The following is a 57,671-nucleotide window of genomic DNA, read 5'->3' as shown; positions in this document are numbered from 1 at the left end:
CACCACAGGTTTGTGGTCAGTCTCTCGATAACCCCGATACACTAGGGTTCTAGAACCATTGTAGAGTTGTTCACTTACTTGATATCCGGGAATACTGGCTAGAGTACTTACCATACAGCTAAATCCTGAAGACTTTCAGATTTAGTATTCCCAGAGATAGTTCTACTTAATCATTCGTTAGAGACAAGATCCCCGACTTCCTAAAAGTTGTCAAAAATCTGTAACTTTCAATTCTCACAAATCAAAGAGAATGAATAATAACTTATACTGGTACTGGGATTTTTATGACAAATTCTATCCCCTCACTGATAATAGAGTTAGCACTCAATTTTCTGACGTGGTTTTTTTCAACGATTTGACGAGCGATCGCCAATCTTAAACCCGTTCCTTTACTGACAGATTTAGTAGTAAATAAATGGTCAAATTTTTTTGGTTTTACCGATTTACTCATCCCTTGATCATTTCATTTTCAATTAATATTTGAATGTTAATCCAGTTGGGATTTGCTTGAACTTCTGCAAATTTAATTTGACCTACTTACTTAACCAGGACTTACGCACAGGTAACGGAAAATCGTAGACGCATACTCCTACGGAGAAGCAAGCTACGCGGAGCGTCTGTCTGCGACACGCTGCGCGAACGTAGAGAAGCGGCTTGCCGCAGGCTACCGCAGAGAAGCCAGTGCGCCCTTACAGTTAAGAAACTTGTCTCTTGCGCGTCTCCCCGCAGGAGTTGCAACTGGCGCGACACGGAAAAATAAAAGTTTCAGAGAGTTCTTGCGTAAGTCCTATTAACTTGCAACATCATTATTCTAAGTGGTAGTGATAATTATTCCCATAAGGAGAATTGCTGGATTGATAATTTTACTGATACAACAGTCTAGAGTTCAAAGCTATATTGCAGAATGCTGTACCACAGGGGTGAAATTTATGAAATTTAGCGTCGTCATCAGTACCTATAATCGCTTGAACCTGTTGCAAAGAGCAATTAACTCGGCTCGTAACCAAACGATTGAGTGTGAGGTGGTTATTGCCGACGACTGTTCATCTGATGATACCCAAACCTATGTCAAAAGCTTAGGGGACAAGGTTGTTTACCATCGTCACGAAGTGAACCTTGGCCATGCAGCAACGGTAAATGCTGGAGTTGCCAAAGCTAGCGGCGACTGGATTAAGTTTTTAGATGATGACGACTATTTAGCACCCAACTGTATAGAAGAGATGGCGAAGGCGATCGCACTGCGTCCCGATGCTGTAATCTGCTCTTGTGTGGCGGCTCAGGTGGATGGCAATGAAGTTGAACTCAGTCGCACCCCCCAAGTTGGCCCCGGATTAGCTTTTTATGTCCCACAAGCCGATATTCACTACGGTATGCTCTTAGAACTTGTACCCTTTGGTACGCCTGTACAAGTAGCTTGCCGGCGTGATGCTTTTCTACAAACTGGTGGTTGGGACTCCACACTTGATGCTAACTGTGATGACATCGACTCCTGGATTAGGATTGCTCAGTTTGGCGATGCTATTTTCTTCAATCAGTGTCTTGCTTACCGGACTATCTGGCCCGGTGCGTATAATCAGAAGTTTTCTTTGTCTCGGCGGTTGGCTACAAATATTTTGATGAAGGAGAAAATTTATGCCTTGGTAAATGACCAACATCGCTCAAAGATTCCCGTCTTTCAAGATATAAAAAATTACCTGAAACTTCATTGGATTTTAGTAGCACTGAAGCAAAAAAATCTCAAGAGTTTTCTTTCAATGATAGATCCATCTATACTTTCTCCTCAGTCTTGGAAGTTTTTGCTAACTGCTGCCTCATCACGCCGCTCTCAAGGACAAAATTCTGAGGTTCGTAAACTTGTATTGATTGAGTCATAGCTTTTTAAACGTTGACGATAGTTTTTACTATTGCAATTTATACCATTTAGAAAAAATATTGCCTGCTTTTGTTTAAAGGAGGGATTATAAGTTGTAATTTCAATTCGATAATATTTATCTTTTTCTACAACAATAAGGCTATAAGGACTGAAATAGCAGATTCAGTCTTCAGAATTTTGGAGTTTTACCCCGATTTATCGAGCCGTTACTGAATAAGTCTTTAAGCTAAGTAACTGGTTAGAAGCGCTCTTAGTCAGTAGCTAGTGGTCAATTTTACGCACTACTAACTACTTTTGAGTTGTCGCTAAAGACCTCAATAATTACAGCAGATTGCAACTTCTCTTCTTAGGCTACACCAAGGTGAGATACAGATTGTCAGAGGGGCACAACATGTTGTGCCCCTACCCGTTTACTTCATTTACCTGCAATAGGCTGTATGTTGATTTACACTCAGTTACTTATCTTGATTTTTTATACATATCTCAAAGATTATGCGAATCATACATATTTTGAACCACGTTCAAGAAATAGGTAACGGTATTGTGAATGTGGCTGTGGATCTTGCTTGTTTACAGGCAAAATCTGGTCATGAAATAGCGGTTATTTCTGCTGGTGGTGAATACGAAAAATTACTAAATACTTATGGCGTCAAGCACTACCAACTAGACCAAACCAGGAAACCGATAAGTATTATCAAAGCGGCTATGCGTTACCGAGCGATCGCAGTAGAATTTCAGCCGGATATTGTTCATGCACATATGATGACAGGAGTCATACTAGCACGCATTTTTAAACGGCACAAGTATGCTTTAGTTTCTACAGTCCACAACGAATTTCAGCGTTCCAGCCTGCTGATGGGTTTAGCTGATAGAGTAATTGCTGTCAGCAAAGCTGTGCGAGATTCTATGGCAAAGCGCGGTATATCAAAAAACAAGTTGCGGGTGGTATGCAACGGAACTTTGGGCAGTCCCCGCACGCGACAAATACAGGATTATCAACCTTTACCATTACACCGTCCAGCGATCGCCACCGTAGCCGGGATGTATCAACGTAAGGGAATCACTGAGTTAATCGCTGCCTTTGAACAAATTGCCTCAGATTTTCCCCAAGTGCACCTTTATTTGGTAGGAAATGGCCCTGATAAACAGCTATTTGAGGCACAAGCACAAGCAACTTCTGTAAAAGAACGCATTCATTTTGAAGGCTTCCAGGCTGAACCTCAATGCTATCTCATATCTTGTGACATATTTGTGTTGGCTTCCCATCGTGACCCTTGCCCTCTGGTACTTTCGGAAGCTAGGGAAGCTGGAACTGCGATCATTGGCACTCAGGTAGATGGGATTCCTGAAGCTTTGGACAATGGGCAAGCAGGTCTTTTAGTCCCAGTAAAAGATAGTAATATTTTAGCTGGGGTTTTAGTGCAATTACTGAGTAATCCTGATATGCTGCATGAGTGGAAACAGCGGGCAAATCAAAATCTAGAGTGGCTGAGTGTTGCCCGCGTCCATCAGGAAATACTGGTAGTGTATCGTGAGTTAATTACAGAGTAAAAGTGTTAACAGTGTAGCGATCGCTTTAGTTTTAAAGCTACGCCTAAAGCACCAAAGAGCAGTACACTCAAAACGCTAGTTGATTCTGGAATAGCGGTATAAGAACCAGCCACTCTTATCGGCCCATCTTTATCCGCTTTCTCTGGTGGCACTGATGGAATGATTCCAGCACCTGGCGCTAAATTGGGCAGGGTATGCTACCGGGGCATTATCTTTGAGCGGATTTGCGTTTAGATTGAAGAACCGAAGTGTTGCTGTTGCTTGCACTATCCCAGTTTTCGCATCAAATGTCGCACGAGAATCGGTTTTGGCAATTCTACCGGGTAATGTCCTTGTTGGGTAACTGAAGTCGAGTGTCGTGGCGGTAATCTCTCTGTCTGAGGTACACTTCCAACTGCCCTGTGTCTCACCATAGGGTTGGACAGAGGGAACACCACTTTGGTTTGAAGCAGTGGCAAAAATGTTGCCATCTTCGGTGAACGTTGTAATCCCACGAAACGAACCGAAGTCACCAGAGTTTGTCGTGAGGTACGTGCCTGTCACCAATTTACAACAATCCGTTATGGATTCAGCTTCGGCTTTGTGCAGATTCACAAAGTTCGGAATAGTGAGTGCCGACAAGACACAAATCGTTAACGTGGCAAAACCATTAAAAGGGCTGCGGATAAATAACTGTAGCATAATAAATTTCTCTAAATAGCCTGGTGATTTCAGCAGTAAATGATCTTAACTGGAAATATAGGAATTCTATATTTTTTCTACTAAAAAATTAAATTAATATATATCTTAAGATAGATTTTTAATATAAAAGCCTTCTTAAGATAGTGTTTTAATAATTAATTATGAAATAATGATTTTATACGTAAATAGAATTTATGTAACTCATGCAAAAAAAATAATCAATCCAATAACAATAAAAAGACAAATCTTAAAATTATTAAAAATTTAATATCACCCGGTTAAGATTTTTAGTATTTCTATATAAAAACATCAATAAAAAACTTTAAAAAATACGATTAGCATCAATAGTTATGAATCCAAAACAAGATGATACGCCAATAACCCGTGTAGAATTAGAAAAAATAATTCAAAATTTTTCCAATGATACAATAAAACCATTATCTGATAATATTAAAGATTTATCTTTACAAATCAAATATCTACGTCAAGAAATAAATAAATATCAACAAAATAGTTTATTACCAAAACTTCGCTACCTGCTTGCAGAAGATTGCCGGGTTCTGTCACCTTTTGTGTGACTACGCCAGTGATGGGGGATGTGAGTTGAGCGTAAGAACTGCGCTCTTTGGTTTGGGCAACTAATGCCTGTTGGGCCAACACTCTGCCTTGAGCAGCAGCAACGGCTTGCTGTTCTGTACGGACTTGTTCTTGAGCTGCCCGCAGTGCCTGGGCGGCTGTTTGCGCCTGGGTACGTGCTTGTTGAGCGGTTTGTTCAGCGATCGCTCCAGCTTTGAATAGATTTTGTTGGCGTTGTGAGTCTGCCTAAGCTTGTACCACTTCTAGCCGTGCCCGTTCAACGTCTGCACGGGCATTGCTTACCTGATTGGTTGCCCTAGCTACTTCTGATTTGAGGGCTGCTAGTTCTGCTTCTGCTTGCTTTAATTCGGTCAAAAGTATGGCATCATCTAACTGCCCGATGTTTTGTCCAAGCTTTACCGGATCGCCCACATCTAAGTTCAAAGCCAATAACCGGGCTTCCACCTGCGATCGCACTGATATAATCCGAAAGGGTGTTGTATTACCTGTATATTCTGGTTGTTTTTGCAGCAAGTCAGTTCGAGCGATCGCCACATCTACATCTGTTGCACTACCACCACGTTGTCCAATACCAAAACTCTGAGATTCTGCATCAGCCGATTCCTTAGGCAGTGATCCGCAAGCCATCAGCAGTCCTATGCCCAGCAAACAGGGAATCAATAATATTGATGCAAAAGGAGAAGACCCCTTTGTGTGAACGCTACTCTTTACATCTGCGACAGCTACATCAGTCTTCACAACTGAATCTAACAGGATATTAATTACCTGGTTAGCGGCTGCCAAATGTGAGATTTTCGCCTGCTTTTGCGGCTTATTTCTGTCCAAAATCATTTATTTTTCTCCTATTTGGGGAGCTTTTGGGGTTAAACAGCCGTGCATTACCAAGTAATTTTGAGACATATGACTAATGGAAAGTGGCGAGAGTCAGCTCCTTTGGGAAAGTCAAAAGTCAAAAGTCAAAAGTCAAATATTTTGAACCCCATAAATAAATTTAGGCGATGCCCTGAGCTTGTCCTGAGCGTAGCCGAAGGGCGGCGTCGTAAAGCCTGCGGCATAGCTTCGCTTAAGGCGCAGCCTAAGAAGAGAAGGGCGGCGTCGAAGTAGTCGAGGCTTTAATTCTTTAATCTAAAATCTAAAATTGGCACGGTCAATTAGCTATCTTATTGCAAAATTTTGGCTCAAAAACTACTTCTTATTAAAAAAAACTCTCACTACCTTAACTCATTATATCAAGCAGGATTACTTTTTCTGCCGATGTTACATCTAGCATTTACGTCGGCATGAATTTTTAAACCATCCTTACTCACATATCACGCATGTTCATTACTTTAATCGAAGTAAGCTTGGGGAAAAACGTGATTAAAAACGTCGATTTTCACTGCGGAGTATGATTAATTGATATCAGGTCTCATAAATTCCAACCAGCCGTGCTTGCTCAATGACATGATCTGCGATCGCATCAAGGAGTTGCTCTCGGTTCAAGCCTGGTTTCAGGTCGAGTTTGTTGTTTAAGGCGTACAGCCAGAAATAGTAGTGATGAGGCCCATGCCCTGCTGGTGGAGCAGGGCCAGTATATCCTGGCTGATTGCCACTATTTATACCTTCAATGAATTTACTGCCATCTGCTTGGGTAAGCTGACTAACGGTTGGTTTAATGCCGTAGATTGTCCAGTGAGTGAATCCGCGAGGCAGGGGCGCATCTGGATCATGGCAAATCAATACCAGTTGTTGAGTTTCCGACGGCACTCCGCTCCACTTTAGTGGGGGTGAAATATTTTCGCCTTCACTGGTGTAGCGTTTAGGAATCCGTTCGAGGTTAGTAAATGCAGGGCTGACAATCTGTAGATTTTTGATGTTCAAGACCATTGGCAATCTCCTTTCGATGCAACAGAGTGAGTTAACTTGCTCAAGCAGCGGTGTCTCAGTGTTCATATCGATGGTGATTTCATTCGTTGTCCAAAACAACATCCAATGGATATAAGTCAAGGGTGAATTTCACAAGCAACGCCTGTAAATTAACATCCCATCATACCTTTGGAGTTGTCATCTCAAATAGTTTTCCAATCTTTGTATACTCAACTGGCCCACCTAAGCGCGTAATCGGCTGCATCCCTATAGTATCAACTAACCCCAAATCTTGGCGATATAAGTCTTCACGCACATGAAATCGTAACACTCGACCCAATACCATCACATTATTGGTTCCTTCCACTGTCACTATTTGTGTGACTTTACACTCCATTGCCACAGGTGAGCTTTCAATCCGCAAGGGTCGGACATCTGTAGCAGCAATAGCTTTTAAGTTTGCTTTTTCAAACTCGTTAACTCCATAGGGAAATTCCGTTCCTGTTTGAACCATTGCATGAGACAGTGTTTCATCCACCACATGACACACAAATTCATCAACTTCATGAATATTGCGTAACGTGTCTTTTTCTTTTGGTTCACGTCTATGGTATGCGACTGAGAACATAATCGTTGGTGGAAAACCTGCTACTGCATTGAAAAACGAATACGGGGCAAGATTAGGAATTCCAAAGGCACTAATTGTAGACACCCATGCAATTGGGCGAGGAGCAACGATGCTTGTCAATAAATTGTAAGGAGCAGGGTCTTTCATTTCCTGCGGCACAAATGATAACATAAAATTCTATAATCTTGCGGGTGATTGAAAGTATTTAGTGAATACTAAAAAGGAAATTATTCAAGAGCTTATCCAAAAGTCCCTTACCTAAGTTCAATACTATTTGTCCATTTTTGGTATGGCTCTTTGGTGATTACAACCCAGACTTTGTGTTGAAGCCAAATTCAGCCTGTAGAGAGATATTTTAACTGAGCGCAATAGACCTCCGATGAAAATAAAGAGTCTCAAATTAAGACTTTTGCAAGAAGTTTAAAGTAGTCTGCCAAAAATATAAGTTACGGAAAATCAGTATTCTGTGCTAACTCTCATGATAGATAAATGACTCAAATTGACAACTATCCTGCGGGGCATGATTTCAGGCGTATTTTCGCTTATCCTGGGTAAGAGAACCTGTGATGCCTGCGGCGGTAAACAACGCAATCAGTCTCATGCATATACTCTAATCGTTAATGGGCGGCAATCGACTCGTGTTTGACACTAGCAGCCATGCACAATGACCAGTCATCACATTGTTTTAATTGGGACTGCTTGCTCAAGCTGACAAACGGCTAGAAACAGAAAAATAAGCAATCAAATGAACGAATTACAAGCAATTTTAGAAGGCTTAGAGTCAAGTCAAAAAATTGGTGAAATCACTTTCCTTGCCACTGTAGTCAAAACCCAAGGTTCAACCTATCGCCGACCGGGTGCGAAAATGTTGATTACAAATACAGGTCGGATGATCGGAACAATCAGCGCTGGTTGCCTGGAAAACGATGTATTTGAGCATACTCAACAACGAATGTCAGACGGCAAACCAATTGTTGTTACTTACGATAACACCGCCTCTGAAGATATTCTTTGGGGCTTTGGTCTGGGGTGCAATGGGATAGTGCAAGTTCTCATCGAACGTCTTGAGAGAGAAAGTACACCGAATGCGATCGCTTTTACACAGGAGTGCTTTAATAAAAAACATTTGGGTATTATTGCTACAGTCTTTGCCTTTGAAGGCGCAGTAGATGTAAAACTTGGGTCGCGCTTACTGCTGTATCCAAATGGTAAAATTCTCACTGACATCAAAGATCCAAATTTAATTCAATCTCTGATTGCAGATACTCAAGCAGCCTTGGCTAATCAAAAGTCAAGCGTAAACAACTATCAGTTACCTTTAGGTAGTGCCGAAGTTTTTATCGAAGTCATCCAACCACCCACGCCTTTAGTAATATTTGGTGCAGGTTATGACGCTGTACCCGTAGCCCAGTTTGCTCAAGCGTTAGGTTGGGACGTTACTGTAGTTGATTGTCGAGCTAATCAGGCAACTAAAACGCGATTTCCTATGGCTTGTGATGTCATTCTTAGTCGGCGAGAAATTGTACACAAACAGGTGTTTATAGATGTGCACACAGTTGCTGTAGTGATGACGCATAATTATCTTGACGACCTGGAAATTTTGAAAATGTTGCTGCCATCTCTTGCACGCTATATAGGCGTTTTAGGCCCAAAGGCGCGGACTGAAAGATTGCTTGAAGATTTACATCTACAAGGAATAGTTTATCCTATTGAACAATTAAAAAGATTGCATGGGCCTGTTGGGATTGACATCGGAGCAGATACACCTGAAGGAATAGCGATCGCTATTATTGCTGAAATTCAAGCAGTGCTAACAAACCGCAGTGGTAATTTTTTAAGAAATCGCAATCAACCAATTCACCAATCCTATGAAAGTAATTTAAACTTGCTAGTTAGCACATAGTTTTTATCTGTTATGGTATTTAACACTGAGCAAATAGATAATGAAAAATCAAGCATAGCCATTATGATTCTTGCTGCTGGTGCATCTAGTCGTATGGGTACACCTAAACAACTATTGCTTTACCAAGGACGTAGTTTTTTGCAATATATTACAGAAATGGCGATCGCTTCAGTTTGTCAACCTGTAGTAGTAGTACTTGGAGCAAATGCAGAACAGATTTATCCCCAAATTAAGCAACTTCCTGTTAGAGTAGTTAATAACTTGGATTGGGCTTGTGGAATGAGTGCTTCAATCAAGAGCGGTATTGAATTGTTAAATAATCTTCCTCAAAAAATAGAAGCAGTAGTTATTACACTTTGCGATCAGCCATTTGTTTCTCACCAAATTATTAATCAACTTGTTGATGCATATTATTCGGCAAATAAACCGATTATTGCTTGTGAATATGCAGGTACATTAGGTGTGCCTGCTCTATTTAGTCAGATATTTTTTTCAGAACTTGCTGCTTTGAAAGAAACTTCAGGAGCAAAAAAAGTTATTAATAATAACCTCAATGAAGTGTTTTCTATTCCGTTTCCACTAGGAGATATCGATATTGATACACCAAAGGATTACGAACAATTGCTATCAATTACTACGCAGAACTAATTTATTGTACTGCTATGATATTCCTGGCTTGCCGCCAGTTGAAGAAGAAGTCAGAAGTCAGAACAAGAAAGCGGGGGATTCAAACCCGCCACTCTCTTACTCAGGAACTTCGTACTGTGCTTGAGTTTCAAACTCTTAAATACTGATTAGACAGGCAGGGGGTTTATTGGGCGTTAATAGCTAAACAGAGCTAATTATACGCGTTAGCCTCAGCCAGGGAGGCGACTCCCTAACTTAGGCTAATCGTCTAAGAAGCTGCGGACTGTAATTTTTCTAGTCGTGCCAGCACTTCTGAACTGTGAATGGTTGGGTTGACTTTGACAAAAGTCTCGCGCAAGACGCCCTGAGGATCGATGATAAAACTGTGGCGCATCGATAAAAAGCCGAGCCACGAACCGTAAGCTTTACTCACTGAACCATCAGTATCAGCCAACAGGGGGAATTTTAGTCCCTCTGAATCACAGAATTTGGCGTGGGAATCAATGTCATCAGCACTGACGCCTATAATCTCGGCATTTTTTTCGAGGTATTGGGGTAAGTCTTGCTGAAAACGACGAGCTTCTATAGTACAACCAGAGGTGAAGTCTTTAGGATAAAAGTAGAGGACTAACCACTTACCGTGCAAGTCAGAGAGGGAAATTTTGCCATCACCTGTGTTGGTTGGCAAAGTAAACTCTGGTGCGGGTTGATTAATTGCAGGAAGTTTACCACCAAGAGCATCAGCAGCAGGGGTAAAATTCAGCCAGCTGATCACAGAAATACAGCTGGCAAATAATATGCTTAAAAAAGTGCGGTGGGAAATCATGGTGCAAATCAGAATCACAACTTTACACAAGTTTACAATTCTTGGTTACTAGTAATCTCACTCTAAATGTGATTCAGGAGGAATATCTGTGCTTTCGATGTATTGACTATCTAGGAGAAAGGCCCCCTTCGCAAAGCGAATACCCCAATATCCACCAGGTCTGCGGTCAATGACTATACCCTCTTCGCCAATGTGAATTACATCGGGTGGGCGCAGCATGGGCATAGGTTCAGCAGTTTTGACGTAGGCTGGTAGTGCCACAACACGGACTTTACTACCAATTGCGAATTCTTTGGACATCTTAATCAAGCTAGGAGTTTTGAATTAACTCATAACTCATAACTAACTTGAAAGTCTACTAAATGGGGCATTGGGGAGCTACTGTGTTGATTTTAGCGTAGCGAGTAATCGAGCGTCCGTAGGAGCGTCGGCAGTCCGGTCTTCTTCCTTGGCGCTAGGGCGTGTTTTTAAACTCAAAAAGTAGGTTGGGTTAAGAGTAGCGCAACCCAACCTACTTTTAAGTCTAATTTGGGGTTTGAAAACAGTCCCTAGCCTCTCTCAAAGGGAGAAGGTGGGAATAAATAGGGAAAGGGAAAGGGGATGAAGTTTTCCCCTTTCCGCATCTTCTGCAAGAAGTCTATTAATTTTTGATTATGGAAAACAATGCCTGGACATCAGTGCTTCAGCGATATGATGAGTAAATCTAAAACCTGTTGCAGGCGAGGAGCGGGATTTGGGTAAGCAGTGAGCGGTTGGATCATAATCTATCTTGGGATGAGATGGGCAGCACTGCCCACCTCAGACTTATTAAGTATTTTTTGAAAGATTGGAGATTATCCGGGATTGCTTTGTTGACGATTTTGACGGAATTGCTCTAGTTTTTGGCGCTGTTCGGGGGTGTAGACCGCTTGAATCTGTTGTTTCTCAGACTGCCGAATTTGTCGGATTTCGGTTTTCTGTATTTCACTCAGATTTAAGTCAGCAAAACCACCTTTTCCACGATCGTGATGCTGACCTGGTTGCCGTTGACCTGTTTGCCCCTGAGCCTTACGTGCTTGCCACTCAGCTCGACGTGCTTGTTTGGCCGCCTCTAATTTTGCCTTTTGTTCTGGGGTGAGAACTGCTTCCATTTTGGTGCGGCTATCGCGCTTAATTGCCTGAATTTGGGTTTTTTGGGTATCTGTTAGACCTAAGTCTTTCCAAGGGCCCCTGTGTGGAGTTTGTGCAAGTAGCACGGGTGAAGGAGAGGCTGTTTGGGCGTCAACAGCAAAGGAGGTTGCAGTTAAAGTTAAGGCGATCGCTCCAGCGACTAGCGATAATGCTTTGAGTTTCATTACTTGTCTGGTGGTTTTTTCTACTTGGATGCCACCATCATAAGAACTTATCTTCAGTAGTCACATGAGGAGAAAGTCATGCTTTTACCCATGACTTTAGTCATGATGGAATTTTAACAAACATGATTGACAATAAATAGTTAGTAGTTGGAGTTGGGAGACGCGATTAATCACGTCTGTACAGTAGTTAAGAGTTTGGAATGGTTAAGATTTATTATGATGATTAAAATTTCTATTATGATTAATTTATAAACTCTTGTTTAACTGATTACATAATGTTTTGATAACTTGCATTTCCTCTTAATTTATCACTCAGCAAAAAGTTGAAACGGCGGAAACGGCTGCTTAAATATAACTCCTGTACAGACGCGATTAATCGTGTCTCTACTCCTAACTCACTCATAACTAGAGCGAAGCAACTGATGAGTCATCCAATTCAAATTAAGAAACACCCTTTTCCATCTTTGCTTTATCTGGAGTGGACACTACTAGCCATTACTGCATTAACGGCAGTTATACCACCTCCGTTACGGCGAGGTCATCTTAAGCCTCCAGAACTATCAATTTGTGGTGTATTTCCAGACTTGTCAGTTTGTGGCATATTGCCAGAAGTGTCGATTTATAGTCTGATTATTTTTGCATTAATGGGCTTAAGATTACCCAGGAGTAATCAGATAAATAAGGTAATTTACACAGCTAGTGAAATTTTATTGATTTTAGTAATTGGACTTTTTGGTGAGAGATTTTCTCGGCTATTTCCATTTTTATACATAATTTTAGTTACTCGCAGTTGTCTAATTTTTAAATTACCTGGGCGGTTATTTGTCACAATTTTATCGTTTACCTTATTTTTAGTTACGACACAACTGAAATACCAATTATTCAATTTTCAAACATCACCACAAGCACAAGAACGATATCGATTTCTGATTTTGAATTCATCGTTGGTATTTGGCTTAAGTTTAGTTTTTGTATTGTTGATGATGAATGCAGTATTATCTGAACGTCACAGTCGAGAAAAACTAGCGATCGCTAATGAAAAACTCGGTCAATATGCCATGCGAATTGAAAATCAAGCTACCTTAGAAGAACGTAACCGCATTGCTCGTGAAATTCATGATTCATTAGGACACTCTCTGACTGCTTTAAATCTGCAACTAGAAACTGCTTTAAAATTATGGCAATCTAACCCAGGTAAGGCTGAAACATTTCTAGCAACAGCAAAGGAGTTAGGTTCAAAAGCGCTAAAAGATGTCCGCCAATCTGTTTCTACTATGCGTTCTAATCCCTTACAAGAGCAATCTTTAGAACGTGCGATCGCTAGTCTTTCAGAAAATTTTCATCGCTCAAATAGTATTTTACCAATTTGTAAAATTAACATTGAATATTCTCTACCACCTGAAATTAACACCGCTATTTACCGGATTACTCAAGAATCATTGACTAATATATCTAAATATGCATATGCAACCGAGGTTAAACTTGAGGTTACTACGACAAGAGGTAATTTACGATTGATAATTCAGGATAATGGTAGAGGTTTTGATTTAGGGCAAAATACTACTGGTTTTGGACTTCATAGTATGCGCGATCGCACTTTAGCACTTGGAGGTGAGTTTAAGATTAATAGCGCTCTTGGTTGTGGTTGCAAAATTACAGTTAATATTCCCTTAATAAGGTTGACATAATGATTAGAGTGTTGTTAGTAGACGACCAAAGTTTAATTCGTCAAGGATTAAAAGCATTATTGGAACTAGAACCAGATTTAGAGATAGTGGGAGAAGCAGAAAACGGTGAACAGGCGATTAATTTGGTTGCTGAATTTCAGCCAGATGTAATATTGCTGGATATCAGAATGCCAATTATGGATGGAGTTGCAGCCACGCGGGAAATTCAAAAACGTTTTGCTAAAACTAGGATTTTAGTACTGACGACTTTTGATGATGATGAATATGTGTCAGCAGCTTTGCAAAATGGGGCAATGGGTTATTTATTGAAAGATACACCCTCAGAAGAATTAGCTGTTGCTATTCGTGCCGTTCATAAAGGATATACTCAATTAGGCCCAGGTATAGTTAAAAAGCTGTTAACTCAGTTTTCTAATCCTGCACCAACCCAGTCATCAGCTGTACCATCTAGTTTAGCTGAACTTACTCCTAGAGAAAAAGAGGTTTTGCGGTTAATTGCTACAGGTGCTAGTAATCGAGAAATTGCTCAGAAACTCTACATTTCTGAGGGAACTGTGAAAAATCATGTTACAAATATTTTAAACAGGTTGAATTTGCGCGATCGCACTCAAGCTGCTATTTGGGCAAATACATATTTATCCTATTTGAATGAACCAAGTTAAATTATTCGTAATTCCTAATTTTAACCTCTAGATTAGCTGTAGGGTGTGTTACCGCGTTAGCGTAACGCATCATTTTGGGGTTTTTGGTGCATTACAGAAGCCGTAATACACTCTATATCTAATGGAAAAATTAAATTTTTTATAGCTTATTTAAACAACTCTAAGCATTCATGTTTCAAAACGTCTTTTGTGACTTTGATACTTCTAAATGACTTAGCGATTACCTCTTCACAAGATATACTAATTTGTGATTGATTTACAGTGATTAAATCTTGAATTGAAGCACCATATACAATTTCTGATAAACCACTCCAAACACAAGCAGTTGCACACATCGGACAAGGTTCGCCAGTTGTATATATGCTATAACCTTCTAAAGAAGGGTTTTTCAGTTTAGCTGTTAAACTACGAATGACGTTGATTTCTGCATGGGCTGATGGATCGTTGTCTCTCCTCACAGTATTATGAGCTACTGCCATGACTTCCTTATCTTTAACAATCACTGCACCGTAAGGCGCATCGCCTTCTTTTGCTTCTGCCAAAGCTAAACGCATAAAATATTCTGGGTTCATATAAGCTAGGGTTAAGATAAAGATAATGATTAATAATATCGTATTTCTAATGTTATAACTGGGAATTATGATTAGTTAATGGTCGAATATGTTACTGAGCAGACAAGAAACAGAATTTTACTTAACAGACCTAGAAACACCATTAGGTAAAGCGATTAATTTAACACTTGCTGCGATGGTGCTACTATCATCAGGAATTTTTGTAGCAGAAACTTATAATATTCCTGAATCTGTGCGGTTTCAGTTGAATGTAGCCGATATTGCGATCGTCATTATCTTCGCCGTGGAATATTCACTCCGCTTATGGAGTGCAGAAAATAAAATTAAGTATATTTTTAGCTTTTATTCGATTATTGATTTAATGGCGATTTTGCCATTCTTTCTAGGAATGGTGGATATTAGCTTTATCCGCCTACTACGATGGTTTCGGATTTTACGATTAATCAGATTTATAGATAGGAAATTTTTATTCGCCAGTATCAGCACTGAAGATGGGATGATTTTTGCGCGAATATTATTTACATTATTTGCAATTGTTTTTATTTATTCTGGCTTAATTTATCAAGTAGAACATCCGGTTAATCCTCAAAATTACAGGACATTTTTTGATGCATTTTATTTCTCTGTTGTCACAATGACAACTGTGGGATTTGGCGATGTTATTCCAATTTCTGAATTAGGGCGCTTGCTAACAGTACTGATGATTTTCACCGGAATTGCGCTGATTCCTTGGCAAGTGGGGGATTTAATTAAGCGAGTGGTGAAAACTGCTAATCAGGTAGAAACAGTTTGTTCAGGTTGTGGTTTGGCTTTCCATGATCTAGATGCTGGGTTTTGTAAAAGGTGCGGAACTAAATTACCTAGTCGCAGGGTTGATTAAGAACGGGCAATTAGAAGCTAAGTGTGGATAGTTCACGCTAAAATAATCATTCTCCGGCAGCTGCTCAGGAAAGAGAATATAACCAATGCCTAACCTCAATCTCATTTCAGAATATAAAAGCTTTGGTGGCAAACTCGGCTTTTACAGTCATCCCTCCTCAACCTGTAACGGTGAAATGCGCTTTGCTGTCTATCAACCACCACAAGCAACTCAAAAACCTGTACCGATTCTTTATTTCCTCTCTGGGTTGGCTTGCACCGAAGAGAATTTTATGGGGAAGGCGGGGGCGCAGCGCTTTGCGGCTGAGTACGGTTTGATGCTGGTTGCACCAGATACTAGCCCTCGTAACACAGGTATTGCAGGTGAGGATGATAACTGGGACTTTGGCACAGGTGCGGGCTTTTATGTTGATGCTACAGAAGAACCGTGGCGTCAACACTACCAAATGTATAGTTATGTCGTCCAGGAATTACCCGCTTTAATTACCGCAAATTTCCCCACCCAACCGGAAAAACAAGGCATTTTCGGTCATTCGATGGGGGGACACGGGGCGCTAGTCTGTGCGATCAGAAACCCAGAACTCTACAAATCAGTATCAGCCTTTGCACCTATCACTGCACCTATGCGTTGTCCTTGGGGTGAAAAGGCTTTCAGCGGTTATCTTGGCAGCAATCAAGAAAGTTGGCGTGCAAATGATGCTAGTGAATTAGTCAAGCAAGTAGGATATCACAGTCCAATTCTTATTGACCAAGGGACTGCTGATAAATTTTTAGCTGAACAATTACTGCCAGAGGTGTTTGAACAAGCTTGTGCAGATGTTAACCAGCCGCTAAACTTGCGTTACCAAGAAGGCTATGACCACAGTTATTATTTCATCGCCAGTTTTATTGAAGATCATATCCGTCACCATGCGATCGCTCTTGCTTAATTTTACAGGTATTTAGAATTAGGGCGTAGGCGTAGCCTGCCGTAGGCATCGCGAACTATCTCCATCCCATACTTCCTAAAATCTACAAAATCTCATCAATCAGTACTGTACCACCGTCACAAAAGTCTATACCGAGATGACAATCTTCAAGCAGCGCAGTTCCAATCAATGGACGACGACCTATTCCTAGAACTATAACCTCACGCTCTATACCATTCCACACATCTGTTACACGATAAGCAAAGCCTGCAATACTGGAATCATCGGCAAGGTTGGCATCAATTCAAGCCACATAGGGGAGTTGAAGCTCATTAACGACCGCAATTGGCAGGGTCAGAAAGCCATTTAAAACCTGTATCTACTAGGACTTACGCACCAGTTACGGAATAACGAACCGCAGAGGCGCAGATAAGCCAGTGCGCCCTTGCGGTTCCCCGACTTAAAGCAACTGGCGCGACACGGAGAAATCAGAGTTTCAGAGATATTTTGCGTAAGTCCTATCTACAACAAATTCAATTTCCACATCTGACCGTCCTGGAGGACGAACTATTACACTCATTCAAGCTTGTAGCCCAACCACAGTACCGTGTATCACTTACTACTCTGTCCTAATTAATGTCCCACCAATTGAAATAATTTTGCCAATATTTTCTGCTGTCTCAATTTGAGTACGGAGATTTTCATAATGTTTTTTGCCCCGTCGAGTAATTTCTTTGCCGCTAAGTTTAGGGTAAACCATAGCCATTCTCCGTATTCCGGCGCTAATTATTTGTTATCGATATTCTAAACTAGAATACCCAATTCAAGCGATTGCCCAATCACGGTCGATCTGTCTACTCAATCCAGTCTATGGGAAATGGGCGATCGCCCCTTTTCTCAACCGAAGGATGTGATCGCTAACTGTTGCCGAAAAGTGGGAGAGCGATCTCTACGATGGGCTATTCAGCGTTGCACTTTGTTTGAGAAGAATGAATGTTAGGTTTCCTTACATCAACTCAAGCTATAAGATTAGGCGATCGCACTTACATTGGGCGATTACGCCATTGCACTTAATAGTGCTTTGATTGTTCCATTGTTTTCCCGCTCTGCAATAAATTGCGGGCTAATAGCTAAAGTGCGTTGAAACGCACTGAAATTAAAGAAATTAATATGAATTGGGACTGATGGGTTAGACCCCCTATCAATTCGCCAACAGTCTCATTCTATTCGCCCAATACTTTTCAAACATCCTCTAATTTATAACCCTTTTTATAGGGGCAATTCATGAATTGCCCCTATAAAAATCATCCGATTTTGCTAAAACAAACTATTTTGTCAATTAAGCACTCACAATATAAGGCGAGTCGATCGCTGCTACACGACTAGCGTCTACCAAAGCTTGGTATACCATCACAGTTACCTCAGCGCGAGTAGCATCGCGGGTAGGATTGAGTTGTTTGAGGTTCGGGTGATTGACGATAATCCGCTTGTCTATAGCTTTTACTACCTCATCCTTGGCATATTCAGGAATCTTTGCTTGATCATCGAAAACTTTGATAGTTGCTGTACCATCAGCAGATAACCCTAACCCATTCACTAGGGAGACAATCACTTGCACACGCTGGATATTTTTGTTGGGACTGAAGGTATTGTCGGGAAAACCAGAGAGAAATAAACCTTGATATGCCTGCTGAATTACCTTGGATGCCCAGAAGTCTGCTGGTACATCTTTGAATTTAATAACGGGGCGATTTGGCGATGGGTTGAAAGCTTTTACCAGTAATGCGGCGTATTGCGCCCGTGTCATCGTCGCATCAGGTTTAAATGTGCGATCGGGAAAACCATTAACTATCCCTAATTTGACTAATTCCCGAATAAACCCACCTGCCCAATGATTTGCAATATCGGTTAATTCGATAGTAGGTGTTGGAGTTGGAGTTGGCGTTGGCGTGGGAGTTGGAGTTGGCGTGGGAGTTGGAGTTGGAGTTGGCGTGGGAGTTGGAGTTGGAGTTGGCGTGGGAGTTGGAGTTGGCGTGGGAGTTGGAGTTGGAGTTGGCGTAGGTGTGGGAACCGAATTATCTGCAAATTCTACGTTTCCCGTGACTTTAGACGCATTTATTTTATTTCCTACGGAAACTAGCTTGTTGGAACTAGCATTTTGCAAATCAAATTTACCGTTATTCTGTAGAGTATTGCCTCCTGGATTATTGGTACTGCCGATATCCGGTAGAGCAGTTCCAATTATTGTGATCCCATCGTCAGTGTTATTTTCACTGACATTGTTACGCAATACAGGACGAGTACTACCAGAGATGACAATTCCAGAACGGTTTTCAGAAATTTTGTTATCTCGAAGTAGGGGTGATGCAGTATCACTAATGGCGATGCCAAAACCTGTTTTGAAGAAGGTATTACCTTGAATTTGACCTTTGGAATTTTTAGCGATCGCAATCCCATTGGCTGCATTCTCACTAAACACATTACCTAGAATAACTGGGTTGGCCTCGCCTGTAGTAAATACTCCCTCCCGCTTACTATTGATGAAGGTGCTATTAGCAACAGTAGGGGTAGTTGATTCAATCCAGACACCACTACCACGGCTAGCCAGATTTGTTACAGTCACTCCCCGGAGTTCAGCTTTATCTAGTAGCACAAATGTGACATTCTGACCTGCAAAAGTACGGCTCAGGTAGTTACCACTCCCTTCAATCAAAATGCCATTACCTTTGTTAGCTTCATTTCCCACCACTGTCACACCAGATGCAACCGTTAGCGGAAAGACTTCACCGCTATCAGCATTATAATTCCCATTTGTTAGTTGAATCTTAGTGTTATCTGTAGCTACTTTAAGGGCTTGCGTAATAGTTTTGAACGGAGCTTGTTGGCTACCAAGGTTGGTATCGCTACCTGATACTGAATTTACGTAAAAAGTCTGAGCCATATTTATACTTCCAAAAAATACATAGCTATCTTAGCGCTAACTATAAAAGTGAGTAGCAGTTGATGCATTAAGTAACTTAAAGTAATTTTCAGTGCAAAGTTAAAAAATTACGCAAATGCTTTTGGGTTCCACTGGTACTCGACAACCCAAAATTCCTGGGTGGAGAGTGGGGAGTTAGGAGTTAGAGGTTTTGAGGTGAATGAACGGAGTTATAAGGTAGTAGAACGACGTAAGTAATTAAAGGTTTGTAGTGTACCCCTTTGGGGAAGCAAGCTACGTGTAGCGTCTCGTAGAGAGGACTAAAGTCCTCTGGTGCATCCGCTACGCCAACAAAAAAGGGCTAGAGCCGCTTACTACGAGCTTAATTACAATAATGTTACATTGTCAAACGCCAAGTTTGATTTATTCCCGCCGACTTATTTAGGTGTTTTGCTCCTTTTTCAAATCACTGTATTTTCTGTAGCTTTGGTAATGTCGCGGAGAATCGACTCAAAGTCTTGACGAATTTCAGCGAGTTGTCTTACCCCAGTGTTAAAAGCAGCGATCGCACTTTCTTCTTGTTGACGTGCGGCTGCAATTTGCTTGTCAATCTCGCCGTAAACTTGTAATTCTACTTCTGCGAGCAGATTTTATATTTGACTTTCAAGATTTTTCGCAATGGCAATAAATTGGCTTGTAATCTTTTGACGTTCTTCAGCCATTTTATCTAAGCATAACTGTTTGACCAGGCTTTTTGCGATCGCCAAAAGATAGTTGAAAAATCTAGCTGAAAATCTTGAAAAGCATACCTGCTATTTCAGCTTTTCTGTCAATGCGTAAGCCCTAATGATATCGAATTCTTATATCAATATCCTAAAGTTGAAAAATTTTTTGTTGCTATAAAATGCAATAATGGCTTTGCCTAATGTTTTAAACAACTGTGATGTTACGGTTGTTAAGCTATGAGTTTCTTCCTAATGATTTTATAATAAGTATTTGGACTTATCTATGTAATGCAAATTTTACCTTATTACTGTGAAATTAATTACAGGCAGTTGAGATGTCGTCACAACAAATTACCTGAAGTAGATTACCAATCTATTTTTACATATATCTTGCTCTCTCAATAATTTTTATTTGCATCTACGCTCTAGCGTAAATGTTGTGATATTTTCATTTTCTGCTACCGTATCTAGCCCTAAAAAGGGAGAAGCAGGGAGAGTAGTTTCCCCTCTGCCTCTTTTCACTTATCTCCTCTTAATAGGGCCACTTCCAATCGCGAATTTCCGGCATATCGTCGCCGTACTTGTCAATGTAGTGCTTATGTTCGATTAGCTTATCTTGCAAATGCTGCTTGACATAAGCTGCCCTATATCCTAATTTTGGCACGCGCTCAATTACGTCCATCACTAGATGGAAGCGATCAAGCTCGTTAAGAACAACCATATCAAAGGGGGTGGTGGTAGTTCCCTCTTCCTTGTAGCCACGCACATGCAGCTGATCGTGGTTGGTGTGGCGATAGGTTAGGCGATGAATCAGCCAAGGATAGCCATGAAAGGCAAAGATAATGTGTTTATCGGTGGTGAAAATCGTGTCAAAGTCTTTTTCACTCAAACCGTGGGGATGTTCGCTTTTTGGCTGTAGTGTCATCAAATCGACTACGTTCACTACCCGCACCTTTAACTCAGGGAATTGCTGGCGCAGAATGTCTACAGCCGCCAAGGTTTCTAAGGTGGGAACATCCCCAGCGCAAGCCATCACTACATCTGGTTCGCTGCCTTGGTCGTTGCTTGCCCATTCCCAAATACCGATGCCTTTGGTGCAGTGCTTGATGGCAGCATCCATGTTGAGATATTGCAATGCTGGCTGCTTTCCAGCAACGATGACATTGACATAGTTGCGGCTTCTCAAGCAGTGGTCAGTTACTGATAGCAGAGTGTTGGCATCGGGGGGCAAATAAACGCGGACGATCTCTGCTTTCTTATTGATTACATGGTCAATAAAACCGGGGTCTTGGTGGGAGAAGCCGTTATGGTCTTGTCGCCAAACGTGAGAGGAGAGTAGATAATTGAGGGAAGCAATTGGTCTACGCCAGGGAATATGTCTGGTAGTTTTCAACCATTTGGCATGTTGGTTAAACATCGAATCAATGATGTGGATGAATGCCTCGTAGCAAGTGAATAACCCGTGACGCCCTGTGAGGAGGTAGCCTTCTAACCATCCTTGGCAAGAAGTTTCGCTGAGAATTTCCATCACCCGACCGTCGGGGGAAAGGTGGTCATCTTCGGGGTAAATCTCGGCTACCCAAGTTCTATCTGTGACTTCCAACACGGCGTCCAAACGATTTGATGCCAATTCGTCGGGGGCAAATATGCGGAAGTTGCGACTTTCTTGGTTAAGTTGCATAACATCCCGCAGGAATTTGCCAGTAACTTTGGTAGCTTCAGCGATCGCTTTGCCTGGTTGGGAGACATTTACGGCATAGGTTTGAAAGTCGGGCATCTTCAGGTCGCACAGCAAAATACCGCCGTTGGCGTGGGGATTGTCACCCATGCGTCGATGCTTTTTGGGAGCCAGTTCTGCTAGTTCGGGAATCAGCTTACCGTTGCTGTCGAAGAGTTCTTCTGGTTTGTAACTCTTCATCCAATCTTCTAGGAGTTTCAGGTGTTCTGACTTTTTGGCTATTTCGCCCAAGGGAACCTGGTGCGATCGCCAAGAACCTTCAGTTTTTTTGCCATCTACTTCCTTGGGCCCTGTCCAACCTTTGGGGGTTCTCATGACAATCATTGGCCACTGGGGACGTTCGGTGAAACCATGTATGTGGGTTTCTCTTTGGATGCTTTGAATTTCGGCGATCGCTATATCTAGAGTCGCCGCCATCTGCTGGTGGACATCTGCGGGATCGTCACCTTCTACAAAGTATGCTTTGTAGCCGTAGCCTACAAATAAACTCTCCAACTCCTCATGGCTAATCCGTGCCAGTGTCGTTGGGTTGGCAATTTTATATCCATTTAGATGCAGAATGGGAAGTACAGCACCATCACGCACCGGGTTAAGAAACTTGTTGGAATGCCAACTAGTCGCTAAAGCACCTGTTTCAGCTTCACCATCACCGACAACAGCAGCAACGATCAAGTCAGGGTTATCAAAGGCAGCACCGTAAGCGTGGACGAGGGAGTAACCTAGTTCACCGCCTTCGTGGATCGAACCAGGAGTTTCCGGTGCAACGTGGCTGGGAATACCACCAGGGAAAGAGAATTGTTTGAAGAGTTTCTGAATTCCTTCAGTATCCGGCGATATGTTGTGGTAATACTCGGTGTAAGTACCTTCTAGGTAGGTATTGGCTACCAGTCCTGGGCCTCCATGACCAGGCCCAGCAATATAGATCATGTTTAGGTCATATTTTTTAATCACCCGATTCAGGTGAACATAGATAAAGTTCAGCCCTGGTGTTGTTCCCCAGTGCCCCAAAAGTCTGGGTTTGACGTGTTCCAGCTTTAGCGGTTCTCTGAGCAGCGGATTGTCGAGTAGATATATTTGCCCAACGGAAAGGTAGTTAGCTGCACGCCAGTAGGCATTTATTTTACCTAATTCTTCATCTGTTAAAGGCTTTATCTGTGGAGTCGTAGCTAATGTCATTTCGACACTCCATTCCAAAAGGATTTTGACCAGTTCATCCGTATGTAATTTTACTTATTTTTCAGATGATGTCCATCTACCCATGATGAATTTTTCCAGTCTTTGTCACCAGATTCCTTGGCTCTGGGTAGAGGATGGAGAGCGATATCTACGACGGGCTACACCTACACTATTGATTAATCCTATCAATCAGCATTTTCTTCATCTAGAGCTTTCTGTACAAATTTTTGCAAGTTACTATGACTTACGCACCATTCCAAAGATCCGTGGATTCTTGATGAGATTCTACTTTCTGTTATGGATATTTTTTATGATGAGAAAGAAGTAACACTAGAAGCAAGTTCTTTATCTTTTATTCAAGATTTTGTTCAAGAAATACCTGACCTTGTTTTAGAGAATCGTGATGCAAGGCAAGAACGATTAGAAGATGATAGACAAAAAGATTTTATTGAACAACATGAAGATGAGAATAGCCCTGTAGATGACGATAAAGACGTAGAAGAATTCATGGTAAAGGTAAACAAAGTATTCAGAGCAATTGAAGTCTGTGGACAAATTTTAAGAAATAAACTTGGCTCACTAGGGCGAAACTTTCTAGAGTTCATCTATGAAGAATCAGTTTTGGTTTCATTAAGATTTCTTAGCGTCTTTCTAAGATTTTCAGAAAACGTGCGAGAAGAGTCAATCAGGAAAATTAAAAAGAGATTAGAAGAAAATCCAAATCTCCCCAACTCAAAAATTATTCGGGAAGTTGAGTCTTTTTACTTAGGGATTAATTACACAGTTATTTTGGGGATGCTTTACAAAATTTCGTTTTCTCTAGGTTCCCCTAAAGGTCGTGACATATATATTAAAGTAACTGACACCAACAATAAGCCTTCATTCTGCTTGATTCAAGAAATCATTGAATTGCAATTTGAAAAAAAATTAGATATTGACAAGATTGATAAATTGCACTTTGAATTCTCTAAGAATCCTGTTTGTGATCGCTTATTGAAACAGATTATTTTGCGCCACTGTTATATGCACGATATAGAATTTAAACATCGTCAAAAACTAGCGAACATACTTAATATTCCAATTCAGGTACAGCGTTCAATTTTGATTGCGCCAAAGACAACTCAAGATTAGTTTGTTGCTCACACAAAAATGAAATTTACCCCATGCACGCCACCGGTTATACTTCAGAAAACCCTAAAACCTCAGCGGCTTATGAATGTGCTTGCTCTGAAATATCGATATAGAGCCTTTTTTTCTCCATTAATAAATCAAGTTGCTCTGTCCTGAAATTATGAATTATGAATTAATAATTATTTTGTCAGCATCTGGTTACGCTGAAATATTACCCGCTTGAAAAATATGTTGAGCAGTTAAATTTAACTCTGGAAATGTTCGGGACTGGATGCGGTCTGTATCCCGAAACTTGCTAACTTGATACTCACCTTCATCCAAAGAACAAACCAAGATAGTAGGTTGTTTTGGTTTGCTAATAAACTCCCTACCGCCTAAAGCAGCATAATCAACAATCCAGTATTCAGGAATTCCCATTTCCTCATAATCTGCATATTTTTTGAGGTAATCATCACGCCAATTCATATTAACAACTTCAACAATTATAGAAATTGATACAGGTTGACTAACAGTAGATTCTTTTTTCCACAAAGGTTCATTTATCAAATTAGGGCGATTCAACAACAGTACATCTGGCGAGTAACCTGATTCATTTTCAGGTGGTTTGACTAGTGCTGTCTGGGGTATGAAGTAGGGGAGATTTAAACGGATACATTCTCTAGTCAGTTCAAAAGCTAAAAATCCTGTTATCTCTTCATGATCTCCTACAGGTTGAGGCATTTTAACAATTGTTCCGTTGTGCAATTCATAGCGCTCATTTTCTGGCTTCCACTTGACAAATTCTTCAAAAGTAAAGACTTTTGGTAAAGCTTGAGTCACGTACCTTCGCTCCGAATTCAAAATTCAAAATTCAAAATTAATAATCATCATTCAATTAATGACTTATTAATGACTTAATTATTAATTTCCAACAACCCAGGCGGTGGCGTAATTTCAATCCGACCAGATGGCAAGTCTACCACTGGTGCGATCGCTTGTACAAATGGAATCAAAACAGTCTTTTGTTTTTTGTCAGTAGCAAATGATTCATGCAACTTCACTTCTAACAAATCATTCCCCGCTGGGATGATATCTACTACCGTACCAACAAGTTCGCCAGATGCTTGCATGAAGACTTCCAAGCCAATTAAATCGAGGACATGATATTCATCTTCGCTTAATTGGGGGCGATCGCTTGCTGGCACCATTAACTTACAACCACGCAACGCCTCCGCCTGCTCGCAATTTTCCACACCAGCTAATTTGATCACAAACAAGTTTTTGTTACTGACATAACGTCCTGTCAATAATTCGATTGGTTGTGGTTCTGTGTCACCTGAACGCAACAACCAACGTTTTCCCGGCACCTCAAATCTTTCGGGAAAGTCAGATACAGGATAAACCCGTAATTCTCCAGACAACCCTTGAGGGGCAACAATCTTACCAATTTCTAGCCAATTATCGAGATTGGGGACTGGAGATTGAGGATTGAGGATTGGGGATTGGGGACTGGACTTTTTTGATTTTCCTCTTCCTCCTCTGCTCCTCTGCGCCTCTACGCCTCTGCTTGCTATCTCTTTGTTAGCTTCTTCGTGTTTCATTTCCATTTTCCCTACTAGGCAGTCACCGCCGCACCTTTATAAGCTTCTTCAGCCACTTTTGCTAAACGTTGCATACCAGTGGCAATCTCCTCATCGCTACCGGTGAGGCTGATGCGGAAGCATTGATGCTTGTGGGCCCACTCTTCCTCTAAACCAGGGAAGAAGGTACTTCCAGGAACAATAATTACACCTACTTGCTTGAGTTGCTGGTAAAATTCCCAGTCACTGATAGGTAGATTTTCTAACCACAACCAAGCAAAAATTGCTCCTTCACCGCGATGGAGAAACCAAGGTAAATTCTTGGGCATCGCTTCTTCTAAGCTGGTTTCTAAAACGGTAAATTTATTTTGGTAAAAGGGACGGATGACACTGTGAGAAATTTCTACTAATGCACCAGAATTGATTGCAAAAGCTGCGATCGCTTGGCCGTAACGTGAAGAATGGAGACTCATATTTGCTTGGAAACACTCCAGCGCCTCAATCCACTTTTCATTTCCAATGGCAATACCAATCCTTTCTCCTGGTAATCCGGCTTTTGATAAACTCATGCAGTGTAAGATATTATCACCAAACACTGGTGTCATTTCGGTAAAGTTCAATGCTGGGAAGGGAGGCGCATAAGCCGAGTCAATTAACACGGGCAGATTGTAAGGCGCAGCCAGGGCAACAATCTTTTTCACCTCATCATCACTGAGGACATTGCCAGTGGGATTACAGGGGCGAGAGAAGAGGACACAACCCGTGTTTTCTGTAATCGACAGTTGGCTGAAGTCGGGGCGATATTTAAATCGGTGGGCAGCTGCATCAATATCAAGAGTCGGTTTGTGGGCGATTAGGGCTTTTGGAACTAAGCAGATACCACCGTAACCTGTGTAGTCAGGACAGAGGGGCAAAACAATTTGTTTTAACTCGCCGCTGGGAGTGTAGCCACCGAAGGTATTCGCAGCGTAGAAGTAGAGGGTTTGACTGCCGGGGGTAATGAGGATATTGCGATCGCTCAAGTTTAACCCATAGCGTTTGTTAAAATCATTGACGATCGCTTCAATTAATGGTGCATAGCCTTGACTTGAGCCGTAGCGGCAAACTACCTCACCATATTCTGGACTAGCCAAAAGCTGTGCAGTACAATCCCGCCATAACTGCTCTACCTCTGGCAAAATCAACGGATTACCAGCACTCAAATTAATAAACTCCTGCCCTGCACCCGCTTTTAATGTCTCGATAATATCCTTCATGATTGCTCTTACGCCAGTCAGGTTGGACATTTGAGCGCCAATTTGAGTTAGGTCAGGATTCATAAGCTGTGACAAAATATATTAATTGCAGGGTGGACAAAATATTTGGGTGTTGCTGCTGACATCAAGTTTACATCGTTGCCAAAACAGCTATTGCCGCCTTTAACCAATTTAGCTACAGAATGATATTTTAACAAAGTGATATTTATCGTTATAGGGGCGATCGTGCTTACTAAATACGATGAAGTGATACAAAAGTTTATCATGCGCTCAATATGTTTAAGTGAAATAATCGCCGTGCTTGAGCATTGGAGAGAACGTCAAAAAACTATACAGGAGGGCTGAGGTTGCAAGTTAAAGCAGCAGTAGCTTACAGCGCAGGTAAGCCGTTGACGATTGAAACCGTTCAACTATCGGGGCCACAAGCCGGGGAAGTGTTAGTTGAGGTTAAAGCCACTGGGGTTTGTCATACCGACGCCTTTACCTTATCTGGTGACGATCCCGAAGGTTTGTTTCCAGCAATTTTGGGACATGAAGGTGCTGGTGTGGTAGTAGAGGTAGGCGCTGGTGTCACTAGCGTCAAACCAGGGGATCACGTGATTCCCTTATACACTCCCGAATGCCGTCAGTGCGAATATTGCCTAAGTTTCAAAACAAATCTTTGTCAAGCCATTCGCCTAACTCAAGCACGCGGTGTCATGCCCAATGGCACCAGTCGCTTTAGTATCGATGGGCAGATGATTCATCATTACATGGGTACATCCACTTTTGCCAACTATACGGTGCTACCAGAAATCGCCCTGGCAAAAATTCGGGAAGACGCCCCATTTGATAAAGTTTGTTACATTGGCTGTGGTGTGACTACTGGTATTGGTGCAGTCATCAATACTGCCAAGGTGGAACCGGGAGCAAATGTCGTGGTTTTCGGCTTGGGTGGTATTGGCTTAAATGTCATCCAAGCGGCGCGGATGGTGGGAGCTAATATGATTATCGGGGTGGATATTAATCCTCAAAGACGCGCTTTGGCAGAAAAGTTTGGCATGACGCACTTTGTCAATTCCCAGGAAGTAGAAGGTGATTTAATTCCTTATCTGGTTGATTTAACAAAAGGCGGTGCTGATTACAGTTTTGAATGTATCGGTAATGTCAAAGTTATGCGTCAAGCATTAGAATGCTGCCACAAAGGTTGGGGCGTCAGTGTGATTATTGGTGTTGCTGGTGCTGGACAGGAAATCAGTACTCGTCCTTTTCAACTAGTAACTGGGCGCGTTTGGAAAGGTTCAGCATTCGGTGGCGCTAGAGGACGTACAGATGTGCCGAAAATTGTTGATTGGTATATGCAAAGTAAGATAAACATTGATGATTTGATTACCCATGTGATGCCGATTGAGCAAATTAATGATGCTTTTGAATTGATGCATAAAGGTGAATCAATTCGCAGTGTGGTGACTTTTTAGCTGTTAGATTCAAAGCTTTTTCTCAAAACACAATCAACTGTAAGAGCGAACAGATGTAATTCATGTCAACTTCAGCCAGAACACGAGAGAAAATCCTCGTTTCCAGACTCTGGCTGGAAATGCATTAAAAGCGGCTGTGCCGCCAATTCATGAGGTGGAGCCTCACACCACGCATTCCCAGCCAAAGTCTAGGAACGACGACGGGAAATTCTCAAGTTGTTGAGTGAAAATCCCAGCCTGAAGCCTTACCTTGAAGAAGCACTCCCGGAATCCTATGAAAACAGTAGGGATTTAGCATCAGGAGAAACAAATTTGTCACTCTCAACTTTTCCAAAACAATGCTTATATCCTTTTGAGGAAATTATGAGCGAGCGCTTTTATCCGGGTCAGCCTGCAACAAATGATTTAATGGAATAAAAGCGATGTGTAGGACAGTATACGCTTACGTCATCCAACTTTTTAGCCTTCTTTGCAGTGGCAAATAAGCTGTTATGACAAAACTGATTCAACAGTGTTAGTGGGATGAGTCCTAATTACTAACTCTTTCACCTTTTAAGTTAACAGTAGTACCGGAGTCAGTTTCAGTGTTATTAAACTTATTACCGCAACGCAATGACAAAATCATCGCTGCGTAAGTCCTAAGAATCAAAACTGATTAGTCAGCCTTTAGTTTCACTCCTTGATAGCTGAATTTAAAGGGTGGAATTGGAAGGGGTTGAGTCTTTTGATCTAGTGGACTTTTGTTTAAGTTAAAGAAGTTAAACTTGCCGCTTCCATTTACTGTTCCAGTTTGCAGATTGAAGGTCAATTGATATTCAGTGAGTACAATGTTGCCTGCTAATGACCCTGATGGGAAACTAAAATTTAATGTCTTAGCAATAATCTTGTTATTTTCAGTACATTTCCAGCTACCTTGTATAACACCGAAGGGTTGGTCATTTGGGTTGGATGAACCCGGAACACCACCAGCGTTAGAGTCATTGGCAATGAGATTGCCATCTGCGGTAAAAGTTATAATTTCGTGGTATGACAAGGGTTGACCAGAAGTGGAATTTGTTTGGCTAGCTGTCGCTAGGTATGTGCCAACGACCGTTCGACGACATAAGTTTTCCGAATAATCGCTAGCATCTGCCTTGTGTGGATTTATGAAAACCGGAATAGTCAGTGCCAACACACTACTAATCATTAAACTGGCAATAGCTCTGCTGTTTTTCATCACAAAACCTTCTCTAAGAGTAAGTATTAATACTGACTATTAAAGAATACACATATATCAACAACATATTTGATAAAGTTTTGATGAAGAAGGGAACAAAGGTGTAATCGATTAAGACTTTTGAGATAATCAACCTGCTTAAGACAAATTATTTGGAAATCGATAGATAATACTCAAATCGATCCCGGAGTTGTTTAACTGTCAAATTTTGAGTCCAGTACTCCACTAGGGCGTGACCAAATGCCCAGGCGTTGCGATCAGGTGAAGCGGAGTTTTCCAGCAGTAGCGGCCAGAGGGATACTAATTCAAAGTTGAGCGAGTTAGAGTTGCTTGTATTCAAGAGCGAGAAAAGCTCATATCCCATTTGGAGTTTGCCAATCACAATCGGCAACTGTTCCACAGGAATTTGCTCCGCCAGCATATAGGCTAGGGCTGGAGATCCGGTTGAGAGCGTAGAAACAAACTGGAGGACGGGACTTTTGAGCAATGCCGTTAGTCCCTGTGTTGTCGTCATTTGGAAAGTATAGTGGTCGATGATTTTGGCTGCGGCGATGGTGCGGGCTTCGAGGTTACGCAAAAAGCGGGCAAGACGGAGTTGCTTGGTAGGTGCGATCGCATCTACTAGTCCCAACGATAGCGCCTCCACTCCCCAAGCGGTTCGACTTGTTTTGCTATCAGTTGTAACCACAGGTAGAACTAGATTACAGAAGTTTCCTAGCAGTTTGGCGCGATACTGAGTGGCTTCGCGAATCGCAATTTCTTTGGGGCGATCGCCCCATTCCCAATCATAAGGCGGTTGCCATTCGCGGATGGGACGCAGACGATCTACCTGGGTGACGATCGCGATCGCAGGTAAATCTGCAACTTCTGCTTTCATATCTTGCAGAAAGTCTACATCCATTTGCAGGGCAGGATCGAGAGCAGGGGTAACTAACAGCAGCAAATCTGCATCGGTGGCATAATCAAGCACTAGGTCTTTAAGAGCAGCACGGTTGACTTGTTCATAACCAGGTGTATCCAAAAGCGTCAGGGTTTCCCCACTTTGAGTTTGCCATTGATAATTCTGAATGCGATCGGTACTGGGCAAAACATCTACCTCTGCTAAATCCGCCTGAAATAGCGTGTTAATCAGGCTACTTTTTCCTGACCCTGTGCGCCCCACCAGCAGAATATTCACGGGTTTTTGCTCAACTGCCTCGGCTGTTTGAGCTTGAGTCAGGATTTCTCGGAGTGTTTGGGTTTTTACCTTGGGTAAGGTTGGTGTGGAAACAGCGGTTGCTGAAGCTGGTAATGTCCCACGTCCATAGAGTGCGATCGCCTGTCGGCATAAGTTTCTCAGGGCAGCTTCCCGGAATAACTGGCTCAAATTCCCTAATAATTGCTGAGTTGCCTGGTTACTAGAACCCTGACTAACTTGTTTTGCTACCGCCGCCACCGGATTTAAGACCCACTGTGCCCAGTTCCAAGCTTTCCAGAATTTCCGAGCCGATGGTTCCAACTTCCGGTAGACTTCGTATCCTTGGTATGCTTGCCCAACTGTCACCTGATTAAGGACAGGAGATAACTTTTGCATCCACTGATCCATGTCATCCACCGTTCCCCGAATCAGCCCATAAGCTTGGGGGACGTAAATGTTCAGCAGCGGATATTGAATTTGAGGATTGTAGATACGAGCGATCGCTACAACCAAATCCTGGCATCGCGTCCAAAAGGTTTGCCAGTCTTCCCAAATCGGGCGATCACTCTGTGCTGCTTGCAGTATCTCTTGGAGGGCGGTTTCTGCAAGCTTTGTGACATCACTTCCCACTCGTGGCCCTACTGTATCCTCTGCTGTCGATTCCAGTTCTTCGCGGACTTGGGTTAATACAGCTTCCACTTGGTTAACAGCAGGTTGAGTCCATTTTACCAACAGCCAACGCCAACCCACAAATAAAAGGGTGAATACACCCCAAATCCAATTAATCCCCCACGCATGAATTTGTGAACCGGCGGCTACCAATAAGAAAATGATGATGAAAGCGATCGGAATTGCTAAGACGACCCACTGCCACGGTTTTAATCGCACCATTGCCCTATACCTGCCTCGATTAGACTTCTTATATTGCTATTGTCGATCTAATTATCTTGTGGTGAGTTCTGAATTACTGCGTGTATTAAAGTGTAAGAATTTGTTGGTAATAGCTTACACTGCCTGCTAGTTCATATGATCTGTTGTGGTAAAAGCGGAGATTTGCCTACCTTTAAGATAATATTTACGTGAATAAATCACAAAAAACTGCCTTGTGCGCCTTGAATTATGCTTGTAGATTTTACAGTCGAAAACTACCGCTCAATTAAAGAACCTGTAACCCTAAGTGCAGTTGCTCAAAAACAAAGCGATCGTCAAACAAGCCAAAGCAGCAAACGCAAACGGGTGAAGTCAGATCATGAAATTGCACCTGGATATCATGTTGAAGGGTGGGATATTGAGCTTTTACCTGTTCTGGCAATTTTTGGAGCTAATGCTTCAGGCAAGAGTAATGTTATCCAAGCTCTCGATTATTTATTGCTTATTCTGGTTCATGGTACACAGGAAGCAGTGACATTGCAGAGAATCTTAAAATATGCAACATTAAACCCTTTTAAATTAGATAGTATTTCTATTCATAACGCTACAAAATTTGAGTTAAGAACTATATTTAATAATGCTATTTATACCTATTCTCTAGCACTTAATCATAATCATGTACTCTTTGAAAAATTGGACTATGCTTTAAATACAACTAAGCGTCCGCGCCGTTTATTTTCTCGTCAATGGGATAATATTAACAAAAAAACTACATGGAAAACTGGTGATGATTTTGCTGGAGCGCATAATCAACTTCAGTATCCGTAATGAATTGCGATCGCCAACTTTAGATATTATTGTATTACCTCATCAAAACAAAACTGATCCACGTAGCATTATTGAAAGACTCATCGAAGAACGACAGCAGAGGAAAGATAACCAGCAGTGGAGTAAAGAAGATAAGGCTTGGGCAGTTTTTGACGGAGATAAGCATATTGAAAAAAGTCTGGCAAATTGGCAAAGTGCAATCAATCGAGCTAAAAGCCAAAAGATTGATCTGGCAATTACAAACCCTTGTTTTGAACTCTGGTATCTAATTCACTTTCAAGACCTTTTTGCCCAAATCACTCGTGATAGGTTAGTTAATTTACTTGAAAAGCATATACCCAACTACGACAAATCAATGTGCTTGTATCCAACACCATTGAAATCGTTAACTGAAGAAGCGATTCAACGTGCTGAGAAGATGGCAAAGCAGATAGAACGTAATGAATTATCTGAGCATTCAAATCCCTGCTGTAGTGGCTTGGCTAAACTAGATTAGTGGTTTATTAAGTTTAAAGAATAGTTAGAGAAATTACTTAAAATTATTTTAATCAGCTTTATCTAATTATTGCCTGTTGTAAAAACTTAAAATGCTCGAACGATGTCTGACGACAAGTCGCTTTGCGTCTACGCAAGTAAGAATAAAGATAGCGATCGCCTGTCACAGAGACTTAAAATACTAGGGCGTGTCATCAATTAAGCCAGATAACAGCAGCAGCAAGATATAATTGCGCCGAGAAAGTTTATTACTCGCAAATCAATGGCGTATGGCGTGCGCTCGATATTGTTTGAGTTAGTATTGCAATCCATCTTTGCTGCGACCGATGGCTTGGCTCAACCCATCCCCCCTTGCCCAGGCACTGGGAAAAGTGGGCACGCACAATGGTCAAGTCTATCATTGCGTATTCATTGTCTGCATATTCGGCTAACGCCTCAAACACCCGTTGACAGACTCCACGCTTTGCCCATCGACTTGAAGCTCTTAAGCGCATATTTACGTATCAAAATCAGCAGACTAAGTGTCTGGTATTTTGCTTCGCCATCTAATTTTCTCTGTGTAGCAAATATTACTTAGTAAAGTATATATCCATAGGAACTTATCGGAATTGTAATGCTTGCATGAACAAATCAAAAATTAATTATGAAGGAAGTATGAATTTTGTCAAATAGCGTCTAAAATTCCTAGCTTAAAACAGTAAGCTAGGACACAGCAACAAATAATTCTAATTCTAGTATTACCGATTAAGCCAAAAGTATACTAAGAAGGCAATTGCATCTCCATGTGTTAACTTCCAACGATGACACAAGCCGACAAAAAGTCAGGAATCACCCAATCCAAATTATTCAATATCCGGATTGGTCTAGGTAATCTATGGATTTTTTTCTTGGACACAGGAGTTATTGATAGTGGCAAGAGTGCATCTACCTACTAAAAAAGTGCTTGATTTTCCTATTACTGCTTTACGCTTTGACGACCAGGTTCAAACAATACTGAAGTGGGCGAGTAGGCATGAGAGTAAAACTGTATATGTAGCCAATGTACACATGCTCATTGAAGCTCATTGGAATCCAGAGTTTGCCACAGTATTACGAAATGCAGATATAGTTACTCCTGATGGTATGCCTCTTGTATGGATGATGCGAAAAATGGGAGCGCTTTACCAAGACCGTGTGGCAGGGATGGATATTTTCCTAGCATTGTGTCAGCTAACTCAAACGCAAAATCTTAGTATTTTCTTTGTAGGTTCCCAAACAGAAATTCTTTCTCTGATGCAAAAAAGGTTAGAGCAGGAATTTCCTCAAATGAAGATTGCGGCGATGGAACCTTTACCCTTTCGTCCCCTGACTGAAACTGAAGACGAAGCTTTGGTTCAAAAGATAAACTCTAGTGGTGCTAGCGCCGTTTTAGTATCTCTAGGATGTCCCAAGCAAGAAAATTGGATAGCTCAACATAAGGGTAAGATACAAGCTGTAATGATTGGACTGGGTGGAGTTTTCCCAGTATATGCAGGAATTCACAAGCGAGCACCCCGCATAGTTCGAGACTTAGGACTTGAATGGCTGTATCGATGGATTCAAGAACCGCGCCGACTTTGCGGTCGCTATGCTAAGACCATTCCACTATTTATATGGCTGGCTATGAAGCAACTATTATCATCAAGTCGGATTGCAGCGGTCTTCCTTCACGAGACTGGGGATTAAGCAAAAGGAAAAAAAGGCGGTTGACACCAATGGGCATTGCCATGCCCCCATACCTCGCGATATAATGTTGTACCGTATCTGAATAGAAACCGCTATATAAGCTTCCTCATGTTTAAAAATTAACAAATTTTTAGATATTTTAGCGATCGCTTCTAAATATTAGAAGTATAGACCAGCAGTTTATATTATTTTGTGCGACGCCGAATAGCCCGTCATAGACATCGCCTATATACAGCCTTAAGGAAATGTTGGGCATGAAACAGTTAAAAATTCTCATCTGTGCATATGCTTGTGAACCGGGAAAGGGTTCTGAACCAGGAGTAGGCTGGAATGTTGTTAGGGAAATAAGCAAGTATCACCAAATCTGGGTATTCACATCGAACTGTCACCGTCAAGCTCTTGAAACTGAACTAACACGTAACCCCCTGCCCAACTTGCACGTTATTTACTTAGATCCTCTGGGCTGGATCATAGACTGGAGTCATGAGAGGATGGGAAAACAATGGGGAGCTTATATTCATTATTACCTTTGGCAAATTTGGGCGTATTTTATCAGTCGCTCACTCCACAAGCAGATTGGCTTTGATATCCTACATCATGTAACTTATGTAAAGTATTCAAGTCCTAGTTTAATTTCACTGCTACCAGTTCCTTTCATCTGGGGTCCAGTTGGTGGTGGGGAATCGTCTCCCAAAAGTTTTTGGAAAGATTTTAGTTTCCGTGGCAAGATATACGAGGTTTTGCGAAATTTGGCTCGCTGGATAGGGGAGTGTGATCCTTTAGTCCACCTCACTGTACAACAAAGTGTCTTAGCCCGCGCTACTACAGAAGATACAGCTAAACGCTTGCGCCAAATGGGCACAAAAAATGTCCAAGTTTATTCTCCATTAGGTTTATCTAAAGATGAAATAGCAAACCTTTCAGATTCCGTAATTCTCGATAATTCTGCAATTAGATTTATTAGCGTAGGTAGACTTTTGCACTGGAAAGGGTTTCATTTGGGATTAGCAGCATTTGCCCAAGCAAACTTACCTAATGCTGAGTATTGGATTGTAGGAGAAGGAATTGAACACAAACAGTTAGAAATATTAACTCAATATCTGAATATTACTAAACAAGTCAAGTTTTTAGGTAATTTATCTCGCCAACATACATGGAGTAAAATACAGAACTGCCATGTGTTAGTTCATCCCAGCTTGCATGAATCTGGAGGATTCGTGTGTTTGGAGGCAATGGCAGCAGGGCGACCAGTGATTTGCCTAGATTTAGGAGGGCCAGCTGTTCAAGTTACAGAGGAAACTGGTTTTAAAATTAAGGCAAATACACCTGAGCAAGCAGTAAGTGACATTGCTGAGGCTATGACGTATTTGGCTAATAATCCAGAGCTAAGATTATTGATGGGTCAAGCCGGGCAGAAAAGGGTGAGGGAGACTTTCAGTTGGGAAAATAAGGGCAGGCAGTTAATTCAACTCTACGAAGAAATTTCAACCCAGAATAAATCCTGCTTGAAATTGAGTTATGGTTCTAGCGATGATTAGTGATAATGTAATAAGTAAGTCGGCACGAGAAAACTGAGGTATGTTTAGTTTTGTAAAAACTATGGAATGACCTATTTTTTAAGTATTCGTTAGCTTGATATTTTGTTACGTAGGTAGATTTTTTAACGCTGACTTATTTAGCGATTTTCCATCACTCTGGTCAAAGAAAAATCTCAGTTAAATTTTAAACAAGAGGCATAAACTAGGTTTCGGGCTTTATTTTCTAACATTATGGCTATAGTTATCTCAGAAAGAATGAAAGTTTTGTATAGCAAGGATTATTCTTTTTTTGTCTGGAGAGAGCGATGAAAAAGCGTTAGTATATATATATCTTTTCAATAGCTCCTTTAGCGATACTACTAGGAGCTTCCCTATAAGTGGCAGCATTCGTAAAAAACTAATTAAATTTCATCATAAATTGGCTGTAGTGTCACGAATTGTAGAAAAACTGACTATAGAACAGTAAAACTACCGGAAATCAGGATGTAATTGCTTTGCATGATTTACTAGTTGGTGCTTTCCTTCCACTATTCAGAGAGTTAACTGCATGAAAGTGCTGTTGATACATAACCGTTATAGACTTGTAGGCGGTGAGGATGGAGTAGTAAAAGCTGAACAATCCTTACTGAAAGCAAATGGTCATCAGGTATCTTTACTAGAAGTTAGTAATCATGACATTAAAAATACCTGGGATAAAGTTGCAACTGCTATTAGTGCAATTTACTCATATTCAGCAAAACAACAAGTTCGCCTCCAAATTTCCCAACTGCGCCCTGATGTCGTCCATGTACATAACTTTTTTCCTCTACTCTCTCCTTCCATATATGATGCTTGTCAAGAGCATGGTTTAAGAATTGTCCAAACTCTTCATAACTATCGGCTTGCTTGTCCCAAAGCAATACCTTTTCGAGATGCAAAGGTATGTGTGGATTGCTTTGGACAAACAGTGCCGTGGTCTAGTGTTGTACATGGCTGCTACCGCAACTCACGTATACAAAGCTCGGTTATAGCAGCAATGAACAGCTGGCATCGGTTGCGAGGTACTTGGCACCAACAGGTAGATGCTTATATCGTCTTTACCCAATTTCAAAAAGACAAAATGTTACAGGCTGGACTGCCGGCAGAAAAGTTCTACATCAAACCTAATTTTGTTTTTGCTCCAAACTCTCAAAACCAAAATGCTGAACATAGTGACTACTTACTTTTTGTTGGTAGATTGTCTGAGGAAAAGGGAGTTTCTGTTTTAATTGATGCCTATGTACAGAAAAATTTATGCACTCCCCTAAAAATTGTGGGTGATGGCCCTTGCCGTCAAAAGTTGCAGCAACAGATTAAAAATACCAGTTCTGAAAATTTCATCGAATTTTTAGGGTTTCAGGATAAGCCAACAGTGTTGGCACTAATGCAGAATGCACGATTCTTAGTATTTCCTTCCATTTGGTACGAAGGTTTTCCCTTAACTATTGCTGAAGCTTTTGCCTGTGGCCTACCTGTGCTGGTGTCCAAATTAGGTAGCATGGTAGAAATTGTCGAGGATGGAGTAACTGGTTTACATTTTGAAGCAGGCAACTATAGAGATATGGCAGCCAAAATAGAATGGGCAACCACTCATCCTGAAATTATGAGAACTATGGGCAAAAATGCTCGCCAGGTTTATGAGACTAAGTATGCTCCTGAAGCTAATTATCAGCAGTTGATGGCAATTTACCAACAAGTCATCAATAAAAATAAATAGTGTGTCTCTAGTCAGGAGGAACAGAAAGCAGATTTTAGATGCAAAGGAATCGCGATCGCACAATTTTGTCCCTTAACCACAAAGATTCAATGATTCACCCCAAAGTGCTGAAAAAGGTATAATTGCAACGATTCTGAGCAATTAATGTCCTGCTGTAACAACCCATGAACTGAAATTAGCGATTAAAGTACTTGACATAAACCCAGGATTAACTGTTATATTAACTAAAGTAAAGTCGTTGGGGCGTAGCCAAGTGGTAAGGCAGCGGGTTTTGGTCCCGCCATCCCTAGGTTCGAATCCTAGCGCCCCAGTAAATCTAAAGACAGGTTGTAATGCCTGTCTTTTAGAGTATTTAATAACATTTTTCAGATGCGTCTCAATCCATCTAATTCTATAAATGTCACTTGTCAGGCGATTTAAGAGCTTGATCCAGAGTCTGCCGAGCCTGTTCTGCTTTAGATCGCGCTTCCTGGTAACGTACATTAGCTTGGGCAAAATTTTTGAGAACTTTAAAACCTTCCTTGAGTCGAGTAATTTCCTCTTCTGTCACCGACTCGTCGGTGAACAGAACATCAACCGCTTGGCGAATTTCCAACGCTTCAGCTCGTGACTCCTGAACTTTCAGCTTGAGCGTGGCCAGGTTACTCAAAACCTGGACAGCTTGTGTAATGGTATCCTCACCGCTAGCAGTATCAATAGTTGACTCTTTAACCTCAATTAATTGTTGAGGGCCAAATCCTTCTTCTAGTTCTGTGGGTAGCTTACCTGCATCCATCAGTTCCATCAGCTGATCCATTGCTTTATCACGGGCTTTGGCTGAATCTTTTCCAGAAACAGTAAGGATAATTTCTGGACTTTGAGCGAGAGTGTACTGAACCATATTTAAGCAGAAAATTTGCTGATTAACCAGGCTGAGGCAAATAATTATAACATGTTGTCTGTCAGGTTATTTGTTGGCTTATTTACTGTAGTGTCGGGTTGCCAAATTCATGTGATTTATATATTTAGGACTAACCCTTTCAAGGTGACTCATAAAATAAGATTGTTTTTCTCAGCACTCTCTGTGCCTGGAGCGGTTTAAAAGTAATTTATTTTACCGCTTCAGGCACAGAGAAGCCAGTGCGCCCTTCTCCCTTGGCGTTAGCCTCTCCCTTTGGGAGAAGGGGAGACGCCTTGGGCGATAGCGCAGCGGTAGCGAGCCTGCCAGCGTCTGCGGTTAAGAGACTTGTACCCTCCGGGGAAGCAAGCTACGCTCTTAGCGTTCCCGCTATGAGAGCAACTGGCGCGACACAGAGATCAGAGGTTAAAGAAGAATTTATGGAATAAAATTTCCACCCACCTTGAAAGGGCTAGTAACGCAAGGCAAAAGTCAAAAGAAATACAGCGTAAACGTTTTGTTGATTTGAAATGGGTTGTTTATTTCCACCGCGCTGTACTAGTTCTATATTTAATGATTTCATGCTTTATTCCTACCCCTGCCAAGTCGCTCAAAATAAAACTTTATACTTAAGAAAAGGGAATAAGTTTTAACAGGAGGGGAGAGCAATGGCTCCTAGTCCCACCATCATGCAAGCTGTGGAACAACTGGGTTACCGTGTCACCGTTGGAGATGTGGCAACTCAGGCAGGATTGAACGTCGCTGAAGCTAATCAAAGTTTGTTAGCCCTGGCATCTGATGCTGGGGGACATTTGCAGGTAGCGGATTCAGGTGATATAGTTTACCTTTTTCCACCAAATTTTCGAGCAATTTTGCGTAATAAGTACTTCCGGTTACGATTGCAGGAATGGTGGAAAAAGGTCTGGAGTGTTCTGTTTTACCTGATTCGCATTTCTTTTGGAATTTTCTTAACTGTTTCTATCGTCCTGATAACTGTTACCATCTTCATTATCATTACTGCTGCCAATTCAGACCGTAACGGCAGCAATCGGGGCAGTAATTCCGGCGGTAGGGGGTTCTTCTTTTTTCCAAATTTATTCTGGTATCTTAGCCCAAATTATGACACCCACTACCAGGAACGGCGACGTGGAACCCGGGAAGAAAGCAATCTGAATTTCTTTGAAGCTGTATTTTCGTTTTTGTTTGGCGATGGTAATCCTAATGCCAACTTAGACGAACGTCGCTGGCAAGAAATTGCTACGGTGATTCGGATTAACCGTGGTGCAGTGGTAGCAGAACAAATTGCTCCATATTTGGATGACATTGGCGAGGGATATACAAGAGAGTACGAAGATTATATGCTGCCCGTTCTGACGCGATTTAATGGGCAACCGACGGTAAGTCCAGAAGGGCAAATTGTTTATTACTTCCCAGAGTTGCAGGTGAGTGCAGCTAAAAAGCGCCGTCATTCAATATCAGATTACTTACAGGAATTTCCCTGGCGTTTTAGTGCCGCAAGTTCAGGGCAAATTATGCTGAGTGCTGGGTTGGGTGTACTAAATTTTGTTGGTGCCTTAGTACTGGGAAGTTTGTTGAGAGATGGCACTGTTGCCGTCCAATTAGGTGGACTGGTAGCTTTTGTGCAAGGAATTTATTGGCTGCTATTGGCTTATGGAGCAGGTTTCTTAGGTGTACCGTTATTACGCTATTTCTGGATTCAGTGGCGTAATCGCAAAATAGGCGATCGCAACCGCGATCGCCTTTCCAGAGCAAGGCTATTGGCAAGTCCTGATCCACCTTTGCAACAAAAAATCGACTATGCTCAACAATTTGCAACAGAAAAAGTTATTGGCAACGAAGACTTAGTGTATACTAGCGAAACTGACTTACTCGACCAAGAAGTTGAGCGTTCTGCACAAATTGACGCTGAATGGCAACGGCGGTTAGACCAGTCATAAGCAATTCGCTAATTCAAAATTTACAGAAAATGGTGGGCATCATGTCCACCCAACAGAGTTTTTGAGGAAGTGCGTTAGCGTAGTTCATAGAAAATTTGTGAGCGATCGCTTTGACAAATTATTCAACTAGGCTAGAAGCATGAGGCTACACTTAGTGACATGATCAAAAAAGGTCATATTTTTATGTTGTTATATGAAGATATTGGTGCTGAATGCCGGATCGAGTAGCCAAAAGAGTTGTCTGTATGAGATTGCAGATAAGGCTCTCTCCAACCAAGCACTCCAGCCCCTTTGGGAAGGGAAAATAAACTGGACTCAAGATCGGAGTATGGCAGAAATTGAGGTAAAAACTGCTACAGGTGCGACGTTGCAAAAATCAATTTCTGGTGATTCCCCACAGGCACACCTCACCTATATGCTCCATACACTTAGTTATGGTGCTACCAAGGTAATTGATCAGTTGTCAGAAATCGATGTGGCGGGGCATCGGATAGTACATGGTGGACAGGATTATCGAGATAGTGTGGTAATTACAGAGGATGTCAAAGAGGCGATCGCTCGTCTGTCTAACCTTGCTCCCGAACATAATCCAGCCGCTTTGTTAGGCGTAGAAGCAATTGAAAAAATCTTAAAAGATGTCACTCAAGTAGCAGTCTTTGATACCGGATTTCATGCCACTCTACCCGATGCAGCAGCAATCTATCCCGGCCCCTATGAGTGGGTAGAACAAGGTATCCGCCGCTATGGATTTCATGGTATCAGTCACCAATACTGTTCTGATCGTGCTGCCCAAATTCTCGGTCGAGATGTTCCACCTGAGCGGTTAATTACCTGTCATCTGGGTAATGGTTGCTCTTTAGCAGCGATTAAAAATGGCTGCAGTGTTGATACCACTATGGGATTCACGCCCCTAGAAGGATTGATGATGGGCAGTCGTTCTGGTTCAGTTGATCCGGGGATTTTGATTTACCTGTTGCGGTACTGCGATTACTCCGTCGAAAAGTTGGATTATGTATTAAATAAAGCTTCTGGGTTAAAGGGAATTTCGGGTGTATCTAGCGATATGCGTGAGGTGAGAGAAGCGATGGCTCAAGGTAATTCCCGCGCTCAACTGGCATGGGATATCTATGTACATCGCTTGCGTTCTGGTATTGGTGCAATGCTTACCAGTTTAGGCGGATTAGATGCTTTGGTGTTCACAGCAGGCGTGGGTGAACACTCTTCAGAAATTCGCCAAGCTACCTGTGAAGCCTTTGGATTTTTGGGATTGAAAATAGACCTTGAGAAAAATCAGCAGCAGCCTGTTGATCAGGATATTGCTACACCCGATTCAGCAGTGCGGGTATTAGTTATTCATACTCAAGAAGATTGGGCGATCGCTCAACAATGTTGGCAACTTCTGAAAAAAGTTCGTAATATCTAATTCGTAATTAGAAAGTCTGATTTAATCTGGGTAACATTGTTTGAATATGCACTTCGCCTATACCCTCACCCCTAGTCTTTTTATGAAAACAGTCTTTCACAGGAAAATATCTTTTTCAATGCCCAATGCCTCATACCCGATTTTCAAGCTAGTAACCAACGCATAAAACCTTTACCAACTTGCCCCAGTATAAAACTAAAAACCCATTGTAATAGAGGCCCAAGTAGTGACAAAACCAGCAAAAACAAGAAATCAGTGGGAGCAATAAAAATACTAGAAGTTAGACAAGTAGTGAGACAAGTTAGTCCCCACGCTAACCAATTTCGATATTGAGAGCTGATAGAAGTCCATTTCAGAAGTTGATTAACAAGCCAATAGCGAACAGTAGCAAATACAAAAGATATTACTAGCCCAGCAAGTATTGATAATGAAACTGTTAGTGATTGTAGTAAAGGTAATTTCCAAGTTAAAAAAGCACCAGGGAACAGTGAAGCTAGCTCCCAAGCTAATAGATTTAATTTAGTCCGAAGATAGTTTAGTATTTGTTCAATCAGCCAATAATGCACATAAACAATATTTAAACACTCAGTATTTGGGATAAAATCACTCCTGATTTTGTGAATTATGTCGCCATAAAATAAGACATTACTTTGTAAAACAATATCTTGTTCTTTCCAAAAGTATAAAGCTGATATATCTTCTCTATAATAAGAATTGAAAGTAAGTCCAGACTGTAATATCGATTTATTTTGTAATGATTTACTCCACAACAATTTAATAAAATTTACTATAAAAGTATTGTCAAAAATTTTAAAGTTTTTTTTTATTAATTACTAATTTATTGGATTGCACAGTATTCTTACTAAAGCAAATGTTATCGCTAAAGCAGTTGTAGTACCAAAGATAAGCTAGTAATTTTGGCGGAATGTACAGAGAGCAGCCTATTTTTTGCGCTTGCTCAATTTGTTTTAAAATTGCCTTATTTAGATAAAAAGTATACTGTCCTGGCTCAACCTTTATTTCAAGTTCAATAGGAGTGCTTTGAGGGATTTGCACAAAGAAAGAGAGTTGAACATCAGCTTGATAATCTGTGTATGTTTTATAAGCGTTCATTTCGGGATAATTTTGCGATACTTTGTACAATACTAATCAGAAAATCTAGTGTTCCACGCCACTGTTTTTCTCCAGCAACTACCCCTTCATTATGTATTTTTAGGATTAAATCTCTATCCCCCTCAGGTAATTGAAATAGCTTTTTATGGTAACGGCTGATAATATCTCCATCTAACTGCATAACAGTTTGAGCATAAATAATATCAATTTCTAGGCTGGTAATCTGACCACCATTAAGTGCAGCTTTAAGTTCAGACATTTTTCGCAGAGTCCGAATAAATTTATCATTATTCAAAAGTTCTTCAATCTCTTGCCACCTTCGTCGCAAATTTTTTTGATTATTATCTTCTTCATTTGCAATAGGAGTTGGAGCAGGCAATATTGGTCGAGCTAGCTTTATGTATACCGGATCATCTGGAAGAATATTTGCTTTATGTTCCACTTCATATTTTAAACGCTCCTGATATTGTATTATCCTGGAATCTGGCTCACTAGTGTCAGTACTTTGTTCAAGGAGAATATAAAAATATTCTCTTTCAAGTTGCGAAAATAGACTTGTATAACGCTTGCGTAGCTCTTGAGCTCGAGTTTTTTCTGGTTCTGTTAAATTGTTTGGATTTGGAATTCCTTTGATATCAAAGTAGTCTTTGTCATTTATTGAATAAATCTCTTCATATGCTTGCCAAGCATTAAACTTTGCGCCAGTAATGTGCTCCACAACCATCGTATTTACTTCTAAAGCTGTAATATCATCAACTAATCCATGTACAGATGAGACTAACTTTTCTAGCAAATCTCTGGCTTTTTCTTGAATATTGTTAGGCATTATAATAATTTAATTGATTTTTCAAAGCAAATTAACCTACAGATTTAGATCGGTTCTTATACTGTAGGTATTTTAGTCAGACTATTAATAAATAACGACTACTATGGACGGGATGGCGATTGTTGTGAAGTTTTACGAGATTTAATAATTTCTATAAAAAATCCATATAACTTCTGTAAGCTTTCTATATTTTTTTGCATAATCTCCCGGCTTTCTTTGACTTGACTTAAATGAAAATCGCGAAGTTCTGTATATGCGCCATTCCCAACAAATTGACTACCAACTTCATTGTTTATATCACCATCAATTAGATTGATTATGGTGTACATTCGATTACCTGGTTTAGCAATTTGTTGCTCTTGTAGTTGTTTTAACTCAGGAGATGAATCTGGAACCCAAGTGGTAATTTCTAACTCGACAACTTCAACTATTGCTGTTTGAATAGCATCAATAACGTCATCAATATTGAATCCTTCTCCCTTAGTATTCAGCCTCTTAACTTTTCTTTTAAATTCACTGCTGGGTTTGCTAAGTTGACTATTATTTTCCCCATTTTCGCTAGCTTGACCATTAATTTTTGTGTTTTCAGCAGTATTATTCACCATGACATTTTAGAGGTTACAGATTTAAATATAAACAAAATACAATTGTAGGTGATGTCAAAAATTTCAAGGCTTTTACTTAATAAAAGTAATTAAAATAAAAACAACTTAATAATTTCAGAAGTTTTTTATAAAGAAAAGTAAAGTCGTGATTTCTCAAAGCTAAATTTATCTTAGACAAAAGATAATACCATTTTAGATATTGGAGCCACTGCGTTGCGGTAAGTCCAGCACTGCGGTAGGGGTTCCCCCGTTGTTCTAAGTAGCGTGATTCTGAAAGAATTATTTAATTAGCTTTTGAGTGCTTAGTTACAATTGGTATAAATTAGCTCCTACTTGTAGACAAAGAAACCTTTAGAAAAAATAAATAATATTAGTGTTAATTCATACTAGTATTTAAATCAATTTATTTTAGTCAACCTGTTTTCTATTCATTTTAGCAAAGCATAGACGCGCAAGTACTGGCTGACTTTTCCCATGCCACTATGTATACAATGATATGACTATGCTGATAAAGACAAGAAAAATATGTTGTTATCTCGTCAAACTTTTGCTACACCTTTGGTAGCTTGTATATGTATTTTAGGAGTTGGCTTGATTCAATTTCCCCACTTGCAAAAACTGATAAATAGCAAACAATCTACCTCTTTAGAAACTCTAGAAAAAGAAATAAAAGCTGAAAAACTCCGTCTTAATTTTCTCAAAAAAATGCCTAGTTTTGGTTATGATAATTTCATTGCAGATTTGGTATATCTCAATTTTTTACAGTACTTCGGAGATGATGAAGTTCGGGATAAAACAGGCTACAGTTTAAGTCCAGAATATTTTGAAGTTATTTTAGAACGTGACCCGCGATTTTTAGCAGCGTATCGAAGTCTTTCTATCAGTACTTCATTGTATGCTGCCATGCCTGAACGTGCGATCGCATTGTCAGAGAAAGGCTTGAAATCACTGTCTCCCTCAGTTCCTGAAAAGTCTTATTACGTGTGGCGTTATAAAGGAATTGATGAGTTATTATTTTTAGGCAATGCTCAAGCTGCCCAACAGTCTTTTGCAACTGCGGCAAACTGGGCTAGTAAATTTTCAGATGCTGAGAGTCAGCTTACCCTGAATACTTCCCAAAGAACTGCTGAATTTTTGAGTCGAAATCCTAACAGTAAATATGCTCAGATTGCTACCTGGGCAATGGTTTTAAATAATCAAGTTGATCAGAGAACTCAAAAACGTGCAATTATGGAAATCGAAGCTTTGGGAGGAAAAGTAATTACAACTCCTGAAGGGACTCATAAAATTGTATTTCCTCCAAAGGATTAAATTATTAGTTATAGCGTTTTGCTGCAAGTGTAGCTGCAAATTATATTTATCCAATCGGTTCCCAATTTCTCACACATGATTGAGGAAAGCAATATTGATGTCAATACAATTGGCAGAATCTGACTTTCAAATATTAGGGTGTTTTCCTGTTATTTCCCAGTTGCGCCCTCACCTTGAGCAGGCTAAGTTTGTCGGACAAGTTCGATATCAAATGAAAGAAGGATATCAACTTGTATTTTTGCAAGTAGAAGAGCAAGCTATGGCAGTGGCTGGATTTCGCATTTTGACATGTTTAGCATCAGGAAAGTTTTTATATATCGATGACTTAGTTGTTGATGAATTGAAGCAGTCACATGGCTATGGTAAACAGTTATTTCAGTGGCTAATTCAATACGCCAAAGATCATAACTGTGAACACCTGAGTCTTGATTCTGGTGTTCAGCGATTTGCAGCTCACAGGTTTTATCTCATGCAACGCCTAAACATTACAAGTCATCACTTTTCAATAAAGTTATAGCAACAAACAAAATGAGTGTGAAAAATCACATTTTTTGGTATGACGGTAAATTAATTCACTCTCAAACTTTAGAGTTAAACATTAACGATCCGGGGTTACTTTATGGGGCGACTGTTTTTACAACGTTGCGGGTTTATCATAACTCGCTAGACAGTAATTTAACCAATTGGGAAGCACACTGCGATCGCTTACTTTTCTCAGTCCAATCTTTTGGTTGGCAGCAACCAGACTGGAGGCGTGTGCGTCAAGGGGCCCAAATTCTCCTCGCCCACTTTCCCGTTCTCAGAATTACCCTTTTTCCCGATGGACGGGAGTGGATAACTGGTAGATTCTTACCACAAGATTTGACAGAAAAACAAAAAACTGGTATTTTATGCGCCATTGCTAGTTCGGAATTTTCTCGCTCTCTCCCCTCTCATAAAACTGGAAATTATTTAAGTGCTTGGCTGGCAAGAACTAGCTTAGATGCTCAAGAAGCAATATTAGTCGATGCTCAAGGAAATTGGCTAGAAACCAGTACAGGCAACCTTTGGGGATGGTGTGATGGCAGTTGGTGGACACCGCCAAAGCAGGCAGGAATTTTGCCGGGAATTTTGCGATCGCAACTTGTAAACTGGTTGCAAAACCACCAGCAGTCGTTGCGGGAAGAAACTTGGAGCGTCGAGTTAGTCCAGAGATTTGAAGCGATCGCCTACACTAATAGTGTGGTAGAGATTATTCCCATTCATACCGTTCATCAGCCCACAGGGTCGCTACAATATAATCCCTACCATCCTAGTTTTCTGAAAATAAGGGAGCTTTTTGTAGCATGAGGGCTACGCGACTTTGTTACACTTAAGATAAGTTAACATAATTCTTAATAATGACCTCTCCGAACAGAGACGCTAGGCGAAGGCGCTTTGCGCCCGCCCAGAGCTAACGTGCGAAAAATACAGGAGGATAGACCTTAGTGAATAAAAGATGGAGAAATGCAGGGCTGTACGCGCTGCTGTTTATTGTCGTCATTGCCTTGGGAACAGCATTTTTTGACAAACAACCCCAAAGCAGAGAGACATGGCGATACAGTCGATTTATTCAAGAAGTTCAACAAGGCAGAGTAGAAAAAGTCAGTTTGAGTGCAGATCGCTCTACAGCACTGGTTACACCCAAATATGACCCAAATAAACGGATTGTGACTTTAGTCAATGATCCAGACCTGATCAATACTCTGACTTCAAAAGGCGTTGATATTTCTGTTTTGCCCCAAACCGATGAATCATTTTGGTTTAAGGCACTTAGCAGCTTATTGTTCCCTGTATTACTTTTGGTTGGCTTATTCTTCTTGCTACGTCGCGCTCAAAGTGGCCCAGGTAGCCAAGCGATGAACTTTGGTAAATCCAAAGCCAGAGTCCAAATGGAACCACAAACTCAGGTAACATTTGGCGATGTCGCTGGTATTGACCAAGCTAAGTTGGAATTAAACGAAGTCGTAGACTTTTTGAAAAACGCCGATCGCTTTACCGCAGTTGGTGCAAAAATTCCTAAAGGTGTGCTGTTAGTTGGCCCTCCTGGTACAGGTAAAACCCTCCTAGCTCGTGCTGTAGCAGGGGAAGCAGGTGTACCCTTCTTCTCGATCTCCGGTTCGGAATTTGTCGAAATGTTCGTGGGTGTGGGTGCATCTCGCGTCCGCGATTTATTTGAACAAGCTAAGACCAATGCTCCTTGTATCGTCTTCATTGATGAAATTGACGCCGTAGGTCGTCAGCGGGGTGCAGGTTTAGGTGGTGGTAACGATGAGCGGGAACAAACCCTCAACCAGTTGCTCACCGAAATGGACGGCTTTGAAGGCAACACTGGCATCATCATTATTGCTGCTACCAACCGTCCTGATGTCCTAGATGCAGCACTGTTGCGTCCTGGTCGCTTTGACCGTCAAGTTGTGGTAGACCGTCCTGACTATGCCGGACGCAGCGAAATTCTCAAGGTTCACGCCCGTGGCAAGACCTTGGCGAAAGATGTGGACTTGGATAAAATTGCCCGTCGTACCCCTGGATTTACTGGTGCAGATTTATCTAACCTGTTGAATGAAGCCGCAATTCTGGCAGCACGCCGGAATTTGACTGAAATTTCAATGGATGAAATCAACGACGCGATTGATCGCGTATTAGCTGGGCCAGAGAAGAAAGACCGGGTAATGAGCGAAAAGCGCAAAACCTTGGTTGCTTATCACGAAGCTGGTCACGCCTTAGTTGGTGCTTTAATGCCAGACTACGATCCTGTGCAGAAGATTAGCATCATCCCTCGCGGTCGTGCAGGTGGTTTAACTTGGTTTACCCCCAGCGAAGACCGGATGGACACTGGTTTGTACAGCCGCGCTTATCTAGAAAATCAGATGGCAGTGGCTTTGGGTGGTCGGATTGCTGAAGAATTAATCTTTGGTGAAGAAGAAGTGACCACTGGTGCTTCTAACGACTTACAACAAGTAGCACGGGTTGCCCGTCAGATGATCACCCGATTTGGGATGAGCGATCGCTTAGGCCCAGTTGCCCTTGGCCGTCAACAAGGTAATATGTTCCTTGGACGGGATATCATGTCAGAGCGTGATTTCTCTGAAGAAACTGCCGCCGCTATTGATGAAGAAGTTCGCAAACTTGTGGATGTAGCCTATACACGCGCTAAAGAAGTCTTGGTGCGTAACCGCCACATTTTAGAGCAGATAGCGCAAATGTTGGTTGATAAAGAAACGGTAGACGCCGAGGAATTGCAAGAAATTCTCTCGAATAACGATGTAACAACCGCTGCGTTTGCCTAATTTAATGAGTAGTTTAGAGTTAGGAGTTAGCAGTTAAGAACAATTCCTAACTTTCAACTCCTAAGTTTTAAAATTCGGGGTAATTCTGGGATTTTCCAGAGTTGCCCTATTTTTTAATACCAATCAAAATCTTACTACGTCAGGACTTACGCATTGAAAATCTGAAACCTCGATCCCCCAACCCCTCTTAAAAAGGGGGGTTGGGGGATCTCTTCTGCGTAAGTTTTATACATATATTACTGTGAGCAACATTTATCTAATACATCCTCTACTTATTTTCTCATAAATATTTCAATAGGCTTCAAAGCAAGCAATTTTTCTTGTGAATACAAAGCTTTGGGAATGGATCTTGAATAATACTTATGTACTATAAAACGGCGATCGCATTGTGCCAGTTGCGTAAGTCCTGTAGAATATGAAAATATTGTGCCGCAGGTGGAAGCCTGGTTCACTCCCCGAACCGTTTTTACTTAGACTGAAACTAACAGCTAGATACGACAAGGAAGTCACGCGATGACTGATCTAAAACTGGACATCGCTTTTTGGGATTATGACCGTACGCAGGCATTGGCTGACGGCACTGTCAAGATTGACGGCGTCGATGCTGGCTTCCACAGCGCTCGCATTGTCACCGAGATATTTGAGCGCATGATCCGGCAGGGGGACTTCGACGTGTCGGAACTCGGGATGACGTACTTTCTGCGCACCATGGACTTTGATGCTCCGCCGTTCATCGCGATTCCGGTGTTCCTGAACCGCTGTTTTCGGCACTCGGCGATCTACGTCCACACAGCCGCGGGCATCAAAAGGCCGCAGGATCTCGCCGGCAAGACCGTCGGCGAACTTGCGGTCTATGGCCATGATGCCGGCGTGATGCCAAAGGGCATCCTATCGGATGATTACGGCGTGACGCCCGACCAATGCCGCTGGATCGTCGGCGGCCTAGACTGGCCCTTGAAGCCGATCGATTTCGTCCCGCACCCCCACCCTGCCAACGTCGAGGTGACGTCGGCTCCCCAAGGAAGTGACCTGGGAGAGATGCTGGAAGCGGGAGAGATCGACGCCTTGATCTCGGCCGATGTGCCGAAGTGCGTGCTGGAGAAGTCACCCATGGTCAGTCGGTTATTTAACGACTATGAGGCGACCGAGCGCGCCTATTTCCAGCGCACAGGCATCTTCCCGATCATGCACACGGTCGTGGTCAGCAGGGAACTCGCCTCGGAACACCCGGAGATCGTGAAGGCCGTCTATAAAGGCTTCTGCGACGCGAAAGATGTCGTTACGGAGCAGTACAAGAAGGGTATGATCTTCAACAACATGGCCACGATGGTGCCGTGGTTCAGCAAGCTCATCGACGCGGATCGCAGCTTGCTGGGCGAGGACTGGTGGCCCTACGGCGTCAACGCCAACCGAAAGGCCGTCGATACGTACTTACGCTACCACTTTGAACAAGGTCTCTCGAAGAGGCGGCTGACGTGCGAGGACATCTTCGTGCCGGAGCTTCTCGGAACCTAACGCTGATTGTGCCCTTGGGCGTATGGGGCATTCTACTTTCTTGCGCCTCGCGGTTGTCTTGCAGGGGTCGTAGGCTGCTCCTTGGGCCGAAGGCACGCCTAACTGTAGCAAACTGCAAACATAAATCGTCAAAACTGCAAATAAGGCAATAAGGATTTGGCAAAGCACTGTCGGAAATATTCAACAGTGGAACCGTACTCAAGAGAAGCTCACTGAGTTTTTGCTAACCCAAAAGTGGAATTTCCAAAGCTAATCATCATGGTGGTCGGATTACCCAACTCATCCAAGTCGCAGGGTGTCAGCTTGTGTATTTACCGCCCTATTCTCCAGACCTCAATCGGATTGAGAGTGTTGGGCATGGTTGGAAAGTCGGATTCATAAACAGTTACACAATTGGGATAATTTACGCGATGCCATCGAATTCGTTCTCCAGCAGGCAGCGTTTTAACAAAAGTGGCTATAGCTATATCATTCTTTGCGTCATCCATTATAAGTTCTTTGTCAAAAGCCCGGCCATGAAGACCGGGCTTTTAATCTGCAATGGGGTTATATTCCCCGAAGTTTAGTTATAGAGTTTCAGTATAAATCGGTAGTCTGATAGAGACTACCACGTGAGCACAACCAATTCCGGAAAATTAGAAAAATTTTTCTAAATACACCCAAATCAAAAAAGCTAGAACTCTGACTTCAAAAGGAAAAAGATACAATCTAGCTACAATTTAAGAAGTCTGGATGGTGAAAAAATCCCCGAACCCATCATGTTCCCGAACCCATCATGTTAGAGTACAATCCATTAGCTTGCCTGCCCTCCTCTGAGGAACTGCCTAACTCTGACGATACCCCTGTGGATAATGAATTACAAGATTTGATTCCTAGTTTACTTAAAGCTGTACTAGCTATGGCATGGGCAGATCGAATGGACTGGTTTCTCGGGGCTGATATGGCTGTTTACTATGACCCCAATCTACCAGCAATCGTGCCAGATGCATTTTTAAGCCTGGGAGTCGAGCGATTTTTTGATGAAAACCTCCGTCTCAGTTATGCAATTTGGGAAGAAGAAAAAGTTCCTATATTTGTACTGGAAGTAGTATCTCAGACTTATCGCGGGGAATACACTACCAAGAAAACCGAGTATGCAAAGCTCAAAGTTTTGTATTACGTCATTTATAATCCTACTCGCCGCCGCAAGCCACACCTTGAAGTCTACAAATTAGTCAATAACGAGTATGAATTGCTGTCAGGAAATCCTGTTTGGCTACCAGAGGTAGGTTTGGGAATTGGCATAGAACGAGGAACATATCAGGGTATCACGCGAGAGTGGCTGTACTGGTATAACGAGCAAGAACGACGTTTACTAACGCCGGAAGAACGTGCCCAAATGCTGGCACAAAGGTTACGCGAACTCGGTGTAGATCCTGATTCTCTCCCGTAAATTAGGTTAAAACATTATTTATTTATCTCCTGTTGCCGTCTTTCATAACTAGCAACTTGGGTTATTTAGTAAAAACTAGAAATCAGGGTAATTCTGAGAATTTACAGAATTACACCGATTGTTCTGAATGCAAAAGTATCGATACATTCTGTGGGGCACCCCTTATGGCGATCAAAAGTGTTCTCCTTTAGATAACTTTCCGAATCTTGACATGACTAGCCTCAAGATTGATTCGATACTGAACCAGTCACCTATCTTAAACTCTGGATGTCGGTTTCAAAAATAGCCACGCCACAAAGAACGTAGCCGCTGTGAATAGTTGCGCCAAATCCAAAGCAGATAGATAGCCATCCGCAAATGAAGCAATACTGCGATCGGTAATGCCAAATACCCAGGATGACAGTCCAAACAGCCAAATCCCATTCTTGAGATTTCCGACGAATTCTTTAGAGTTTGATGGTTTTTCGTCCTTCATGATCTTCTGCTTTGTTGATGAAGAATTGGGTGATTGATGCGAAATACCTGCCATTGGGAATTTTTCCTGACTCCTGACGCTGAATTTACACTTATCTATTTATAATATTAATAAATATTTCAGTCACTTGACTTCAGCAACCAAAGGTACATCTGCTAATCTTGACATTCTCCCTTTGGTTTTGTCACCTCTGATAGATGGCAATACGTTGAGTTCTCACCATTACAGCGTCGCGTTTGAATGCTGAGATTACATTATCTTTAAATAACTATATAAATATTTATTTATATTGGATAAATATACTCCATAGGATAGATGCGTTTCAGAAAAGATTTTATATTTAAATTATGTGGATACGTCGTAGTGGCGCATAGATGTGTGCCACTACTGCGTTATCAGCTAGATTTTTGGGTCAACTAAGCGAATAGTGGGACGACTCTGATACAAATCTTGAACTACTTGCCCAGCAGAAACTACAGCTACAAGGGCAATGACTGCAACAGGTAACAAACCTTTGCCTAAGATGGCGATCGCTAGCAGCACAACTGCACCCCCAAGTCGATACTGGGAACGAATTTTGCAATAACGGATCACCCCAAATCTGTGGAGAATGCTGACAGCTAAAGAGCATAATGCTACTGAACCACAGATGAGCCATCGCTGGGAATCAGGTAGTGCTAAAGTTGGCTTACTCAACAAAATTTGTTCTACACCAACTCCAGCAGCAGTAATCCCAATCACTAGCGGTAAATGGGTGTAGAGCCAGAGATTGACAACACCAACTTTTCCATGTGTTCGCGTTATCTGAATGGGTGTACCACCCAGATTATCAAAATAGACCCACCACCAGCTAAAAGCGATAATTAGACCAAACACGCCAGAAATCACGGTTAAAGTATCCCATTTCTGCTCAGAAACACCATTGACCACCGCGATAATTGCTTCGCCTAAAACAATAATCGTAAACAGCCCGAAACGTTCTGGTAAGTGGGAGGCGTGGGGGAGTAACCCGATCTGAAACTTACGTCCTGTTAAAGGTGTAGCAAAGTCAATGATGATTCCCAATGTCCAGAGTCCGAACCGCCAAGGAATGGGTACAGATGCTGATATTAACCAGAGGAAGGCTGCGATCGCAAAACCAATAGTGTAACGAGTAGTTAAAGGACGCGCTGAAGGGATATGTTTTCCAGCCCTGAGGTACTCTATTACAAGCACAGCCCGACCGAGAGCATAGGAAATCGCAAAACCAGGGGAACTCTCACCCAAATGTGGTGGATATTAATAGCCATTGCTGCTGCTGTCAGCATTTGTAGACCAATCAGCAGTCGATGTCCCACATCATCGCTATCAAAGCGGTTGGCATAAAATCTAGTGCCAATCCATGACCACCAAACTGGTATAAATAAAACCACAAACCCAAATAATCCTGATAGAGAAATATCCTCATTGAGATTGTGGGCGAGTTGAGAAACTGCAACTACAAAAACCAAACCATAAAACAGTTCCAGCCAACTGGCGCGTCGTTCTTCTTCAGTGTCTTCACCAATGCGTAATCTTGGAGGTTGGAGAAAATTTGCCATAGTGCTAATTGCGAATCGCTAATTGTTTTTTAGCATTAGCTGTGATCAATTAGCGAGTGCCTAGACGCTTGCTAGTTACGCCAAAGTGCGTTGGTGCAGCCCGCCGCAGGCATCGCTTTTTGGGGTACAGTCAAGGCGTAGGCTTTGCCTGCTGTAGGCATCGCCGTTATCCTTAGAGGAACATGACAAAAAAACCTGCTCATGAGTGCTATGAACAGGCTTGAAAGTAGAATGTGTGGGCGATGCCATAGGCGGCAAGCTACGCATCATCACTACAAGGAGAGTCAAGGAAGCGATGTCTACGACGGGCTACGCCTACGCACGAGTTCAAGATCAGGAAACACGAAAACAACTCCTAGAAGATGCGATCGCTTATAATCTGTCACTGAGTTAAATCAAGCGCAAGATTCAAGAAATTGAGTCTACAGCTCAACCAGAGACTCCATCAATAAAAGACTTAGCTAATGACACATTTCGCCGCTTAAAGAAATCTCAAGTCTGGGACGACCCCAAGAAAAGGGCAAAGGTAGAAAAGCTCTTAACTCAATTAAAGGCACTGATAGAAGATGACAACATAAAGTGATGAAAAATTGACCCCGAAAATGTCAAGCTCTAAATGCTTACGCATTAGTAGATGATTTTTAAGATGTCAAAGCTCCTTGCTCTTGAAGTATCAGTTTTTTGCCTTGATAAATTAGCAAATTACCGTCTGCTGTCACCCGATAAAGATATTTGTTATTACGGAACTCGTAACCGAGGAACCGACTTGGTGTAACACCATCTGCACCAGTTATATGGAGAGTTTTGCCAGTCAGACTAATCGATTGACCTGTTTTTAGATTCTTGCCAAAATATTTAACATTGTTACAAGTTACGTATCCTTCTGGGCAGTTTCTGGTAATTATGACCTGGAAATTTTTAGTCTTTAAAGTTTCAGCATTAGCTACTTGAGTCCAAAGGGTAACAACTGATAACACAACCAATAGGGCAGATTTTTGGAAATTTAACATTTCTGGTTTCCTACAAATTAATTGAATAGCTATTTAATAGATACACATTGATTAACCCAATTCCAAAAAAAGCACGCTCTCAAGACAATAAAAATATAAAAAACCCTATCCCCAAGAGTGAGTAGAGTCGGTGACAACTTGGGCTTTGTTTGAAGTGGATTGAGATTCAAGTAAAATTAGTTATACTCATATCAGAAGAAAACAGCAGTATTTTCTACCAGACACTTGAAAAATCTGCAAAAATTTCACCAGACAACTCGTGATTGTCCCGCAGACAATGGTTTTAAAAGTAACCAGATAGTTTTATACTGATGACAGACAGTATGGAGAACCAAAGCGTAAATCTGGCAGACAACACATCGGACATTACCCTATATCCGGCAGACGACAGACAAAATACTGATATTTTTTCTAAAGTTTCCATATTAACCCAAGTTGCTAGTTATCCTTGCAGGTGTTCGGATGGCGTTGCATAAGTAATAAAATCCCCTCCAGAGGAAAAATTAGCAGGGGTAATGCTAAACGAAATAATTACAATGTAAATGGCAAAGGTATTTTCATTAACCTTGAGCCGTTGCTGTTCTGACTCTGTTTCTAGGCATTCATTGGCAATTCTAGTCTAGCTAAAGCTTCTTATGCCTCTATTTAGCGGTTTTCAAAGCTGGCGCGGATAATTTCTGTACGTTCGCCAATGGAAATCAAAAAAGGCGATCGCGTAGCGTGCCGGAGGCAATGGTTAACTACAAAGATGTCTTAGGATCTGAGTGGAGAAGTTTCCAAGTGGCGGTGATATCGTGTAATCGCCACAGCTTACTCCCCCTCAATGTGAAAACTCTCCAAACAATCCGGATATTATCAGATGCAGCAGAGGATAATAACGAAATAACAAGCAGTAACCAAACACTAAAAAGGATGTAACTCAATGGTTGAAGAAAATGGATCGATTCGTACCCTATCGGTTGATATTGGCGGTAGTGGCGTTAAGGCTATGGTTTTGGATATTACGGGGAATCCTGTAACGGAAAGGGCGCGTTTAGATACACCCCAACCTGCAACACCAGAAGTTGTAATTAATGCAATTGTTGTGTTAGCAACGGCTCAAGGTGAATTTCATCGGGTTTCAGTCGGTTTTCCTGGTGTGGTGCGGTCTGGAGTTACGGAAACAGCGGTAAACTTACATCCAGATTGGATCGGATTTGATTTGGAAACAGCATTATCAAAACACTTAAATAAGCCTGTGCGGGTGATTAATGATGCAGATATGCAGGGGTTTGGGGCGATCGCTCTTAAAGGTGTAGAATTGGTGATTACTCTGGGTACGGGGTTCGGTTCGGCTTTATTTGTGGATGGTAAGCTGGTGCCGAATATGGAAATGGGGCATCATCCGTTTCGCAAAGGAGAGACTTTCGAGCAGCAGTTGGGGCGTGCAGAGTTAGAAAAAATTGGTGAGAAAAGATGGAATAGGCGTTTAGAAAAAGCGATCGTATCCTTGCAACATCTGTTCAATTATGATTACCTTTACATTGGTGGTGGTGAAGCTGTGAGGGTGAATTTCCAGCTACCGTTAAATGTAAAACTCATCCCCAATATCACTGGTTTATTAGGTGGTATTGCTTTGTGGCAAGATGACAAAAGGTAAAAAGTTTTTCAATATCCACAACTGCGTGCATTTTATTAAGGTGCTTGTTTTCTCAACATTTAAAAATGATATAAAATTTAACACAGGTAACGCCAATTCCATTCATATCCCCTAAAAGGCCACCGTGTATACACAAGTTATCTGATTACCCAAAACAAAAATCTCACCCTGTCCTGACTTTAATCCCTCTGCTTACCAAGGCGAGGGACAGGTGAAAGCGTAGCAGAACCAGGGTGAGGTTTTCTTAAGCTATTCGATAAATCGTAAATTGCGTCCAAAGAGACTTGTGTGTATACCGTAGCTCCTAAAAGGGGAAAGGAATGGAAGCAAGGTTTTCTAGATAATAGTGAAAAGTCAGACCAAAACTGACTCCTGACTAATAAATCGCTATCTGAGGTTGCTCAATTATGCCATCAGGCATGATCGTATCCCGAAACTTCGCATAAATCAGCTTTGTCTCCCAAAGGTTTGCCTTACTCAAGTTTGCCTTGGTTAAATTT

The 57,671-nt window shown here is 41.6% G+C and carries 56 protein-coding genes, 1 tRNA gene and 3 pseudogenes (2 of these 60 only partly in view); 30 read left to right on the top strand and 30 right to left on the bottom strand.

All coding sequences use genetic code 11. From position 1 onward, the window contains the following. Nucleotides 1-114 carry the beginning of a trifunctional serine/threonine-protein kinase/ATP-binding protein/sensor histidine kinase gene (locus V7K48_RS15595; protein ID WP_335073897.1) on the bottom strand. 5,391 nt of this gene lie to the left of the window's left edge, so the window shows 114 of its 5,505 coding nt (coding positions 1-114); its start codon is at nt 112-114; the stop codon falls past the left edge of the window. Between the two features lie 148 nt (nt 115-262). Next, nucleotides 263-451, bottom strand: a complete 189-nt coding sequence (locus V7K48_RS15590) for a hypothetical protein (protein ID WP_335073895.1) — start codon at nt 449-451, stop codon at nt 263-265. A 478-nt stretch (nt 452-929) separates the two neighbouring features. Between V7K48_RS15590 and V7K48_RS15585 the strand changes: the two genes are divergently transcribed. Both V7K48_RS15585 and V7K48_RS15580 read left to right on the top strand, forming a co-directional pair. Beyond that, the gene (locus V7K48_RS15585; protein WP_335073893.1) at nt 930-1,874 is read left to right on the top strand and encodes a glycosyltransferase family 2 protein; all 945 of its coding nucleotides are present in this window, start codon (nt 930-932) and stop codon (nt 1,872-1,874) included. Nucleotides 1,875-2,365: 491 nt separating this feature from the next. Continuing rightward, complete coding sequence (locus V7K48_RS15580) at nt 2,366-3,424, top strand: glycosyltransferase (RefSeq protein WP_335073891.1); 1,059 nt, start codon at nt 2,366-2,368, stop codon at nt 3,422-3,424. A gap of 5 nt (nt 3,425-3,429) precedes the next feature. Here V7K48_RS15580 and V7K48_RS15575 read toward each other — a convergent pair whose 3' ends face one another. Both V7K48_RS15575 and V7K48_RS15570 read right to left on the bottom strand, forming a co-directional pair. Then, entirely contained in the window at nt 3,430-3,576 is a 147-nt protein-coding gene (locus tag V7K48_RS15575; RefSeq protein WP_335073889.1) for a hypothetical protein, read from the bottom strand. After that, entirely contained in the window at nt 3,554-4,105 is a 552-nt protein-coding gene (locus V7K48_RS15570; RefSeq protein WP_335073887.1) for a hypothetical protein, read from the bottom strand. The genes V7K48_RS15575 and V7K48_RS15570 overlap by 23 nt, the downstream gene beginning before the upstream one ends. A 350-nt stretch (nt 4,106-4,455) precedes the next feature. Between V7K48_RS15570 and V7K48_RS15565 the strand changes: the two genes are divergently transcribed. Next, complete coding sequence (locus tag V7K48_RS15565) at nt 4,456-4,683, top strand: hypothetical protein (RefSeq protein WP_335073934.1); 228 nt, start codon at nt 4,456-4,458, stop codon at nt 4,681-4,683. On the opposite strand, the pseudogene V7K48_RS15560 reads toward V7K48_RS15565, so the two are convergent. From V7K48_RS15560 to V7K48_RS15550, 3 genes and pseudogenes are all read right to left on the bottom strand, one after another. Beyond that, a pseudogene (locus tag V7K48_RS15560) lies at nt 4,586-5,533 on the bottom strand (HlyD family secretion protein); the annotation flags it as partial. The gene V7K48_RS15565 and the pseudogene V7K48_RS15560 sit on opposite strands and share 98 nt — an antisense overlap. A 570-nt stretch (nt 5,534-6,103) precedes the next feature. Beyond that, entirely contained in the window at nt 6,104-6,568 is a 465-nt protein-coding gene (locus tag V7K48_RS15555; RefSeq protein ID WP_335073885.1) for a YbhB/YbcL family Raf kinase inhibitor-like protein, read from the bottom strand. Nucleotides 6,569-6,728: 160 nt separating this feature from the next. Beyond that, complete coding sequence (locus tag V7K48_RS15550) at nt 6,729-7,322, bottom strand: flavin reductase family protein (RefSeq protein WP_335073883.1); 594 nt, start codon at nt 7,320-7,322, stop codon at nt 6,729-6,731. A gap of 598 nt (nt 7,323-7,920) precedes the next feature. On the opposite strand from V7K48_RS15550, the gene V7K48_RS15545 reads away from it, so the two are divergent. Then, nucleotides 7,921-9,078 carry an XdhC family protein gene (locus tag V7K48_RS15545; protein ID WP_335073881.1) on the top strand — a complete coding sequence of 386 codons (1,158 nt, stop codon included), beginning with the start codon at nt 7,921-7,923 and terminating at the stop codon, nt 9,076-9,078. A gap of 12 nt (nt 9,079-9,090) precedes the next feature. Then, nucleotides 9,091-9,726: a nucleotidyltransferase family protein gene (locus V7K48_RS15540; RefSeq protein WP_335073879.1), complete on the top strand. Its 636-nt coding sequence runs from the start codon at nt 9,091-9,093 to the stop codon at nt 9,724-9,726. 247 nt (nt 9,727-9,973) lie between these two features. Here V7K48_RS15540 and V7K48_RS15535 read toward each other — a convergent pair whose 3' ends face one another. The 3 genes from V7K48_RS15535 to V7K48_RS15525 form a co-directional block, all read right to left on the bottom strand. Next, complete coding sequence (locus V7K48_RS15535; protein ID WP_335073932.1) at nt 9,974-10,531, bottom strand: peroxiredoxin; 558 nt, start codon at nt 10,529-10,531, stop codon at nt 9,974-9,976. Between the two features lie 57 nt (nt 10,532-10,588). Next, a complete protein-coding gene (gene sipA, locus V7K48_RS15530; protein WP_334978375.1) occupies nt 10,589-10,831 on the bottom strand; it encodes a regulatory protein SipA in 243 nt (80 codons plus the stop codon). A 533-nt stretch (nt 10,832-11,364) separates the two neighbouring features. Further along, the gene (locus V7K48_RS15525; RefSeq protein WP_335073877.1) at nt 11,365-11,865 is read right to left on the bottom strand and encodes a Spy/CpxP family protein refolding chaperone; all 501 of its coding nucleotides are present in this window, start codon (nt 11,863-11,865) and stop codon (nt 11,365-11,367) included. Nucleotides 11,866-12,287: 422 nt separating this feature from the next. Between V7K48_RS15525 and V7K48_RS15520 the strand changes: the two genes are divergently transcribed. Continuing rightward, nucleotides 12,288-13,553, top strand: coding sequence for a sensor histidine kinase (locus tag V7K48_RS15520; RefSeq protein ID WP_335073875.1), 1,266 nt, complete (start codon nt 12,288-12,290; stop codon nt 13,551-13,553). Continuing rightward, entirely contained in the window at nt 13,553-14,215 is a 663-nt protein-coding gene (locus tag V7K48_RS15515) for a response regulator transcription factor (protein WP_335073873.1), read from the top strand. Before V7K48_RS15520 ends, V7K48_RS15515 begins: the two co-directional genes overlap by 1 nt. A gap of 146 nt (nt 14,216-14,361) precedes the next feature. Here the strand turns inward: V7K48_RS15515 and V7K48_RS15510 are convergent, their stop codons facing one another. Beyond that, on the bottom strand, nt 14,362-14,787 hold the full coding sequence (locus tag V7K48_RS15510) for a nucleoside deaminase (protein ID WP_335073871.1): 426 nt from the start codon (nt 14,785-14,787) through the stop codon (nt 14,362-14,364). Between the two features lie 88 nt (nt 14,788-14,875). Between V7K48_RS15510 and V7K48_RS15505 the strand changes: the two genes are divergently transcribed. Together V7K48_RS15505 and fghA are read left to right on the top strand one after the other, a co-directional pair. Beyond that, nucleotides 14,876-15,667, top strand: coding sequence for an ion transporter (locus tag V7K48_RS15505; protein ID WP_335073869.1), 792 nt, complete (start codon nt 14,876-14,878; stop codon nt 15,665-15,667). Nucleotides 15,668-15,752: 85 nt separating this feature from the next. Continuing rightward, a complete protein-coding gene (gene fghA / locus V7K48_RS15500; protein WP_335073867.1) occupies nt 15,753-16,595 on the top strand; it encodes an S-formylglutathione hydrolase in 843 nt (280 codons plus the stop codon). Between the two features lie 82 nt (nt 16,596-16,677). Here the strand turns inward: fghA and V7K48_RS15495 are convergent, their stop codons facing one another. The 4 genes from V7K48_RS15495 to V7K48_RS15480 form a co-directional block, all read right to left on the bottom strand. After that, nucleotides 16,678-16,818: a hypothetical protein gene (locus V7K48_RS15495; RefSeq protein WP_335073865.1), complete on the bottom strand. Its 141-nt coding sequence runs from the start codon at nt 16,816-16,818 to the stop codon at nt 16,678-16,680. Between the two features lie 375 nt (nt 16,819-17,193). Next, a complete protein-coding gene (locus V7K48_RS15490) occupies nt 17,194-17,334 on the bottom strand; it encodes a hypothetical protein (RefSeq protein WP_335073858.1) in 141 nt (46 codons plus the stop codon). A 579-nt stretch (nt 17,335-17,913) separates the two neighbouring features. Continuing rightward, nucleotides 17,914-19,515, bottom strand: coding sequence for a DUF1565 domain-containing protein (locus V7K48_RS15485; RefSeq protein ID WP_335073855.1), 1,602 nt, complete (start codon nt 19,513-19,515; stop codon nt 17,914-17,916). Nucleotides 19,516-20,751: 1,236 nt separating this feature from the next. Beyond that, entirely contained in the window at nt 20,752-23,133 is a 2,382-nt protein-coding gene (locus V7K48_RS15480) for a phosphoketolase family protein (protein ID WP_335073853.1), read from the bottom strand. Nucleotides 23,134-23,430: 297 nt separating this feature from the next. Here V7K48_RS15480 and V7K48_RS15475 point away from each other — a divergent pair, with 297 nt between their 5' ends. After that, nucleotides 23,431-24,264, top strand: a complete 834-nt coding sequence (locus V7K48_RS15475) for a hypothetical protein (RefSeq protein ID WP_335073851.1) — start codon at nt 23,431-23,433, stop codon at nt 24,262-24,264. A 198-nt stretch (nt 24,265-24,462) separates the two neighbouring features. Here the strand turns inward: V7K48_RS15475 and V7K48_RS15470 are convergent, their stop codons facing one another. From V7K48_RS15470 to V7K48_RS15460, 3 genes are all read right to left on the bottom strand, one after another. Then, nucleotides 24,463-25,083 carry a Uma2 family endonuclease gene (locus V7K48_RS15470; protein ID WP_335073849.1) on the bottom strand — a complete coding sequence of 207 codons (621 nt, stop codon included), beginning with the start codon at nt 25,081-25,083 and terminating at the stop codon, nt 24,463-24,465. A 74-nt stretch (nt 25,084-25,157) separates the two neighbouring features. Then, a complete protein-coding gene (gene rimM, locus V7K48_RS15465) occupies nt 25,158-25,844 on the bottom strand; it encodes a ribosome maturation factor RimM (RefSeq protein WP_334866058.1) in 687 nt (228 codons plus the stop codon). Nucleotides 25,845-25,858: 14 nt separating this feature from the next. Next, entirely contained in the window at nt 25,859-27,142 is a 1,284-nt protein-coding gene (locus V7K48_RS15460) for a valine--pyruvate transaminase (RefSeq protein ID WP_335073847.1), read from the bottom strand. A gap of 284 nt (nt 27,143-27,426) precedes the next feature. Here V7K48_RS15460 and V7K48_RS15455 point away from each other — a divergent pair, with 284 nt between their 5' ends. Both V7K48_RS15455 and V7K48_RS15450 read left to right on the top strand, forming a co-directional pair. After that, nucleotides 27,427-28,536, top strand: coding sequence for an S-(hydroxymethyl)glutathione dehydrogenase/class III alcohol dehydrogenase (locus tag V7K48_RS15455; protein ID WP_335073845.1), 1,110 nt, complete (start codon nt 27,427-27,429; stop codon nt 28,534-28,536). A 207-nt stretch (nt 28,537-28,743) separates the two neighbouring features. Next, nucleotides 28,744-28,953: a DUF29 family protein gene (locus V7K48_RS15450; protein ID WP_335073930.1), complete on the top strand. Its 210-nt coding sequence runs from the start codon at nt 28,744-28,746 to the stop codon at nt 28,951-28,953. 238 nt (nt 28,954-29,191) lie between these two features. On the opposite strand, the gene V7K48_RS15445 is transcribed toward V7K48_RS15450, so the two are convergent. Both V7K48_RS15445 and V7K48_RS15440 read right to left on the bottom strand, forming a co-directional pair. Then, entirely contained in the window at nt 29,192-29,752 is a 561-nt protein-coding gene (locus tag V7K48_RS15445; protein WP_335073843.1) for a hypothetical protein, read from the bottom strand. Between the two features lie 148 nt (nt 29,753-29,900). Continuing rightward, nucleotides 29,901-31,820, bottom strand: coding sequence for a GTPase family protein (locus tag V7K48_RS15440; protein ID WP_335073841.1), 1,920 nt, complete (start codon nt 31,818-31,820; stop codon nt 29,901-29,903). A gap of 228 nt (nt 31,821-32,048) precedes the next feature. Here V7K48_RS15440 and V7K48_RS15435 point away from each other — a divergent pair, with 228 nt between their 5' ends. The 7 genes from V7K48_RS15435 (at nt 32,049) to V7K48_RS15400 (ending at nt 38,410) form a co-directional block, all read left to right on the top strand. Next, nucleotides 32,049-32,627 (top strand): AAA family ATPase, encoded by a 579-nt coding sequence (locus tag V7K48_RS15435; protein WP_335073839.1) that lies wholly within the window; start codon nt 32,049-32,051, stop codon nt 32,625-32,627. Then, nucleotides 32,593-33,123, top strand: coding sequence for an RloB family protein (locus tag V7K48_RS15430; protein ID WP_335073837.1), 531 nt, complete (start codon nt 32,593-32,595; stop codon nt 33,121-33,123). Before V7K48_RS15435 ends, V7K48_RS15430 begins: the two co-directional genes overlap by 35 nt. Nucleotides 33,124-33,922: 799 nt before the next feature. Beyond that, nucleotides 33,923-34,057 carry a hypothetical protein gene (locus tag V7K48_RS15420; protein WP_335073835.1) on the top strand — a complete coding sequence of 45 codons (135 nt, stop codon included), beginning with the start codon at nt 33,923-33,925 and terminating at the stop codon, nt 34,055-34,057. Then, a complete protein-coding gene (locus tag V7K48_RS15415) occupies nt 34,029-34,826 on the top strand; it encodes a WecB/TagA/CpsF family glycosyltransferase (protein ID WP_335073929.1) in 798 nt (265 codons plus the stop codon). The genes V7K48_RS15420 and V7K48_RS15415 overlap by 29 nt, the downstream gene beginning before the upstream one ends. Nucleotides 34,827-35,080: 254 nt before the next feature. Further along, nucleotides 35,081-36,364: a glycosyltransferase family 4 protein gene (locus V7K48_RS15410; protein ID WP_335073833.1), complete on the top strand. Its 1,284-nt coding sequence runs from the start codon at nt 35,081-35,083 to the stop codon at nt 36,362-36,364. A gap of 547 nt (nt 36,365-36,911) precedes the next feature. Continuing rightward, nucleotides 36,912-38,099, top strand: coding sequence for a glycosyltransferase family 4 protein (locus tag V7K48_RS15405; protein ID WP_335073831.1), 1,188 nt, complete (start codon nt 36,912-36,914; stop codon nt 38,097-38,099). Nucleotides 38,100-38,338: 239 nt separating this feature from the next. Further along, nucleotides 38,339-38,410, top strand: a tRNA-Gln gene (locus V7K48_RS15400). Nucleotides 38,411-38,499: 89 nt separating this feature from the next. On the opposite strand, the gene V7K48_RS15395 is transcribed toward V7K48_RS15400, so the two are convergent. Continuing rightward, entirely contained in the window at nt 38,500-38,979 is a 480-nt protein-coding gene (locus tag V7K48_RS15395) for a hypothetical protein (RefSeq protein ID WP_335073829.1), read from the bottom strand. 665 nt (nt 38,980-39,644) lie between these two features. Here V7K48_RS15395 and V7K48_RS15390 point away from each other — a divergent pair. Then, nucleotides 39,645-40,934 carry a hypothetical protein gene (locus tag V7K48_RS15390; RefSeq protein WP_335073828.1) on the top strand — a complete coding sequence of 430 codons (1,290 nt, stop codon included), beginning with the start codon at nt 39,645-39,647 and terminating at the stop codon, nt 40,932-40,934. A gap of 193 nt (nt 40,935-41,127) precedes the next feature. After that, a complete protein-coding gene (locus V7K48_RS15385) occupies nt 41,128-42,357 on the top strand; it encodes an acetate kinase (RefSeq protein ID WP_335073826.1) in 1,230 nt (409 codons plus the stop codon). Between the two features lie 143 nt (nt 42,358-42,500). Here V7K48_RS15385 and V7K48_RS15380 read toward each other — a convergent pair whose 3' ends face one another. The 4 genes from V7K48_RS15380 to V7K48_RS15365 all read right to left on the bottom strand — a co-directional run bounded on the left by V7K48_RS15380 (nt 42,501) and on the right by V7K48_RS15365 (nt 44,901). After that, nucleotides 42,501-43,127, bottom strand: coding sequence for a hypothetical protein (locus V7K48_RS15380; RefSeq protein ID WP_335073824.1), 627 nt, complete (start codon nt 43,125-43,127; stop codon nt 42,501-42,503). A gap of 40 nt (nt 43,128-43,167) precedes the next feature. Further along, nucleotides 43,168-43,470, bottom strand: coding sequence for a hypothetical protein (locus V7K48_RS15375; protein WP_335073822.1), 303 nt, complete (start codon nt 43,468-43,470; stop codon nt 43,168-43,170). Further along, the gene (locus V7K48_RS15370; protein WP_335073820.1) at nt 43,457-44,296 is read right to left on the bottom strand and encodes a hypothetical protein; all 840 of its coding nucleotides are present in this window, start codon (nt 44,294-44,296) and stop codon (nt 43,457-43,459) included. Before V7K48_RS15370 ends, V7K48_RS15375 begins: the two co-directional genes overlap by 14 nt. 101 nt (nt 44,297-44,397) lie before the next feature. Next, nucleotides 44,398-44,901: a hypothetical protein gene (locus V7K48_RS15365; protein ID WP_335073818.1), complete on the bottom strand. Its 504-nt coding sequence runs from the start codon at nt 44,899-44,901 to the stop codon at nt 44,398-44,400. A gap of 525 nt (nt 44,902-45,426) precedes the next feature. Between V7K48_RS15365 and V7K48_RS15360 the strand changes: the two genes are divergently transcribed. The 6 genes and pseudogenes from V7K48_RS15360 to V7K48_RS35025 form a co-directional block, all read left to right on the top strand. Then, a complete protein-coding gene (locus V7K48_RS15360) occupies nt 45,427-46,212 on the top strand; it encodes a hypothetical protein (protein WP_335073816.1) in 786 nt (261 codons plus the stop codon). Between the two features lie 97 nt (nt 46,213-46,309). Next, nucleotides 46,310-46,729, top strand: coding sequence for a GNAT family N-acetyltransferase (locus V7K48_RS15355; RefSeq protein WP_335073814.1), 420 nt, complete (start codon nt 46,310-46,312; stop codon nt 46,727-46,729). An 11-nt stretch (nt 46,730-46,740) separates the two neighbouring features. Next, nucleotides 46,741-47,541, top strand: coding sequence for an aminotransferase class IV (locus tag V7K48_RS15350; RefSeq protein ID WP_335073812.1), 801 nt, complete (start codon nt 46,741-46,743; stop codon nt 47,539-47,541). Between the two features lie 137 nt (nt 47,542-47,678). Further along, nucleotides 47,679-49,520, top strand: coding sequence for an ATP-dependent zinc metalloprotease FtsH3 (gene ftsH3, locus V7K48_RS15345; protein WP_335073810.1), 1,842 nt, complete (start codon nt 47,679-47,681; stop codon nt 49,518-49,520). A gap of 513 nt (nt 49,521-50,033) precedes the next feature. Then, nucleotides 50,034-51,035, top strand: coding sequence for a hypothetical protein (locus tag V7K48_RS15340; RefSeq protein ID WP_335073808.1), 1,002 nt, complete (start codon nt 50,034-50,036; stop codon nt 51,033-51,035). Nucleotides 51,036-51,274: 239 nt separating this feature from the next. Continuing rightward, nucleotides 51,275-51,343, top strand: a pseudogene (locus tag V7K48_RS35025) (hypothetical protein); the annotation flags it as partial. Between the two features lie 3 nt (nt 51,344-51,346). Here V7K48_RS35025 and V7K48_RS15335 read toward each other — a convergent pair. Further along, nucleotides 51,347-51,523: a hypothetical protein gene (locus V7K48_RS15335; RefSeq protein ID WP_335073806.1), complete on the bottom strand. Its 177-nt coding sequence runs from the start codon at nt 51,521-51,523 to the stop codon at nt 51,347-51,349. 287 nt (nt 51,524-51,810) lie between these two features. On the opposite strand from V7K48_RS15335, the gene V7K48_RS15330 reads away from it, so the two are divergent. After that, nucleotides 51,811-52,467, top strand: coding sequence for a Uma2 family endonuclease (locus V7K48_RS15330; RefSeq protein WP_335073804.1), 657 nt, complete (start codon nt 51,811-51,813; stop codon nt 52,465-52,467). A gap of 256 nt (nt 52,468-52,723) precedes the next feature. Here V7K48_RS15330 and V7K48_RS15325 read toward each other — a convergent pair whose 3' ends face one another. Both V7K48_RS15325 and V7K48_RS15320 read right to left on the bottom strand, forming a co-directional pair. Continuing rightward, nucleotides 52,724-52,942: a hypothetical protein gene (locus tag V7K48_RS15325; protein WP_335073927.1), complete on the bottom strand. Its 219-nt coding sequence runs from the start codon at nt 52,940-52,942 to the stop codon at nt 52,724-52,726. A gap of 399 nt (nt 52,943-53,341) precedes the next feature. After that, nucleotides 53,342-54,522 (bottom strand): annotated as a pseudogene (locus tag V7K48_RS15320) (low temperature requirement protein A). A gap of 220 nt (nt 54,523-54,742) precedes the next feature. On the opposite strand from V7K48_RS15320, the gene V7K48_RS15315 reads away from it, so the two are divergent. Continuing rightward, nucleotides 54,743-54,916 (top strand): hypothetical protein, encoded by a 174-nt coding sequence (locus V7K48_RS15315; RefSeq protein ID WP_335073802.1) that lies wholly within the window; start codon nt 54,743-54,745, stop codon nt 54,914-54,916. Between the two features lie 247 nt (nt 54,917-55,163). On the opposite strand, the gene V7K48_RS15310 is transcribed toward V7K48_RS15315, so the two are convergent. Then, nucleotides 55,164-55,532, bottom strand: a complete 369-nt coding sequence (locus tag V7K48_RS15310; protein ID WP_335073800.1) for a hypothetical protein — start codon at nt 55,530-55,532, stop codon at nt 55,164-55,166. Between the two features lie 922 nt (nt 55,533-56,454). On the opposite strand from V7K48_RS15310, the gene V7K48_RS15305 reads away from it, so the two are divergent. Next, nucleotides 56,455-57,171, top strand: coding sequence for an ROK family protein (locus V7K48_RS15305; protein WP_335073798.1), 717 nt, complete (start codon nt 56,455-56,457; stop codon nt 57,169-57,171). Nucleotides 57,172-57,547: 376 nt separating this feature from the next. On the opposite strand, the gene V7K48_RS15300 is transcribed toward V7K48_RS15305, so the two are convergent. Then, on the bottom strand, nt 57,548-57,671 hold the end of the coding sequence (locus V7K48_RS15300) for a pentapeptide repeat-containing protein (RefSeq protein WP_335073796.1). Its footprint extends 533 nt past the window's final position; only the last 124 of its 657 coding nucleotides appear in the window; its start codon lies beyond the right edge, outside the window — the gene reads right to left on this strand; the stop codon is at nt 57,548-57,550.

The organism is Nostoc sp. (assembly GCF_036919615.1).
Lineage (GTDB): Bacteria > Cyanobacteriota > Cyanobacteriia > Cyanobacteriales > Nostocaceae > Nostoc.
This window is presented reverse-complemented; position numbering and strand designations above follow the sequence as displayed.

Coding starts and splice junctions, on each gene's coding strand:
- V7K48_RS15335 (WP_335073806.1), bottom strand. CDS start 51,523: ATGGATGACGCAAAGAATGATATAGCTATAGCCACTTTTGTTAAAACG.
- V7K48_RS15420 (WP_335073835.1), top strand. CDS start 33,923: ATGACACAAGCCGACAAAAAGTCAGGAATCACCCAATCCAAATTATTC.
- sipA (WP_334978375.1), bottom strand. CDS start 10,831: ATGTCCAAAGAATTCGCAATTGGTAGTAAAGTCCGTGTTGTGGCACTA.
- V7K48_RS15460 (WP_335073847.1), bottom strand. CDS start 27,142: ATGAATCCTGACCTAACTCAAATTGGCGCTCAAATGTCCAACCTGACT.
- V7K48_RS15410 (WP_335073833.1), top strand. CDS start 35,081: ATGAAACAGTTAAAAATTCTCATCTGTGCATATGCTTGTGAACCGGGA.
- V7K48_RS15570 (WP_335073887.1), bottom strand. CDS start 4,105: ATGCTACAGTTATTTATCCGCAGCCCTTTTAATGGTTTTGCCACGTTA.
- V7K48_RS15580 (WP_335073891.1), top strand. CDS start 2,366: ATGCGAATCATACATATTTTGAACCACGTTCAAGAAATAGGTAACGGT.
- V7K48_RS15550 (WP_335073883.1), bottom strand. CDS start 7,322: ATGAAAGACCCTGCTCCTTACAATTTATTGACAAGCATCGTTGCTCCT.
- V7K48_RS15350 (WP_335073812.1), top strand. CDS start 46,741: ATGAGTGTGAAAAATCACATTTTTTGGTATGACGGTAAATTAATTCAC.
- V7K48_RS15490 (WP_335073858.1), bottom strand. CDS start 17,334: ATGGTTTACCCTAAACTTAGCGGCAAAGAAATTACTCGACGGGGCAAA.
- V7K48_RS15325 (WP_335073927.1), bottom strand. CDS start 52,942: ATGAAGGACGAAAAACCATCAAACTCTAAAGAATTCGTCGGAAATCTC.
- V7K48_RS15475 (WP_335073851.1), top strand. CDS start 23,431: ATGGATATTTTTTATGATGAGAAAGAAGTAACACTAGAAGCAAGTTCT.
- rimM (WP_334866058.1), bottom strand. CDS start 25,844: ATGAAACACGAAGAAGCTAACAAAGAGATAGCAAGCAGAGGCGTAGAG.
- V7K48_RS15520 (WP_335073875.1), top strand. CDS start 12,288: ATGAGTCATCCAATTCAAATTAAGAAACACCCTTTTCCATCTTTGCTT.
- V7K48_RS15440 (WP_335073841.1), bottom strand. CDS start 31,820: ATGGTGCGATTAAAACCGTGGCAGTGGGTCGTCTTAGCAATTCCGATC.
- V7K48_RS15585 (WP_335073893.1), top strand. CDS start 930: ATGAAATTTAGCGTCGTCATCAGTACCTATAATCGCTTGAACCTGTTG.
- fghA (WP_335073867.1), top strand. CDS start 15,753: ATGCCTAACCTCAATCTCATTTCAGAATATAAAAGCTTTGGTGGCAAA.
- V7K48_RS15510 (WP_335073871.1), bottom strand. CDS start 14,787: ATGAACCCAGAATATTTTATGCGTTTAGCTTTGGCAGAAGCAAAAGAA.
- V7K48_RS15330 (WP_335073804.1), top strand. CDS start 51,811: ATGTTAGAGTACAATCCATTAGCTTGCCTGCCCTCCTCTGAGGAACTG.
- V7K48_RS15480 (WP_335073853.1), bottom strand. CDS start 23,133: ATGACATTAGCTACGACTCCACAGATAAAGCCTTTAACAGATGAAGAA.
- V7K48_RS15555 (WP_335073885.1), bottom strand. CDS start 6,568: ATGGTCTTGAACATCAAAAATCTACAGATTGTCAGCCCTGCATTTACT.
- V7K48_RS15565 (WP_335073934.1), top strand. CDS start 4,456: ATGAATCCAAAACAAGATGATACGCCAATAACCCGTGTAGAATTAGAA.
- V7K48_RS15590 (WP_335073895.1), bottom strand. CDS start 451: ATGAGTAAATCGGTAAAACCAAAAAAATTTGACCATTTATTTACTACT.
- V7K48_RS15375 (WP_335073822.1), bottom strand. CDS start 43,470: ATGAACGCTTATAAAACATACACAGATTATCAAGCTGATGTTCAACTC.
- V7K48_RS15340 (WP_335073808.1), top strand. CDS start 50,034: ATGACTGATCTAAAACTGGACATCGCTTTTTGGGATTATGACCGTACG.
- V7K48_RS15545 (WP_335073881.1), top strand. CDS start 7,921: ATGAACGAATTACAAGCAATTTTAGAAGGCTTAGAGTCAAGTCAAAAA.
- V7K48_RS15355 (WP_335073814.1), top strand. CDS start 46,310: ATGTCAATACAATTGGCAGAATCTGACTTTCAAATATTAGGGTGTTTT.
- V7K48_RS15365 (WP_335073818.1), bottom strand. CDS start 44,901: ATGGTGAATAATACTGCTGAAAACACAAAAATTAATGGTCAAGCTAGC.
- V7K48_RS15390 (WP_335073828.1), top strand. CDS start 39,645: ATGGCTCCTAGTCCCACCATCATGCAAGCTGTGGAACAACTGGGTTAC.
- V7K48_RS15505 (WP_335073869.1), top strand. CDS start 14,876: ATGTTACTGAGCAGACAAGAAACAGAATTTTACTTAACAGACCTAGAA.
- V7K48_RS15535 (WP_335073932.1), bottom strand. CDS start 10,531: ATGATTTCCCACCGCACTTTTTTAAGCATATTATTTGCCAGCTGTATT.
- V7K48_RS15305 (WP_335073798.1), top strand. CDS start 56,455: ATGGTTGAAGAAAATGGATCGATTCGTACCCTATCGGTTGATATTGGC.
- V7K48_RS15385 (WP_335073826.1), top strand. CDS start 41,128: ATGAAGATATTGGTGCTGAATGCCGGATCGAGTAGCCAAAAGAGTTGT.
- V7K48_RS15405 (WP_335073831.1), top strand. CDS start 36,912: ATGAAAGTGCTGTTGATACATAACCGTTATAGACTTGTAGGCGGTGAG.
- V7K48_RS15515 (WP_335073873.1), top strand. CDS start 13,553: ATGATTAGAGTGTTGTTAGTAGACGACCAAAGTTTAATTCGTCAAGGA.
- V7K48_RS15360 (WP_335073816.1), top strand. CDS start 45,427: ATGTTGTTATCTCGTCAAACTTTTGCTACACCTTTGGTAGCTTGTATA.
- V7K48_RS15540 (WP_335073879.1), top strand. CDS start 9,091: ATGGTATTTAACACTGAGCAAATAGATAATGAAAAATCAAGCATAGCC.
- V7K48_RS15370 (WP_335073820.1), bottom strand. CDS start 44,296: ATGCCTAACAATATTCAAGAAAAAGCCAGAGATTTGCTAGAAAAGTTA.
- V7K48_RS15310 (WP_335073800.1), bottom strand. CDS start 55,532: ATGTTAAATTTCCAAAAATCTGCCCTATTGGTTGTGTTATCAGTTGTT.
- V7K48_RS15435 (WP_335073839.1), top strand. CDS start 32,049: ATGCTTGTAGATTTTACAGTCGAAAACTACCGCTCAATTAAAGAACCT.
- V7K48_RS15395 (WP_335073829.1), bottom strand. CDS start 38,979: ATGGTTCAGTACACTCTCGCTCAAAGTCCAGAAATTATCCTTACTGTT.
- V7K48_RS15445 (WP_335073843.1), bottom strand. CDS start 29,752: ATGAAAAACAGCAGAGCTATTGCCAGTTTAATGATTAGTAGTGTGTTG.
- V7K48_RS15525 (WP_335073877.1), bottom strand. CDS start 11,865: ATGAAACTCAAAGCATTATCGCTAGTCGCTGGAGCGATCGCCTTAACT.
- V7K48_RS15485 (WP_335073855.1), bottom strand. CDS start 19,515: ATGGCTCAGACTTTTTACGTAAATTCAGTATCAGGTAGCGATACCAAC.